The organism is Brachyspira hampsonii 30446 (assembly GCF_000316195.1).
GTDB classification, from domain to species: Bacteria; Spirochaetota; Brachyspiria; order Brachyspirales; family Brachyspiraceae; genus Brachyspira; species Brachyspira hampsonii_C.
In genome coordinates, this window is record NZ_JH994111.1 from 1,501,074 (window position 1) to 1,558,744 (window position 57,671).

Genomic DNA, 57,671 nt, shown 5'->3' on the forward strand with positions numbered 1-57,671 from the left:
GTACCTTTCTCACCTTTGGGTAAAGGATTTTTAACAGGAAGATTTAATAATGCTTCTGACTTCTCAAATAATGATTTTAGAAGCTCTATTCCTAGATTTCAAAAAGAAAATATAAAAGATAATTATAGTTTAGTTGAAGTTTTGGAAGATATAGCTAGAAGAAAAAATGTAACAAAATCTCAAATAGCATTAGCTTGGGTGGTGCATCAAAAACCATTTATAGTACCAATATTCGGAACAAGAAAAATAGAGAGATTAAGGGAGAATATAGCTTCTGTTAATATAGAGTTTAGCAAAGAGGAATTAGAAGATATTAATAAAGCTATTTCAAGCATAAAAATATATGGAGACAGATATCCAAAGGAGCATTTAGAGATAGTAGGAAAATGAAGAACTAATTAAAAACAAGTTTATTTATAAGAGTAAATATAAAAATTTTTGGTGTATTTTAAGAGCCTTTAAGCCAAAAATTTTTATTAGCAACAACTATAAAAATTGTGAGCGTCTGCTAAATTTATTTAGCAGATGCTTGAGGCGAACAATTTTTATTAATAATAATAGGAGCAATTATGAAAATATTAATAGCATATTATTCTCATTCAGCAAATACTAAAAAACTTGCTGAGCTTATAGGAAAAGTTTTAAAATCAGAATTTCAAAATGTAAAAACAGACTTCTTTTATACTGAGCCAGAAAAACAATACTCATCAAACTATAATAAAGTATTGGACGAAGCCAAAAGAGATATAAAAAATAATCATAAACCAAAATTAAAAAATAATATTGGAAGCATAGAGGATTATGATGTTATATTTATAGGAAGCCCTAATTGGTGGAATACTATAGCATCTCCTGTAGCTTCTTTTATAAGCAGTTTTGACTTTTCTAATAAAATTATTATGCCTTTCTGTACACATGGCGGAGGCGGAGCTGGTATAATAAGAACAGATATAGAAAAATTGACTAAATCAAAACAGGTTGGAAAAATATTAAGCGTATACGGAAGTACAAGCAGTATAAATAATTCAGAAAACGAAATAAAAAAATGGATTAAAGATATAAAAATAAATGTAAAATAAAAAATTAAATAAAAATAAAGGATAAATAAAATGTCAGATTATGAATACCAAAAAGCACCAGAAAAAACAATATTTATAAAAAAAGGAGAAGGAAAAAAATTCAAAGGCTCAAAAGAATGTTTTACAGGCGATGTTGAAGTAGAATTATTGACAGATGCTAATGAAGATTCTCATTTCTCTGTAGCCTATGTAACATTTGAGGCAGGGGCAAGAAGTGCATGGCATACTCACCCATGCGGTCAACATTTAATAGTAGTTGAAGGCATAGGACTTACTCAGGAAGAAGGCGGAGAGATTTTAGAGTTTCATGAGGGAGAAGCACTTTACTGCCCTAAATATAAAAAACATTGGCATGGAGCATCTCCAGACTGCAGAATGAAGCACATTGCAATAACAGGTGATAAAGACGGTAATAATGTTACTTGGTTAGAACATGTTAGCGATGAAGAGTATAATGCTTATAAAAAGAAATAATTTATTTAATTAACTGCACAAAACTTATAAAAAATATGAGTGCCTTTTATAAATAAGACACTCATAATAAAATTTACTATACACTTATAGTAAATAAAGTTTCTATACTATATTTACTTTTCAATTAGCCATTCATCACCATATTTTTTTACTTGTAAAATTACAGCCTCTCCTGCCTCATTACTTATGCATAGAGAATCTCCATCATAATTTACTATATCTTTAAGCGTCATTTCATTAGTTATAATATTAAGATAATAATCAATTTCCTGAGTAGCTAAAAACCAGTCTGCTTCCATACCCTCAACAGCTCCGTCATTTTGTTTATTTTCTTCCAAATGCTTTTTTATTTCTTCAAAACTATTTTCTAAATTTTTAATATAATTGTCAGAGAAATATCCTGAGTTCTCAAATTTGGATATATATAGATAAACATTTTCCATATTAATCTCATAATATCCGCCGCCCTCAAAATCAAAATCTACAGTTTTATTAAAAATATCATCTAATTCACTGTAATTTTCAGCATACCATCTGCAAGCATTATAATACGCTTTTTCTCTAGTGCTTTTATCATCAGCATTTATTATTTCAGGAGATTTTTTATATATACCAGTAAATCCATAGCTTCCGTTAGGCTCTGTTACCATAATAGTATCAGCACTTATAGGTTGAATAGATACAATATAACCTCCATCAGCACCTACAACCTCTTCATAATCTAAAGTCTGAGAACCTATACCGCAATAAGGTTCAACATACTGATTTTCTTGTAATACCATTTTACTAACATCTGTACTTTGAATATTAGTTACTGTTTGTCCGTTTTCATCTGTAGTTATATTAATAGCATAAAAATAGAATGTTCCGTCATCATTTTTCTTTAATTCTATAGAAGAATTATTATTTGAATATATACCGTCAAAATTATAAGTATTAATATCCCCTACTTCTTCTGTTCTGTAGTCTGATTTTGATATTAATATACCTTCAAGTCTTTGATTATATTTCTGAAAAGTTACATCTGCTTTATTATCATAAGGGAAATTATCAAAATTAGGATTTTCTTTTACTTCTCTATAATAGTAATTAGAATAATAATTTTCTTTTTCCCATTTACTCATTATAGTTTCATTGGGATCGCCTTCATAACCTTGATAATTATCTTCATAAAGAATTCCGTTTTTTACTGAAAAGCCTTTATAATTTGTAGCAATATTACTTGGTCCTTTTTCGTACTTATCCTGTATATTATAAAGTTCATAATAATAAGCATTAGTTCCATCTTTTGAAGATTCAAAGATATAATTTTTATCCTCTCTATAACTTCCATACTCAAATACATACTCTATATCACCGTTATCTTTGAAAGTGTATTTAGCATTGCCGCTTATAATTATTTTATTTTTTACCTTATCCAAAAATGCTGCATCTTCTTTTGATAATATTTTTTCTGCTGGTATAGTTTCATTTGACTGTACTGCTTCATTTGTATTAACATTGTTATTAGAAGTAGTTTGATTATCCGTTTTACTGCCGCACTGAATTATAATTAAAGACATTATTGTAATTAATAAAAATATTTTTTTCATACTATATCTCCATAACAAATATAATATAATATAATATAATATAATAAGAAATATATCAATATTACAATAATCTAGCAACTAAAAGAGTAATATCATCAAATTGAGGAGTTTTATCTCTAAACGAAATTGTTTCATTAACTATATCATCAACTAATTCTTTAGCATTATCATAATCATTTTTAAGAATATTTTTGAGTCTTTCTTCACCGTATTCTTCTTCATCTTTATTGAAAGTTTCAGTAATACCATCAGTATATAAGATAATAGTATCTCCATTAGAATAAGAAATCTGCTTATTTTGATATGAAGCATTTTCAATAAAACCAAGAGGCTTGCCATGCGTATGCATTTCAAGTATGGAGTCTAAAGTGCTAATTTCATATTTTTTTAGTAAATACTGAGTTAAATGTCCGGCATTGGAATATGTAAGAGTTTTATTTTCGGTATCAATAACAATCAAAAAACAAGTAACAAACATACCATTATTAGAATCTTTATATATATGTTTATTAGATAATTCCAATATTTTTGAAGGATCGTCCATCTCAGAAAAATACACTCTAAGTATAGAACGAGTCATAGTCATAAAAAATCCAGCACCCAAACCTTTTCCTGATACATCGGCTATAACTAGAGCATATTTAGTATCGCTTATCTTTATATAGTCGTAGAAATCTCCGCCAACATTTTTACTAGGTATGCTCACAGCAGCAATATCAAATAATCCATTGCTTGGAAACTCTTTAGGAAGTACGCTTTTTTGAAGCTGCTCTGTAAAATTAATTTCTTCTGTAAGAGATTCTTTTATTTTAGACTCCTCAGACAAAAGTATATGCATATAATTTTCACCTATTTGCTGAGCAAGCATTTCTAATAGCGATAAATTACTTAAATTATATGCCTTATCAATATTTCTCTCAGTTGCTGAAAGAAAACCTATTATTTCATCTTTAGCCATTATCGGAGCTACCATAAAACTATTTCTAGTATATCTAAGATTTTTATTAGGTCTGAATCTTATATCTTTATCCACATTAAAAGAATAAACAGGTTTTCCTGTGCGAAGAACTTCTGAAAGTACATTATCATCTACAGTTACAACTCCGTATTTAAGAACATCTTCATCAATGCCAATTCCAGCCTTGAATTTGAAAACTCCATTCTCTTTTAATATAACAGATACCCTATGTGCTTCAAATGCCTCGCAAACTATACTTATATTATCATTAAGTATTTCTTCTATAGTTTCGCATTTATTAATAGATATAGACATTTGATACAAAGCACCAACCTCATAAGCTCTGGACTGTGCTCTGTCATATACCATTTTATTGACTAAAGCTAAAGATACAAGATTGGCAAATAATGACATTACAACGGTATCTTTCTCTATAAACTTACCATTCTTTTTATTGATTAAAAATAAAGAACCTATATTTTTCTTTCTTACTTTAAGAGGTACAAATAATATATTTTTAAGATCTTCTCCCAATACTTCTTTCATAGGTATAAAAGCAGAATCTTCCTGAGGATCATTAGAATATAATGAACATGATGTGGTATATGCCCTAACAGACAAAGGTTTCTCACTATCTATTATATTTCCAAAAAATTTGCTTCCAAGAGGTCCTATGGACATTTCATAATGCAAATTATATAATTCCTGATCTACTAAATATAATAGTATAGAATCTGTATACATTATAGTTTTGATTTCAGATATAATAGTAATTAAAGTTTCATCATGATCATTACTTGAATTCATTCTTTTAATAATTCCGGAAAATACTTCCAACTGTTTTTCCGGATCGTCAACTATATCATATATATCCACGAATTACCTCTAATATATTAGTTAGTACACACAATTTTATTATATCATAGAGTATTTTATAGTCAACATATATTTAATCTTTTTATACTCTTGAAGTTTTTCAGTTAATTGTTTATATTATATCAAAATTTTAATGCTTTTAATTCAAGGAAAACATGAAAAAAAATATATTAATAGAAGGTGTGAATATACCATCAAGATTCTTCCTAGCCCCTATGGCAGGATATACAGACTATGTATTTAGAAGATTATCAAGAAGATTCGGAGCAGGACTTTTAATAACAGAGCTAGTAAGTGCGGCTGCCTTAGCAAGACAGGTAAAAAAGACATACAGATATATGGAGCATAAAGAAGATGAATACCCTATATCGCTTCAGTTATTTGGAGCAAATGAAGATGATTATAAAAGAGCTATAGAAATAACAGATTTGAAAGGCTTTTCTTTTATAGATATAAATATGGGCTGCCCTACAAAAAAAGTAGTAAAAAATAATGGCGGAGCAGGACTTTTAGAAGATACTGATAAGATGATTTCAATATTAAATGCTGTAAAAAGCGTATCTCCTCTGCCTGTAAGCGTAAAAATAAGATTGGGGCTAAAAAGAGGTGAAGGCGGAGAAATAGAAAGAGCCTTAGCTATGAAAGAAAACGGAGCTTGCTTTCTAGCACTGCATGGAAGATATGCAAGCGATATGTACAGAGGAAGTGCTGATTGGGAGGCTATAGCAAAAGTTAAAGAGGCATTAGGTAAAGATTATATCTTAATAGGAAATGGAGATATAAAAAATAAAGAAGATGCCATAAAAGCATTCAATATCTCTAAAGTTGATGGAATAATGGTAGGACGCGGTGCTATTGGAAATCCTTGGATATTTGCAGAACTCAATACTATATTTGAAGATAATAATGAATACAAAACAAAAGAAGAAGATAAATTAAAAAATATAATAAAAGAGCATATAAACGGCTGCTGCGAACTCTATGGAGAAGTAAGCGGAATACATTTTATGCGTAAGTTTGTCATGAAATATCTAACAGGATACAAAATGGAAAACAAAATAGAACTTATGAAATGCGAAAGCAAAGAAGAGCTATTTAAAATATTAGATAAAATTATAATAGAATAATATTATAATAAATAAAAAAATAAGTTCCTGTTATAGCAGCAAGAACTTATTTTTATATTATTTATTTTGTTACTGTTCTATTAAAATATTTTTCTGCGTATCTTTATCAAATATATGAAGTTTATTTAAATCAAAATTCATAAATGCACGCTGATCTCTTTCATAATCATCACTTGTATTGATTCTTATTGTAACTTGCAAATCTCCGAAATTCATATACAAATAACTTTCAGAACCTATCATCTCAATAACATCAATAATAGCTTGTATTAAATTTTGAGAATTGCTTTCTGATTTATCTTTGTATAAAGTGATATTTTCAGGTCTTATTCCAAGTACAACTTCTTTTCCATTATAAGAATCATCTATCTTGGAAATTCTTTCATTATTCAATTCAATTTCATATCTGTCAAAAGCAGCATACCATTTTCCATCTTTCTTAGAAAGTTTTGCATTTATAAAATTCATTTGAGGTGCCCCAATGAATCCGGCAACAAATAAATTTTTAGGGCTGTTATAAAGAGTCTTAGCATCATCAACCTGCATAATATCTCCGTCTTTCATAACAACAATTCTAGTACCCATAGTCATAGCTTCTACCTGGTCATGCGTAACATACACAAATGTAGTCTGAAGCTGTTTATGAAGTTTAATCAATTCTGTACGCATCTGAACTCTTAATTTAGCATCAAGGTTGGATAAAGGCTCATCTAATAAAAATACAGACGGATTTCTCACCATAGCTCTTCCCAAAGCAACTCTTTGACGCTGACCGCCGGATAATGCTTTAGGTTTCCTGTCAAGTAAATGTGCTATATCAAGAACTTTAGCTGCCCATTCAACTCTTTTTTTAATTTCATCTTTAGGTGTTTTTCTAAGTTCTAAACCAAAAGCCATATTTTTAAATACAGACATATGCGGATATAAAGCATAATTCTGAAATACCATTGCTATATCCCTGTCTTTTGGTGCTACATCATTAACTAATCTATCCCCTATATACAATTTACCATCTGTTATCTCCTCAAGACCTGCTATCATACGAAGCGTTGTGGACTTTCCGCATCCGGATGGTCCGACAAGAATCACAAATTCTTTATCAGCTATATCCAAACTAAAATCTTTAACAACTTCTACATTATTATCATATACTTTTCTTATATGTTCAAATTTGATACTAGACATAATTTCACTTCCTTTTTATTTGTTATTAAACTATAGAATTATTTTAAATTTTAACCATTCTAAAATCTAAATTCTCAGGTGCTTCAGTATCCTTTCTTACTTTTTTAATAAGCTCATTATTAAATTCGATACCCTCTCTCTCCGATTTTAATTTTGCAATATATTCAAAATAAACATCCAATATATAATTTTCACCTTCTCTTATTGTTATCTGCTCCATACTAAATATCTTTTCAAGTTTTTCATACTGTTCTAAAGCAAGATAAGAACGTGCCGCATATACAGCAGTTTTCTCACAATATCCGTATTTTTCATATAATTGAATTATTTTGTTATATTTTTTCAATAAATCTAATAAATAAAAATATTCAACTATAAAAGCCTCATCTGCTTCTTTATTTCCAAATATATTAATGGATTTCTCCATATAATATAATGATTTTTCGTAATCTTTTTTATCTTTATAATATACAGATATGTTTCTATATGCTATAGCAGTAGGTTTTATATCTATAGACTTCAACCATAATTCTAAAGCTTTATCCTCCATAAAGTTTTCATAATAAATAATACCTAAATGAATAAGTACAGCAGCATTCTTATTCTCACATGATTCCAATAAATCTTTAAAATCCAACATATATGAAATAGGAGTATCTTCACTATCTAATTCATCTAAATATCCATTTTCCAAAAGATTAAGCCATAGCATACAATCTTCTTTTATTGAATCTTTAGGAAATTTTAAAGATTTAGGAGATTTATTTAAATTATACTTTTCTCTCCTCATATCTTCTAATGCTCCCCAACCTTTTCCATAAGCTAATATATTACTTATTGGCAAATCAGATTCTTCTGAATATTTTTTAATAAGATTATTCAAATGATTTTCATTCATATTTCTATTAACTATAGATTCAACTTTTTCTCTAGCTTTAGAATAATCTTCAGCAAATATGATATCATAATCATCTTTTAAATAATCAAAACTAAATGCCTGAACAAATTCTATTGTGCTATCAGCATCCATATCAAAGCCATTAACCTGAGTAGGCATTATCCCTGCCTGAAGCTCAATATATTCCCCTTCACTTCCTCTTGATAAAAATCTCTCCCATTTTCTTCCGCCTCTAAGATTACCCCAGCAGAACATTTTTCTATATCTTAATTTATTAGTAGATCTTTCAAAAAATACAAATCCGTCATTATAAACAGCAGCCTCCCAAGGACTTATAGTTTTTTTATCAGTTTGAAAAAAATATTCACTTGAATATTCAAAGTTTAAAGGATAACTGCCGTCTTTTACAAAAGGAGTTGTAGGAAGTTTAGAAGCCCCAAATTTTTTAATAGAATTTTCTGTAGAGCCAACACTATCAGGATAAATATAGACTATATCATCTGTTGAAGAAAATACTCTGATATTCTTTTCTTCTTTTACCGCTATATTAGTCCACCAATACATAGGTTTTTTATAATTATCATCATTAATTATTTTAACATAAACATATAAATTTTTATCACAATCAACAAGTCTGAAATCCATTTGATAATATATTCTTTTAGTTCTTTCAAATTCATAAACTCTAAGAAATTCTTTATCATCTTTATCCTTAACTACTGCAAAAAATAAAGGCTCGCAAGTTTGTAAAGAATGCCCAAATTGAGAAACATTCCATTCTATTCCTCCGGAAAACCATGCATTCCTAGTAGCTAAATTTGCAGTCTGAAAAACAGGATTTTTAAATAGAATATCTTTTCCTGTTTCTTTATCCTCCATAGAATATAATCTTGCACCATATCCGCATAAAAATACGGCTTTAATTTTATCATTTTCTATTACAACAGTATCTAATTTTATATTAGTTTTATTTCTATCGTATCTATCCTGAAGTTTATAAGGAAGCAATCTAAGCCCTATTTCATAACCAATATTTTCCATACTCTCTTCGGTTAAAGTTCCATCGCTAATAATATGCTTATCTTTTTGTCTATCTCTGAATATAGGAAGCGGATTCTCTCCTTTTAATAAACTGCCCTCAATATCTAAATAAGAAGAATATATTTGCATTAAAATATCCTTTTATATATATTAACCTTTTATTGCTCCGCCTGTAACATTAGCTATGATTTTTTCAGAAAGTATTATATATAATATAAATGTAGGTAAAAATACTATAACAACGGCAGCAAACATACCAGCCCAATCCCCTGTATACCTCATAGACTGAATCATAGAGAATAAACCAACAGCAAGAGGTCTCATATTACTGCTATTAGCAAATATTAATGCCATAAAATACTCATTCCAAACGGTAATAAAATTAAATATTGTAACTGTTATTATTCCGGGCTGAGCTAAAGGAAGCATTATTATCCAAAAAGTTTTCATAGGACTGCATCCGTCTATAGCAGCAGCTTCTTCAAATGTGAAAGATAAACTCTTAAAAAATGTTATAAGAAAGAATACTGTAAATGGTATATTAATTCCTATATACAGAAATATCAATACCAATCTTGAGTTAGTCATTTTAAGAGATGTAACTATACCAAAAAGAGGCATAATAATCATAATAGCAGGTATTCCTAAAGCTGTTACAAATATTTTTTGTATAGTACTGTTAAATCTAAATGGAAATCTAGCTAATATATAAGCGGCAGGTGCTGATACAACTATTATACCGACACATGAAATTATAGTATAAATAAGAGAATTCAAAAAATATTTGGCTACATTATGAGTAACTAAGGCTTTAACATAATTTTCCGGGTGAAGTCCGTCTTTAAATAAAGTATTTTGGAATATATTAGGAGTAGTAGAAAAAGAAGCTAATATTATCCAGCCTATAACTAAAAATGTAAAAGCACACCAAAGAGATACTAATAAATATCCGGGCAGCAATCTAATTTGTTTATGTTTATCTTTCATAAAATAAATCCTTCAAAATTAAAACTCTAATTTCTTATCTTTAAATACTATATTGGTAACAGCAAAAGATATAACAATAATTAAAGTAAGTACAACTCCTACAGCAGCACCATTTCCTACATTTCTATCTATAATTACATTATTATTTGCCCCAAACACCTCTTGATACATATAAACCATAGGAGTAACAGTACCAGGCTCAGGAATTAAAGGCGAGAATAATTGAGACCATACAAAGAAACCAACTGCATTAATAGTCCATAAAACAACATTAGTTCTGATAACATCAGAAAGAAGAGGCAAAGTTATTTGGAAAAATTGCTGAAATGCATTTGCTCCGTCTATAGTAGCAGCCTCATAAAAATCTGAAGGAATTCTTTCTATACCAGCCATAAATATAAGCATAAAGTAACCAACCATACCAAAAGAATAAGCTATAACCAAAGCCATAAAAACATTATCTGGGGAAGTCCATTGAAATTCAGCCAATTTTTCTATATGTAAAAAGCTGAATATATTTCTTAAAAGTCCGTATCTTGAATTATAAACATAGTGTATCCACATAGTGGCCATAGCAACTGCAGATACAACATTAGGCAAATATATAATAGACCTATAAAATGATTTAAATTTTACTCCTGAAGTAAGAATTACAGCAAAAAGAATTGCAAAGAAAAATATAATAATACCGCCTATAAGCCATATAAAAAATACATTTTTTAAAGACTGCATAAATACTTGACTATTCAATAGGTTGCCGTAATTTCCTAAACCAACAAACTCCCATTCTGAAATTTTTGCAGATATAGAATCCATCTTAAAAAAACTCATTATAACAGTTTTTATAGTAGGATAAAAAAAGATTAACAGATAAAGTAAAACTGCTGGAGCTAAAAACAGTATTATCATTGGTAATCTACTTTTTTTTAACATACTACACTCCTAAAAACTTTAAACATTATGATGCACTTCTAAACAGAAAATATTTAGAAGCACATCATATATAATACAAATTGAAATATTATTTTTTTACCTCTTCTATAAATTGTTCAGCGGTATTTTTACCTGTAAGAACGCCTGTAAATGCTGCTGTTATAACCGGAGTTTTATCAGGATTAAATTCTATACCGCCAGCCCAAGGGTAGCAAGAACCTAATTTAGCGAATACTTCTTTAGCATCTGTTAATTGTTTAGGCCAATCTGTAGTATTAGCCATAGGAACACCGTAAGTTTTCTCTGCTAATTGTTTATCCCATTCTCCTGTAGTAAGATGAACTATTAATTGGAATACTTCTTCAGGATATTGAGTATTCTTATTAACTTGGAAAGATTGTCCGCCGTAATTCAAATCATAAAGACCGGATACGCCATTAGGAACTGTAGGATAAGCGAACTGTCCCCAAGGGAAATCAGGACCTGTTGTAGGCATAATTTCATTTACTAACCAAGTACCATTCAAGTACATAGATACTTCTCCGTTTGCTATTTCCTGCTGACCTTGAGGATATTTATTACCAGCCACATTAGGAGATATATAACCTAATTTATACATTTCTTCCCAATCTTTAGCAGCTTGTAAAACTGCCGGATCATCCCATAATCCTTCCTGTACTAATTTTTTTACCCAATCAGATCCTTTATATCTTGCAATTTGATAACCAATTATTACATCAACATAAGCATCATCTACAGTTATAGGTATAAATCCTGCTGCTTTTAATTTACCGCAAGCATCTTTAAACTCTGCCCAAGTCTCAGGAACTTTTGTAATGCCTGCTTTAGCAAAATGATCTTTATTATACATAATTAAAAAAGTAAACGGCTGATATGGTACAGCATAAAGTTTGCCGTCATCTGTAAAAGTTCTTCCTAAATCTAAAAGTGATTTTATTACAACATCTTGATATGCTTTTCCATCTGTTGTGTCATAAGTTTTTGTAATATAATCATCTAAAGGCAATGCATATTTACCCCAAGTTCTTATAGTTCTTTCTAAATCTTCATCCCATATATCTATTGTTTGATTATTATCCAATGCTGGCTGTAAAGTTTTTCTAATTTCTCTTCCATTCCAGTTAACTTCAACAGTAATATCCGGATATTTTTTCATAAAATCTTCTATAGCAGCTTTGATAACTTGTCCTTGAGGCTCTACCTCATTCCACATTGACCAATATACTATTTTTTTCTTATTTGGATCATCTGCTTTACCGCAGGCAAATAAGATAAACAATAAAAATACACCAAAACCTAATAAAAATAACTTCTTCATTTTAGTCTCCTTAAATATATTAAAAACATAAAATGTTATATAATTTAGTAGTATAGTTAATATTTACCCATTGTCAAGTTTTTGTATTCTTATATTTTTATATTAACTAATTTTTATAATTATAGCATTGACAATAACATAATAAAGTTTAAACTATTATTATATATATATAAATATTAATTACGGAGGATTTATATGTTAAAAAAAGGTATAAATGTTTGGGCTTTCCCTGGAGGAACTTCTTATAAAGATATGTTCACGATTGCAAAAGATGCAGGTTTTGAAGGAATTGAATTAAGCCTTTGTGAAGAAGGACCTTTAGGTTTGAAAAGCTCAGAAAAAGATATATTAGAAATAAAAAAAATGGCTAATGATATGGGGCTTCAAATACATAGTTTTGCTTCTGATTTAGCTTGGGGAAATCCTCTTACTTCTGAAAATGAAAAAATTAGAGAAAATGGAGTAAATAATATAAAAAGACAAATAGAAGTAGCTTCTATACTTGGGGCTGATAGTATTCTTTTAGTGCCAGGTTATGTAGGAGTTGATTTTATACCAGACAGTGAAGTTATTTATTATGAAGATGCTTATAAAAGAGCCAAAGAATGCATTTCTAAAACTGTAGAAACTGCTGAAAAATTTAAAGTTGCTATAGGTATAGAAAATGTTTGGAATAAATTCTTAATTTCTGCTATGGAAATGAAAAACTTTATAGATGAATTCAAAAGCGATTATGTAGGTTCATATTTTGATGTAGGCAATGTAATTTATATGGGGTATCCTGAACAATGGATAAAAGTTCTTGGAAAAAGAATTAAAAAAGTACATTTCAAAGATTATAGAAGAGCGGTAGGTACTTTAGACGGATTTGTTGATTTACTTGCTGGAGATGTTAACTACCCTGATGTTGTTGCTGCTTTAAATGAAGTCGGATATGATAGTTTCTGTACTGCTGAAATGATTCCACCTTATAAATATTATCCGTATCAGATAATATACAATACTTCTGCTTCTATGGATGCTATTCTTGGAAGAAAGAAATTTCCTTGCTGATTGTTTTGATTATAAGAATTAGGAGAAGTTTATGGTAGCTATAATTGGCGGAGGATTTATAAGTAATATACATGCTCAATGTTATAAAAATCTAGGTGTAAATATAGAGGCTATTGCTGATATAAGCGAAGAAGTAAGAAATAATTTTGCCTCTAAATTTAATTGTAAAGCTTATGAATCTGCTGAAAAAATGCTTGAAGAAATATCTGAAAAAATAGAAATAGTAGATATATGTGCACCAACTTTTTTACATGAAGAAATGATTGAACTTGCATATAAATATAATAAACATATTATATGCGAAAAACCTCTATCCATTCATTTAGATAAAGTTGATGAAATAATATCTAAATTTAAAAATTCTGATAAATATTTGATGACAGCACAGGTAATAAGATTTTGGCCTGAATATGTCAAAATCAAGGAATGGATAGATAATGGAACATTAGGAAATATAAAATTAGTATCTGCCAAAAGATTAGCTCAGCATCCGAAAAGTAAATGGTTTTATGATCCTTCTAAAAGCGGAGGAGGAGTATTTGAGCTTCATATACATGATACAGATTTTTTATGCTATTTATTTGGAGATGTAAAAGAAGTATATGCTAACGGATCTCAAGATGAAAATAAATCTTGGGATTTTATAAACAGTTCTATAAAATTTAAGAATGGAGTGAGTGCCGTTTCACAAGGAGCTTTCGGAATTACTGAAAATTATCCATTCACTGCTAATTTTAAAGTAATAGGAGATAAGGGAACTGCTGAATTCAATCTTTCTGCTGGAGTTAATCTCGACAGCGGAAGTACAAACAGTTTAACACTCTATAGAAATGGACATGAACCTATTGTTGAAAATGTAGGAAATAGAGATGCTTATGAAATAGAATTAGAATATTTTATTAACTGCGTAAAAAATAAAACTTATCCTGATATTGTTAATCTTGATTCTATTAGAAAATCCATAGAAACGACTATAAATCTAATAAGATCTTTAGAAACGGGAAATGTTATAAAATATTGATAATTTATTTTAAGGAGTAAAAAATGGTAAAAGTGGCAATAGTAGGCGGCGGTTTTATGGGTACAACCCATGCCAAAGGATATAAAAATATTGGTGTAGAAATTGTTGCTATTGCGGATATAGATAAAAAAGCAAAAGAAGACTTTATGAAAACTTATAATTGTAAAGGATTCGATACTGCTCAAAGCATGATGGAAGCTATACATTCTGAAATAGATTTCCTAGATGTATGCATACCAACTTATCAGCATGAAGAAATGGTTTTACTTGCGGCAAAATATAATAAGCATGTACTAAGTGAAAAACCATTTGCTTTAACTTTAGAAGCTATAGACAATATGCTTGATGCTGTTCAAAAATCAAATAGTATATTTATGATAGGACAAGTACTGCATTTCTGGCCTGAATATGCTAAAATTAAAGAATGGGTTGATCAAGGCATATTCGGAGAAATTAAATTAGCTACTGCAGTAAGACTTGGACAGCACCCTGTAAGCGAATGGTATGGAGATCCTAAAAAAAGCGGAGGCGGTATATATGACTTGCATGTTCATGATATAGATTTTTTATGTTATTTATTTGGAGATGTTGAAGAAGTATACGCTACAGGAAAAAAAGCTAGAAAAGATTCTTGGAATTTTGTTGACAGTACATTGAGATTCAAAAATGGGGTAAATGCAACTGCTCAGGCGGCTTTTGGTATTACTGATAACTATCCTTTCTCTATGAATTTAAGAATAGTCGGTGAAAAAGCTACAGCTGAATTTTCATTCTCAGCTGGATTTAATTTAGAAGATATAGCTTCTGCTAGAAATTCTTTAATCTTATATAGAAACGGAGAACAACCGCATCAGGAACCTCCAAGCACAAGAGATCCTTATGAAATAGAAGTAGAATATTTTGCTAATTGCGTTAAAGAAGGCAAGCAGCCTGAAATTGTAAAACCTAAAGAAGTAAAAAAATCTATACAAGCTATTTTAGCTTTGATTAAATCATTAGAAACAGGTCAGGTAGTTAAAATATAATATTATCTGATTTTATAAATAAAGAGGGGCTTTATAACAAAGTCCCTCTTTTATTTTTTATTAAATTACAAATTTTTTAAATTCATTTGCAAGTTCATTAGCATTTGTACCGACAACTATATGAATCTCACTATCATTTATCTTTTCAACAGCCGGATAATATTTCTTTATACTTTCAATATCAACTTTATTAATATCTTTTATTTCTAGTCTTAATCTAGTAGCACAATTACTTACTTTAGTTATATTTTCTATTCCACCTACTAATGGAAGAAGCAATGCTGTTTTTACACTTTGACTTTCTAATAACTTTTCTAAATCATCAGCAAGCTCACTTACGGAAGTTCCAACTATTATATGCAATTCTGTATCACTTATCTTTTGCACCGCAGGATAATATTTCTTTATACTTTCAGCATCAGCTTTATTAACATCTTTTAAAGTAAGCCTTAATCTAGTAGCACAATTATTAACTTTTACTATATTTTCTACCCCTCCAAGTAAAGGAATAAGATTTAAAGCATCATTAGCATAAGTTATATTTTTATTATTAGTTTCATAAGAAGCAATCAGCTTTTCTAAATCATCAGCAAGCTCGCTTACAGAAGTTCCAACTATTATATGCACTTCTTTATCGCTTATCTTCTGTACGGCTGGATAATATTTTTTTATCTCTTCTGCATTTACTTTATCAGCATCTTTAACCTCGAGTCTCAATCTAGTAGCACAATTATTAACCTTTACTATATTTTCTCTGCCTCCAAGTAAAGGAAGAAGAGTCATAGCCATATTAGAAGGATCATCATCGAAATCTAATATTCGCTCTAAAGATTCAGCAAGTTTGCTTGCATTTGTACCAACTATTATATGCACTTCTTTATCGCTTATCTTTTGTACGGCTGGATAATATTTTTTTATCTCTTCAGTATTTACCTTATCAGCATCTTTCACCTCAAGTCTTAATCTAGTGGCACAGTTATTTACTTTTACTATATTTGCTCTTCCGCCTAGTAAATTCATAGGAAGTATAAACTTTATATCTTTTTTATTTGACTGCATTATTAAACCTCTATATTATGATATATAATACTAACATAATATTTATTTTATTTCTAGTAATAAAAAAGGCCTGCAATAATAAATAATGCAAGCCTAATTACAATCAATAAATTAAATTATTTATTAACTAATTTTTTAAACTCATCTGCTAAGAATTGAACATCGGTACCTACTATCACCTGTACAGAAGTTTTTCCCGGTTTTAATACTCCAGGGAAAGATTTCTTAATTTCAGCATCTTTTATTATACTATTATCTTTTACTTCTAATCTCAATCTAGTAGCACAGTTATCAACATTAACTATATTCTCAACACCGCCTAATAAAGGAAGCAAAAGAATAGCCTTATCGGCATAAGATTTATTAGAAACACTTGAAACAGCACTTTCATTGGAATCATCATCCTCTCTGCCAGGAGTTTTTAAATCAAATTTTCTAATAGCAAAATCGAATATAACAAAATATAATACAAAGAATACTAAACCTTGTACCACCAACATATACCAATTAACAGCTAATGGATTTCTAGTAGAAAGAACTAAATCGATAAAACCAGCAGAAAATCCGAAACCAGCCATCCATTTCATACTAGCAGCAATAATTAATGATATACAAGTTAATGCTGCATGTACTAAATATAAAGCAGGAGCAACAAACATAAATGAGAATTCTATAGGTTCTGTAACGCCTGTAAAGAAGCTTGCAAAAGCAGCAGCCAACATTATAGATCTGATATTAGCTCTATTCTCAGGCTTAGCATTTTTAATGAATGCCAAACAAGCACCTACTAATCCGAACATCATAATAGGGAAAAATCCTGCCTGATACATACCTGTTTGTCCGATAATAGCTTTTCCTGCATCTATAGAAGCCTGACCGCCTAAGAAATTAGGTATATCATTGATACCGGCAACATCAAACCAGAATACTGAGTTAAGAGCATGGTGCAAACCAACAGGTATTAATAATCTATTGAAGAAACCATAAATACCTGCACCTATAGGACCAAGACCTATTATAGCTTCTCCAAATCCTACTAAAGCTCCGTAAACAACAGGCCAAATAAGCATTAAAATAAAAGAAACAACCATCATAACTACAGAAGTTACTATAGGTACAAATCTTCTTCCGCTGAAGAATGCCAAAAATTTAGGAAGTTCTACATTCCAGAATTTATTATATAAAGCACCCGCAATAACTCCGCAAAGTATACCTATAAATTGGTTATTAATTTTAGCAAAACCAGGAGCTACATCAGCAACATCTTTACTTTGAATCATAGCTACTGTTGCAGGAGCTAAAAGAGTTGTAACAACGAGGAAAGCAACCAAACCAGCTAGAGCAGCAGCACCATTTCTATCATTAGACATACCGAACGCAACACCAATAGCAAAAAGTATAGGCATATTGTCTATAATAGATCCACCTGCTTTAATAAAAAATGCCGCAACAGGACTTTGAGCACCCCATCCATTTGGGTCAATCCAATAACCTATTCCTAAAAGAATAGCTGCAGCTGGTAATACAGCAACCGGAACCATTAGAGACTTACCTATTCTTTGTAGATAATTAAACATATATCCTCCATAAAAATTAAAAAATTTTTTTACATATATTACATAGTATAATAATTATTTATAAAATTATCAAGTACAATACAGTTTATTCATTAGACTTGTTTCAAAACACTTGAGAAGATTATATATGAAAATTATTTAATTTTAAAACTATAAATATAATGTTTTACATGTTGCATAAATCATTATTTTAGTATATAAATATGCAGTCTTTCGCTGCTGGGTACTATAGATGTGCCACATATACTGACATATGCTATGAGTACGTTTCGAGATTCTGGTTGTTCCTGCACAATACCACAGGCACCTCCTATGGCAGCAAAATAAGTGAGTGTTACTAAGTACGAGACTGTCTGTTTCGCATGGATAGTACGCACAATTATAATACCAAAAACATTGCAATATTTTTTATTATAAAGTTATTTACTTTATAATCATTTGTGTTAGAATTATGGAGTAAAGTTATTTAGCGGAGGTATTTATATATGGGATTATTCTCTAAAAAAATCGAAATAAAAAGTCCGATAAAAGGTAAATTAGTAGATGTTACAGAAGTAAAAGATGAAGCTTTTTCTACAAAGGCACTTGGAGATGGAATGGCTATCATACCATATGAAGGAAAAGTATACTCACCCGTTGACGGCGAAGTTATAACAATGGTTGATAGTAATCATGCTATAGGATTATCTTCAAAGGGAGTAGAAATACTTATACACATTGGAATGGATACTGTAAAATTAGGCGGCAAACATTTTAAAGCACATGTAAAAGAAGGAGATAAAGTTAAAGTTGGTACTTTGCTTATAGAATTTGATAAAGAAGAAGTAGAAAAAGAATATGATATTACTTCTCCTGTTATAATACCGAATTTCTCTGAATTAAAATCATTGACTAAAACAGAACCTAGAAATGTTTTAGAAGGTGATGTCATAATGACTGCTGTTAGATAAAAACAATAAATAATATATATTTAATTATTAAAAGAGGGGTAATAAAAAGCTCCTCTTTTTTATTCTTTATTATCTTTTACATCTTCTTTTAATTTTCTATAGAGAGTAGCTCTTTCAATTCCAAGTATTTTCGCAACTTGAGCCTTATTGAAATTATTATTGCTAAGTAAATGATTAATATACATTCTTTCAAGTTCATCTAATGTAACATCATTTTCAACCACAAAATTACTGCTGCTATTTTTCAAAGCCCAATCTGGTATATTGCTCTCATCAATTTTTCCGTCTTTACACATAACAACCATAGTTTCTATTGTGTTTCTAAGTTCTCTTACATTTCCTTCCCATTGTAATGAAGATAATATTTTATAAACTTTTTTATCAACTGATTTTATTTCTATAGAATGAACCTTTGAGAACTCTTTTATAAAATTATCTATCAAAAGCGGTATATCTTCCCTTCTCTCTCTAAGAGGAGGCATTTCTATTTTTATAACATTAAGTCTGTAATATAAATCCTCTCTAAACTTACCCTCTTTTATCTCCTCTGATAATTTTTTATTCGTAGCAGCAATTACTCTGATATCAACTTCAATAGGAGTATTAGAACCTACCCTTTCTATAACTCTTTCCTCTAATACCCTCAATAATTTAACTTGTACAATCTGATTAATCTCACCTATTTCATCTAAAAATATAGTACCTTTATTAGCAGCTTCAAATCTTCCGATTTTTCTATCAATAGCCCCTGTAAAAGAACCCTTTTCATGCCCAAATAATTCGCTTTCCAAAACCCCCTCTGAAAGTGCCGCACAGTTTACGGTTATATAAGGCTGTTTAGCTCTGTCTGATATTTTATGAATTGCATTAGCAACTAATTCCTTACCTGTTCCGCTCTCGCCTTCTATCAATACAGTAGCTTTAGTTCTTGCTACCTGTTTTATTGCCTCATAAACTTTTAATATCTTAGGACTATGCCCTATCATACCGTAAAAACTTTCATGATAATCCAATCTGCTTTCAAGAGTTTCATTAGTTTTCTTGATATTTTTACTTTCTAAAGCCCTAGCTATGATAAGAAGCATTTTATCAAGATTAAAAGGCTTTGTCATAAAATCATAAGCACCAAGCCTCATCATCTCAACTGCCGTTTCAACATTTCCATGCCCCGTTAATACTATAACAGGTATATGCTTATCAAAATCTAAAATATCTTTTAAAAATTCTTCTCCTGTTTTTTCAGGCATTTTTAAATCAGTTATAACTAAATCTATACCGCCCTTATAAACAATTTCTATACCTTTCTCACCGTTTTCAGCCGTTACAACTTCATAGCCTTCAAATTCTAATGATTTTTTAATACCATCTCTTATATTTTTCTCATCATCTATTACTAATATCTTAGGCATAATTTATAAATCCGTTTTTAAAAATTTTTGATTTTCCTGCTGTAAAGGCAGCTTTATAATGAACTCGCTTCCCTTTCCATATTCACTTTCTATAGTTACATTTCCATTATGAGCTTCTATTATGCGAACTACATTTGTAAGTCCGAGTCCTGTACCATGTCTTTTAGTAGTGAAATAAGGCTCGAATATTTTTCCAAGATTCTCTTCTTTTATTCCAATACCTGTGTCTTTTATACTTATAACCGCATAATTATCAATAGTCTTTAGCTTTATAAAAATCTCTTTCTTTTTATCATCAGAATTATCGCTCATAGCATCTATTGCATTTTGTATTATGTTAATTAAAGACTGCTTTATATACTTCTCATCTAATTTTAATATCAAGTTATCCTTATCAAATTTTATATCAATACTAACATTATTTTTTTCTATTTCATACTTCAAAAATGCAACTGTAGATAAAATAACCTCATTAATATTCACATCCTCAATATTAAGCTCCAATTTTCGTACAGAAAATAGAAATGAATTAATAGTCTCTTCAAGTCTGCCTATCTCTTCTTTTATAATATCAGAATACTCTTTGAAATCCTTATAGCATTGGCATTCATTATCCATATTCTTTTTTATTATCTTATCTATAAGCTGTACATATATAGAAATAGAACCAAGAGGATTTTTTATTTCATGGGCAACTCCTGCTGCAAGTGTTGTAAGAGAAGCTAATTGTTCTGCTCTTTTAAGTTTCTGCGTACTCTCATAAGTTTTAGTTATATCCGATGCTTTTATAAGAGTACCTATAATTCTTCCGCTGTCTCCTATAGGAAGTATATCAATTTGAAGTATTCTTTCATTATCATTGTCTTTTAATAATTTAGTTTCGCTGTCCTTATTATTAATAAGCTCAAATATAGTTTTTAATATATCATTAGAATTAATATATTTTGAAAGAAGTTTACCTTCAGCATTTCTAGGTATTGAAAACAAAAAGCATGCTTTTTTATTAATTCCCTGTATAATAAATCTATTATCTATTGCTATTATCCCCTCTTCAAGATTCTCGATAATAATATTCTGGGAATACAAAAGAGTAGATAATCTTTGAATAACATTCTTTTTTTCATTATCAGAAACTTTATCGAAATTCTGCAAAATTTTATCAACAAATTGATTAGTTCTATTCATTTTATAGAGTATATTAAAAATAAAAAAAACTTCAATACTATAAATAAAAATTATGAAGCAAATGACAGTTCTCTAATCAAAGCACTAGGTGCATATATAGATGAATGATGATAATCCGTATCATTGGCAAGCATCTCTACATTGCTCAAAAGCTCTAATATATTGCCTGAAACAATGAAAGGACTTGCTGTATAAGATAATTTACCATTTTCTATTTTTATGCCTTCTGCCTGCAAAGAAAAATCTCCGCTTATAGCATTAACTCCTGCATGAGTTCCTGTTAAAGAATTAACTAATACTCCATTTTGTATTTGGGCAATAAGATCTTCCTGACTATTATTGCTATTCTCCAAAATAAAATTATGACATGATATTCCTATTGAAGTTTTAAATCCTCTTGAAGCATGCGAAGTTGTTTTTACTCCGTCTTTCTTAGCGGTATAATTATTGTATAAATAACTATTTAAAACCCCGTTAGTTATGATATTTAAATCCTTAGTTTTAGAGCCTTCCCCATCAAAATTTGTATTTGCCAAACCTCTCTCATACAAAGGAATATCTTTAATATTTATAATATCGCTTGCTATTTTTTTATCCAATTTACCTTCAAGTAAAGAAAGTTTCTTCTGTATTGCTTCAGATGAAAATAATCCTAAATAAGAACCTATAATTGTTATCATAGCTTTACTTGTAAATACAGTTTTATATTTTCCGCTTTCTATAGTTCTTGCACTAAGTTTATTTACTACATTATCAACTATATTTTTTGCGAAAGTATCAGCATCAAATAAAGCATCTTTTGAATAATAAACATCAAAAAAAGTTTTAGTAGCATTAGAATCTTTTGCTATTACTTCGCCGTAGTATGCTATACTATTTTTTTTCTCTGCTTTGCATATACCATTGCTATTTATTATACACTTTATAAAATCATATCTCTCTAAACCAGCAGAAGGTACATTAACTATTCTTTTATCAAGCGAATATAATTTATCCTCTATAGACAAAGATATTTTTTTTAATTCATCATTGGACAAATTAACAATATCATTATTCATCATATCATAGTATTTCTCTTCATCTTTTTCTATTAAAACATTATATTCAGGCTCTGATGCCGCATAAGAAAGAGATGTTTTAGCATTATTAACTAGATTTTCTATATTGCTGCTGTTTATATCTGAATCAATCTTCTCAGTAAAACTTATTCCAACCTTTCCATTTTTTATAAGCCTTAAACCTATACCTCCTGTTTCAGCAAAAGTATATTTATCTAAATCCCTTTCTCTAACCCCGAAACTTTCTTCTCCGTTTTGAGATATATACACTTCTATTTCATCTATATCTTTAGCTTTAGATTTGATGCTATTATAAATTTCTTTGCCTCTGTTTACAAAACTGTTTAAATCCGCCATTATTATCTGCCTCCAACTGTTAATTCTTTTACTCTTATAGCAGGCTGTCCAACTGTAGTAGGCACGCTTCCAGAAATACTTCCGCAAATGCCGTCAGCCAATTCTAAATTTGAAGATACTGCCTCAATATTCATAAGTGTTTCATCACCGCGTCCTATTAATGTAGCACCTCTTACAGGTTCTGTAATTTTACCATTTTCTATTAAATAACCTTCGGAAACAGCAAAATTATAATCTGTAGTAGCTGGATCTACAGAACCGCCTCCCATTTTCTTAGCATATAAACCATACTCTATACCAGAAATTAATTCTTCAAAACTAGAGTTTCCTTTATCTATAAATGTATTTCTCATTCTTGAAGTTGGAGGATATTTATAATTCTCTCTTCTGGCACTTCCTGTAACTTTTTGATTCATCTTAATAGAGCCTAGTTCATCAACTAAATAACTTTTTAAAATTCCATTTTCTATTAACACAGTTCTCTGTGCTTCATTTCCCTCATCATCAATATTATAACTTCCCCAAGCATTTTTTATAGTACCGTCATCAATAGCAGTAACAACATCTGAAGCTATTTTTTCTCCAAGCCTATTACAAAATACGCTTGCATTATCAGCAACAGCTGTAGCCTCTAATGCATGTCCGCAAGCCTCATGGAATATTACACCTCCGAATGCATTGTCTATTACAACAGGATATTTGCCTGATTTTGGATATTTTGAATTAAGCATTTTTATAGCAGAATTTGATATTTCTACTGCCATATCTTCTAAATTAATATCCTTTATAACTTGAAATCCGTCTAATGCACCTTTTGTTCTGCGGGCTGTCTGAGTGTTTGCTCCGTCAGAAGCCATAGACATCATAGTGAGCCTTACATAAGTTTGAGAATCCTCTTTAAATATCCCATTACTTGCACATACTAAAATATTTCTCTGCTTCTCCATATATGTTAAATTAACCTGTTTTATTTTATCTGATACTTCTCTTGCCTTTTTATCCAAATATGAAAGCGTTTCTATTTTCTCATCAAAATTAATATCAAAAGGATTTATATGCAATGGGTGATTATCTTTTTCTTTTGACTGAATAAAGTCTTTAACTATATACTTCTTATCATTTACAATAGAAGAAGCAGATTTTGCCAAATTAATTAAACTGTCATTACTTGTATCATTGGAATACAAATATATTGTTTTTTTATTGACTATAACTCTTAAACCTACTCCGTAATTATTTCCTAAACTCATATCATCAACTTTAGAATCTAAATACGATAATGCATTAACTTTAGTATCTTCAAAAAATAAATCGGCATACTCCCCACCATTTTTTAAAGCCTCTTGTAAAACTGTATGCAAAAAATTTTCATCAAAATTAAAATACTTCATTTATTCCTCCTCATTATTAACCAATTCTATGGCTTCTTTGCCCGTCATAAACTCTATATTAAGTTTTATTATACAAAGGGCATTATATTCTCTATTTATAATATTATCTCTATTTGATTTTATATCATTAGGATAATATTTCAAAGCAAGTTTTTCAATAGCATCTCTCTTCTCTTTTTCATCTTCTGATATAAAAGCTCTCCCAAAAACAATAACACTTCTATAATATGTGGTATATTCTTTAGGTTTAACATCATCTTTTTCTATGACGCAAAAAGAAACTTTATTATTATTTTTTATAGAATCTAATTTATGTCCTATTTTAGATGCATGAAAAAATATTTTATTATCATAATAAACATAACTTAAAGGTACAGCATAGGGATAATCATCATCTCCAATTACCGCTAATACACCGCTGCTGCATTTATCTAATACTTCAATATTTTGATTATATGATAACTGCTGTTTTTTTCTTATCATTTCTCTAAACATCTATACATTATATATTTTAATATAAAAATAATCAAATTGACAAACATACTATTATCATATAATATAAAAAATAAAAAGGATATTATAATGCATACTATTAATGTAAAAACTAAATCAAGATTCGATATAATTGATATCACAAGAGAAGTTCAAAAATGTATAGATGATGAAAATATAGAAAACGGAATCGCTGTTATATTTGTACCGCATACAACTGCTGCTGTCGGAATAAATGAAAATGCTGATCCTGATGTTGTTTTTGACATGAAAAATGCCTTTAATAAATTAGTACCTCAGCATGATAATTATCAGCATGGAGAAGGAAACTCTCAAGCACATGTATTATCATCTTTAGTAGCTCCAAGTATCACTATGATAATAGAAAATAAAAAAATAGTATTAGGTACTTGGCAGGATATATACTTTTTTGAATTTGACGGAGCAAGAAACAGAAAAGTTTATGTGCAGATTATATCAAAATAAAAAATACATAATACTATAATTTTATTTGTCTCTAGTATTTTGGGCTTTACTAGTAAAGAATTTTCTTTTTATAAATTTAGTAATTGAACCAATTAACTCTATTATTATTCACATATTTACTCCATAAGTTTAAATATTTGTTTTATAGTATATAAATATAAAAGAAATTGTCAATATACCATATATATGTATTATTAAATAATTGATTTTAAAAATATTTTATATAAAAAAAATAAAAATGATGTATAATATACAGATAAATTATTATAAGGATAATATTATGTTCAAGTCAAAAAAAGAAGATTTTGGAAAAAATTCTTATATCTACACATTAGAAAATAATAATGGTTTAAAAGTAAAATTGGCAGAAGTAGGAGCAACTATAACAGGAATATTCTTTAAAGATAAAGATGGAAAAGAAGTAGAAGTGGCATTTGGTTCGGACGATATAGAGTTTTATACTGATAAAGCTAAAAATGGACATATGGGGGCTACTGTAGGAAGAGTTGCCGGAAGAACTATCGGAGCTAAATTTACAATAGATGATAAAGAATATAATATAACTCCAAATAAATCCCCAGATCATACACATGGAGGAATTAACGGACTTTCATATATAATCTACAAATCCATGCAGAAAAAAGAAAATGAAGTATTATTTTCTTATGTATCTAAAGACGGCGAAGAGGGATATCCGGGAAATCTTAATTTAATAGTAAAATACAGCATTACAGATGAAAATGAAATAATAATAGACTACATTGCAACTACTGATAAAGCAACTCCTTTAAATATAATGAATCATTCATATTTTAATTTAAATGGAGGAGGAAATATTAAAGATCATGAAATATTTATAGATGCAAAATATTATCTTGCTGATGATAACGGAATAACTTCAGGAGAGATATTAAAAACGAAAAATACTCCTTATGATTTTACTTCATTAAAAAAAGTTGATGAAATAATAAAAGCAAAAGATGGATGTGATAATTGTTTTATTTTTGATGATAATAATATAAATAAACAAAGAGTAAAAATATTGTCAAGAAAAACAAATATAGCTTTAGAAGTATTTACTACTAAGCCTTCTGTATTATTCTATACAGCTAATTATTTGAATAACCTAAAAGTGAGAAATCAAATATTAAATAAACATGAAGCATTCTGTTTAGAAACTCAATACTTATCATGTTCTTTAAACTTTAATCATTTTCCAAGTATTATACTTTATCCTGACAGAGAATATAATCATAGAACAATATATAAATTTAGTTTAATATAATAAAAAATGAGGGCAATATTAAAAAATAAGCCCTCATTTATTGTTTATAAAAAATTATCTATTTAAGAAATAAAGTCCTAATTGAAAACCTATATCAAATGAAGCTAAAGAATCCTGATTAATTGTAAAGTCTTTGAATATACCATTTTTATCTATATCAATCGGAAAATCATAATTAACATATACTCCAAATGACATCATAAATTTTCTGCTGAATCTTACAAGAAAATCTGCAGAAGCCATTATATAAGGTATATATGAAGCTGTAAAAGCATCCTGTATATCTCCAAAATCTAATGAATATCTATCTCTGCTGAATTCGTATCCCTCTTTAGAATATTGTAAATGTAATGGTATTTTAATTCCGCCGCCTACACCTATAGAAAAGAATCCTATATTAAATCTAGGAAATAATCCTATAGATAAACTGCTGAAATTATAATTCTCTAATACTCTTTTTCCATTTACAGTATATTTAATTTCATATCTGTCCTTATTGTATGCTATATCAAAGAGTAAAGCTGCTGATAATAAATCATCATATCCCCAAAATATTCCAGGCTGAAAAGAAAAAGAATTATCAAAATCCCTAAAATTTGATGTAAATACTTTGCTTCTATCGGTAGTGGCACTGCTTCCTCCAATACGGCCTATAAACCCGGCTACAAAATCAGCAGGATAAAGAGCATTAAAAGATAATAATAAAACTAATAATACAAAAATTCTTTTCATAATAACTCCTAATAATATCTGTCAAAATTAATATTAAGATAATATCCAAATTGAATTCCTATATCAAAAGCACTTATAGAATCTTTATTAACAAATACATCACTCATATAATTATTATGCTGGAAGTATAGCGGAAAATCATAATTGGCATATACTCCAATAAGTAAATAATTAAATATACTAAAATCAATAGAAAATCTTAGATATGGTATAACGGCACTTTCAAATATATCATTTAAATCTCCAAAAGAAAATCTATACCTTCCTCCAATATTATATCCGTTCACTCTATATGTAGCAGCTCCCGGAATTTTAGCACCTCCGCCTGCTCCTATTGATAAAAATGCAAAATTGAATCTTGCATATCCTCCTACTAAAAAGCTATCAAACTGATAATTTTCTGTTACCCTCTTTCCATCTATAGTATATCTGAAATCATAAGAATCATGATAATATCCTAAATCAAGAAGTACAGAAAAAGACATAGAATCACCTATAGGCTGATTAATACCTATTGAAAATGAAAAACCTGTATCAAAATCTCTGAAACCAGATGGAAATATCTTTGATGCATTTGTATTAGCTCCGCTTAAACCAAACTGACTTATAAATCCAACTGATAAATTCACGGCTTTTAAGTTAAAAGATATAACAAGAATTAAAATAATTGTTAAAAATACTCTATTTTTCAATTTATCTCCTATTGTACTATAATACACATATATAGTATAGCAAAATATTATATAAAGTCAATAAACATAAACATAATAAAAAAGATTATATATATATAATTGTATAAAAATATGAATTTTATGTACTTTTTCATAATTGAAAAAAATATATTATATAAACAATTTATAATAAATACTATATTTAAGATAATAAAATAATTATATAAAATTTTACCTAAAGAAATATATAATAAAAATAATAAAAATATAATTCCAAATACATTTGAAACTATATATATATAATATTCTAGTTTGTTATGTTCTCTGTCTATTCTGAACAAAAAAATATTAAATATAAAAAATATCATAAATAAAAAATATAATAATAACAACAATTTAAAATAATTATTATTAATTAAATCGTATTTAAAAGTTAATACTATTATTACAACGGATAATAAAGACATAAAAGGTGTAATAACTCTTGAAACACTTATAGATAATTTAGTATTAGTCATCTTATTATACAGAATATACGAAAAATAAATTACACAAGAATTTAATACTGCAAAAATAGATAAAATCATTTTTAAATTTTTCATATCATTTCTTATTAAAAATCTAAAAATTCTTTTAGCATCTATTCTATCATTAAAATATAATACTGCCGCTATAGAAAATATCATTAATAAAATTATAAATAGTATTAATAAACTCCATATTATAATCTCAGTAATCATAGTATAAAAATCATATAAAGCATAAAACTTTTTTATATCGTATCTGATAAATGACAAACCAGAAATAAAAAGCATAATTAAATTTGCTGATATAATATTTATTATTAGATTAATAAATGAGTATAAATTTTTAAAAGGAGTAATTAATATTTCATAAGGAAGTCTATATAAATAAAAAGCAGTTAAAAAAATAAGAATAAAAGATATTAATATAGCTCTAACACTAATAGGATTAAGCACAAAAAGAAATAAAAATATAAAAAATGATAGAGGAATTAAAAAAGAAAATAATATTCTTATATTGTAAATAAAACTTTCTGCTGCAATAGTTTCTAATGTTTCTAAATTGGTATTAGAATTTAGTTGAGGAATATTAATATTTAATATATAAGTAACATATATTGCCGAAATAAGCAGTATAAAAACAACACCTATAACGATATTAAAATTCCTAATTATATTTTTATAAGCAGCAGTATTTATATTATCATTATTCACTATTGTTTATCTATACCCAAGATTTTCATCATTTCACTTTCTATCTCTAATACATCTCCATACTTATCCTGAATGGATTTCATATCTGAGCGTCTTTTTTCTAAAAGCTCATCTTGTTTATCTTTATCCAATCTCTGAGCATCTTTATAATATTCATAGTTTATAAGTTTATCTGCTACTCTTAAAGTTTTATCTGATACTATAGCTCTATCAGAATCACTTTCTGCTTTATACATATCAAAACCTGCATCTGTTTTCAAAACTCCGTCAGGAACACCATTAATAATATTCCCTTTCCAAAGCAATTTAGGTTCATACTTATATGTTTTGTATGTAAACTCATATACATTTACAACACCATTCTCTGCAAATATATCCTGTGCAGTATTTGCTAATGGATCTATAAGAAGTATTTTATTTTTACCATCTTCTAAATACATTCTTTGAATATTATTAAGTCCCTGCTTACTGCTTCCATTTATAGATTTTCCAATAGTGCTTTCTAAATTCAATTCTAAATCATCTTTTAAAAGCAAAGTATATGAAGCTATACCGCTCCTTTCACCTGAATGTTTATAAGTTCCTCTAACCATTATTTCATCTTTTCCATCATTGTTTATATCGCATAAGAAAAACTCAGGATTGTATATTGGAAAAGAAAGTATATCATCTAAATATTCAATATATTTATTTTTATCAAATTTTCCTTCTAATATAAATTGTGAATTTGAAGCTATATTTTTTAAATCAGCTGTATTAATGGCAGATATTTTTGCACTCTCTAATTTTGAATCGTCTCCAAGATGGAAGTTAAATATTTCTCCTATTTCATAATCAGCATATTTAATATTATCAATAAACATAGGATTTAAATAATATATACCTTTAAGTTTATTTCCTTTTATTGAATAAATAAATGTATTTTTATTAAACTCTAAAAAATATAAATCTGCAAAATCTTCATATTTCCTGTCCAAAGAAGGATTATATATATAATAAAAATTTTCATAATACACAGGCGAAATCATTTTATCTCTGCTTAAAGTTTTTCCTGTATAAGTTCTAATATACTTGTCTATTATATTAGTATTTACTATATCTTTTGCCAATGTAAAATATGATATATTAGAAGTATTATTATATATTACAGAAGCTAAATTATAATTATTTTCATTATAAATATCCAAATACCCAGTATCTTTTGATATATCACTTAAAAAACCATTTTCATAGGCATCGGCAATCAATTTTTCTGCTCCTAAATCAGAAGGTACTTCTATTATGTAATTTATTAATTTCATTTTATTTGAATATATATTATTTACATTATTGCCTTCTCCTACAATACCAATCATCATATCTATATTTGTGGCACCCAATTTCTTCCACTCTTTTAAATAATTTTGAATATCATGAAAGTTATATAGAGAATCTGTAGTAAAATGAGATAAGAACAAAGCTAAATAAATATCAGCATCTTTATTTTTGATACTCAAAAGAAGTTCTCTAGCCTTTTTCAAAGCCAAATTTTGTTCAACATAATTATATTCAGATGCATAAGAAAAAACTGAGTTATCATCATCTACACTATCACTATAACGGTTATGGTATGTATTTGATATATAATCTATAGCGTATTTTTTTATATCATTATCCCCTACAAGTTTTCTATTAAGAAAATCTTTATTTCTATTTATAATGTTGCTGTAATTCGGATCCTGATAGTAACTAATCAAAGCATTACTAAAAGCTTCTCTATCAACCCTGATTGATTTATAAACATATTTCATATCAAAAGATGAATTCTGTTTTTGACTTTCTATTACTTTTACATCATTAGTATTTACATCGTTAGTATTTAAATTATTAGAAGAGCTTTCTGAAGTTTTCTGACAGCTAAAAAAAATTAATGTAAAAAACAATATATAAATATAAAATACCTTTTTGAACATCATACCCCCACAATCCATTCCTACATAATATCTTTTATTATATACAAAATATCTTTTTTTACAAGTATTATAATTTTACGCTTCTTTTTATACAAAGAAAATAAAAAAATTGTAATTGACTTTTTATTTTATATTTATACAATTCATGTGTTAAAATAAATAATAATTATATAAATTAATATTATAAAATATACAAATAAGTTTAATTAAGAATAAAATTGTCAGAATTATAAAAATTAAGTAAAAATATATCATCTGACAATTAAAAATAAATAAGAGAGAGGAATCTATGATTAGTATAATATCAGATATGGACGGAGTTATATACAGAGGCAATAATTTAATAGAAGGTGCAGAAGATTTTATAAGAATGCTATTATATAAAAATGTACCATTTCTATTTTTAACAAATAATGCTGAACAAACTCCAAGAGATTTAAAAAGAAAATTAGAGTCATTAGGTGTAAATGGATTAGATGAAAAGCATTTTTTCACCGCAGCACAGGCAACAGCAATATTTCTTCAAAGACAGCTTGCCAATGGTACTGCTTATGTTATAGGTACAGGAGGACTAGTAAGCGAACTTTATAATGTGGGCTACAGTATAAATGATGTTAATCCTGATTATGTAGTAGTCGGCAAAACTAATGCTTTCAATTTTGATATGCTTCAAAAGGCTGTGCATCTTATTAATAAAGGAGCTAAGTTTATAGGATGCAATCCAGATATAGTAGATCCAGCCCCAAACGGGGAATTAATACCAGCTGTAGGACCTATACTATCTGCAATAGAAACCGCTACAGGAAAAAAACCTTATATTGTTGGAAAACCTAATCCTATTATGATGTCCATTGCTAAGAATCAAATAAATGCCCATAGTGAAAATACACTTATGGTAGGGGACAGAATGGATACAGATATACTTGGAGGACTTGGTGCAGGTATGAAAACTGCTCTTGTGCTTTCAGGGGTTACTAATAGAGATATGATAGAAGAGTTTCCATACAGACCAAATTATATATTTAATTCTGTGGCAGATATAGATGTAGATAAATTTTAATTTACAAATAATATTTTAGATATATAATAATAGTAGATATTAAGGCTGTTTAATTTTATTAGGCAGCTTTATTTATATATTAAAAAACTTATATAAAAAATTTATTTATATAAAATAGGAATTATATATGTCTAATTTACTATTTATTATAATGTCTCTTTTATGGCTTTCATTGTATGTTTATATTCCCTATCAAGTTACTTTTTTATCATCTCTAAATATAACATCTTCTATGATAGGTATTATTATAGGCGTTTACGGTGCCGCTCAGATGTTCTTAAAATTTCCTTTCGGGCTTCTTAATGATTATATAGGAAAATGCCGTTCACTCATAATATTAGCTGGACTTTTAACTTCATTTGGAGGACTAATAAGATTATTAAATACAAATCAGTACGGCTTTTTGATAGGAGGAACATTATGCGGAATCTCAGCATCTATATGGACAGTATTTATGGTTTTGTATGCTTCGTATTTTAACAAAAATGAAGAATACAAGGCTACTAGTAAGGCATTAGTTGCAAGTGTGCTTGGTATGTTTATTGCTTTTTTAACTGCAGCTATTTTTTATGATAAACTTGGAATGAAGTTTCTTCTTCTTGTAAGTACCGTGTCTGGAGCATTAGTATCATTATTAGGATTATTTTTAAAAGACAATGAACATAATAAAAAAATGTCTTTTAATGATTTATTTTCAGTGATAAAAAATAAAAGATTAATAGTATTTTCTCTGCTTGCCGTTGTAATGCAGGGAGTACAAATGTCTGCTGTAATTTCTTTTACTTTGAATAGAATAAAAGAATTAGGAGGATCATCTCAAAATGTAGGGGCAGCATCAATAATAAGTATGTTCTTTGCTATAGTAGGAGCTTTTGTACCAAGCAAAATAAAAAATGAAAATAATATAAAAAAATATATACCTATATCGTTTATAATTATGGCTTTATACTGCATTATAGTTATATCTGTTAATAATGTATTTATTGTAATGGCTTCTCAGGTATTAGGAGGCTTTTCTTCTGGAATATTAGCATCGCTTCTAACAAGCGAATCTGTAAAAGATATAGATATAGATAAAAAATCATCTGCAATGGGATTTTTTCAATCAACTTATTCATTTGGTATTTTTATATTCCCTATAATAACAGGAAAACTAATAGATATATACTCTATAAATATCGCCTATATTGTACTTACTGTAATATCTATTTTATCATCAATAATAGCCGCTGCTTACTATAATAAAAATAAATAAAATATCAAAAAATCATTGCAAAAAAATTGTTTTATAATAATATATTATGCTTGTTAATAATTTTTTTCAATCTAACTAATAACTAATAAAAAGCGGAAAAACTATGTCTAATAATAAAATAAATAATAATTCAGGCTATATACTAGCAATACTAGCAGTTATTATATGGAGCGGTAATTTTGTAGCTGCCAGATTTCTTGTACATTTCACCCCAATAGAAATTTCTTTTTACAGATGGTTAGTAACTTTTATAGTATTAACTCCATTCTGTATAAAAAAATTGATAAAAAGTATAAAATATATAAAAGGAAGATGGATTAAAGTTATAATAATATCAATACTTGGAATAACGATATTTAATACATTTGTTTATTTAGCGGCACATACAAGTAATGCTGCTAATATGTCTTTGCTTGCTACATTATCTCCTATTGTAATGGCAATAATAAGCAGAATAGTATGGAAAACTAAATTGACTTTAAATCAGAAATTAGGACTTCTTATAGTTATAGTTGGTGTTGTGATACTAATAACAAAAGGAAGTATAGAAGTGCTTATGAATTTAAAATTTGCTATTGGGGATTTATACATGCTGTTTGCTGTTATACTATTTGCAGTTTACACATTAACATTAAAAATAAGACCTAAAGAAGTTTCGCAATCAACATTTTTTTATCTTATGGTAATAATAGGACTTATACCGCTTGCAATAGGAATGCTCTTTACATATACTTCAAATAATATGCATGCTCTTGATATGGAATCTGCCCTAATACTTATATATGTAGGAGTTTTTCCATCAGCTTTGGGATTTATACTATGGAATATGGCTGTTGCTAAAATAGGGGCTATAAAAGGAGGAATAATATACGATTCAATACCTTTCTTCTCATCTTTGGAAGCAGTGATACTTTTGCATGAAAATATATTAATGTCTCAAATAATAGGCGGAATATTAATACTAACTGGGATAATATATAGTTCTATAGGAGATAAAATAAAAAAAGGAGGCGATTAACCTCCAATAAAAAATAGTTTATGTTATGAGTTATATTTAATTGAGTTTTCTTAATTCATTTCTATTTAAAGGCTTAAATCTTGATTTTTCAGCATCAGGCACCCTAGTCCATTTCATAGATTTACCTAATATTCCAGCCTTATCTATAGAACCTCTTAAAATAAGTTTTCCTTCTTTATCTATAGACATTTTTCCATTATATGTTTTTCCATCATAAGGATTATATATTTTACCGTCATTCCATTCATTCTTATTAAAAGATAATCCCATTATATATACAAGTCCTTTTAATGGAAGTTTTCTTAATTCAGGATTTGGATTTTTTTCATCTAAACTTTCCTTGCCATTATAAGGCTCTTTATATGCAAAAGAATATCCGTAATATTTACCATTCTCCTCATATATCTCAACAACAGGAATTCTGCCTAAAGAATCTTTTTCAGCATACCATAATCCCACTACATCATTCGCCTTAACATTCTGAGCATTCAATGATAATACTAAAAAAGTAAATGCTGCTACAATAAATAAAATTTTTTTCTTCATAATTTACCCTAATTTATTAAATAATATTATTAGATTATAAAACATAAGTTTTAATTTTTAGTAAAATATTTATAATTAGACTTGTTTCAAAACTAATCTTATTTATTAATTGTGGGGACTAGCCCCCACGCCCCCACTTCTTTTGTTGGCACAAAGAAGCAAAAAGACTGCATATTTATATACTATAATAATAAGTTATACAACATATAAAACATTATTTTTATAATTAATAAATTACTAAAATTCATATATATAATCTTGTCAAGTAGTTTTGAAACAAGTCTATTATTATTTTAATAAAATTTCCATTCTATCCCAGCATCAAGCTGTATAGCAAATTTATATTGAACATGCTTCTCAATAAGCCAAGTACCAATTTTAGTGCTGACAAATGGAGAAAGACTAGGAACACTATTTAATGCTTTCTTATACGAATAAGCGGCAAATAAACCAACCCTATATAAATCCTTACTGGAAAGCATTTGCTCTATTGTTGTATTAATAGCAAAAGACATACCCCATTCTTTCATACTGTATCCCAATTTTATATCATGATTAAAATACATATCTTCTGCTTTTACCACTATAGATTCTCTAGCCAAATAAATATAATCATCTTTATCAATTCCAAAAGCTCTTATATAATTTATATAAGGAGTATATATTAAAGCTATTAATCCCTCCCCTGCTGGTCCTCCTATTGTAATGGTAGGTGCCATCTGAAAATATATAGTATTGCCTCCCACATATTGAGGCTTTTTAGTCATAGGATTAAGTCCTGTAAATGGAGGAAGGGCATGATTAAACTCCTTTGTACTTCCATCAACTAATACAGGTTTTCCAGCATCAGCAAGTCCTGCTTCATAAGTAAACTTGAATAATACTTTTAATGCTATTAGAGGCTGAAATTCAACATAAGCTGAAGTTCTTGAAAAACTGCTTAATTCCTGTTCTATCCCTGCAAGAATATATGAATCATTAAAAAAGAAATTATTCATCTCTCTAAATAAAGCCTTTTTATAAAATAATTGCCCTTGATATAAAGCCCCGAAATGATTCCATCTTCCTAAAAAGTGATTTGAAAAGTACCAGCCTTCATCTGAATATCTTTTAGAATCTGCATTCTCTTGTGCTGATAATGGTATGCTCATAATTATAGCGTATAGTATTATAAATATTTTTTTCATAACTTTCCTTAAATATTATTAAATAAAATTTTATTATTATTGTATAGTAATTAATTATTATATAATAATTACAATCTGCATCGATTATACTAAACATGCTTATAAATATATAAAAAGATTATATATACAAATAATTTAATTCTGCGATTATAAAGATAATGCTTTATATTTTGTTTATTATTTTTAATTATAAAATAAGTGGGGGTTTGCTAAAAAGCAAATCCCCAGCAATAAACATAAAAATATAATTAGTGTAAGTATTTATCAATTTAGTTTTCTAAGTTCGCTTTTGTTAAGCGGTTTATATTTAGCTGCATCGCTGCTTGGTAATTTTTGCCATACTATATTTTTTCCAAAAATTCCTGCTCCGTCAACACTAGCCCTTATTTTTATTTCTGTACCATTATCTGATAAAGTTACTTTAGCATTATAAGTTTTACCGTCATCTGGATTGTATATTTTTCCATTTTTCCACTCACCTTTAACAAACTCTAAATCATATAAATAAACAAGTCCCTTTAAAGGTAAGTTTCTTAATTCTTTTTTAGGATTATTAACATCATTAACTGTATCATTTGAATTTTTATAAGCAAATGAATAAGCATAATATTTATTATTTTCTTTATATATTTCAACTATAGAAACTCTATTTTGAGAATCTGCCTGACTGTACCATAAACCTGTTATATCATCAGCATTCTGAGCAAAAACTAATATATTAAATAAAAATGTAAAAATTAATATTGTAATTATTTTATTTTTCATTATATTCTCCTTTTTCTTTTTTGATATAAGCGATAAACAAATATTTCATTGTCTATCGCTTCATACAAAACCATTACTTTTATTTATTTAAACAAATTAATTAAAGCAGGGATCCATTGATAAGCCGTACCTATAGCAGTACCTACAGCCGCACATAATAAGAATCTAAGCACTATATAAGGTTTTAATGGGAATAATATATTTCTTGCTGCAAAATATCCGCTTAATAAAGCACCTGTAAATCCTCCGCCCGGGAAGTTCCAAGCACTAGCAAAATGTAAGTTTTTAACTGTAGGAGATACTCTTACACATCGGCTTTTCTTCAAATAGGCATCTTGTACAAATCCGTAAGCAGTACCATCTGGTGTTTTAATATATCTCTTAATTGTTTTAGGAGTAGCTACTTCATAATACTCTATATTATCTCTAAATCCTGGATAATTCTGTTCTGCTCTGTCTATTAGTTTTTCTGCCATTTCTTTTTTTCTAGCTTTATATTCTTCATCGCTTAAATCTTTCCATTCATCTAAAAATGAAGGTCCTGTAAGTACGCCGAAAGAACGATTATCTCCTTCCTCTACAAGTCCGCTGTCAATAGCAGAATAATCTACAAATACAAAGTTTCTGTCTTCTACTGGTATGCCTCTTTGACCTTTTGCTTCTTCTTTGAAGTCTGTATTTAATTTTTTCTCCGTACTTATAAAAGTAGAGTATGCATTATTAGGATAAAGCTCTGAGAATTTTTTCTTAAATATTATGTAAACTGTATAAAGTGATACTGAGTTTTTAAGTTTCTTTATTCTCTTATCTTCATAGCCTTTAGGAAGTAATTCATCATAAACTATTTGAGGAGCTGCATTTGCTATTATATAATCAGCATTAACTGTAACCTCTTGTTTTGCTCTTTTATCAAAATAAGTTACTCCCTCTGCAATATTTCCTTTTACATTTATTTTTTTAACTTCTGAAGAAACTTTTATCTCTCCTCCGTTTTCTTTTATTATATCAGCCAAGGCATTTGATAAGTTCTGACTTCCGCCTTTAACAAAATAAGCAGAATTATAATAAGCACCCTGAGCACAAGCATGATAATACCAAGTAAACTCATAAGGATTTTGATGATAGTAAGTAATATTTATATTCAATATTCTTTTTAACTTATCACTTTTTATTATAGAATCCAAAACCTCTCCTGTATTTTTCTGCTTGAACAACTGATATAAAATCATAGGAAGTGTTGTAACGGGAAAGAAAAAGTAATCCCAAAACTTCAAGTCATAAGGTACTCTTCTTATCATATACATCATTCTTGAAAGTCCTGAAAAATATTTTCTTATACCAGCTTTCTCCTCTGGAAACTCTTTCTCTAAAGTATTTATAACATTCTCATAACCTTCTGGTATAATCAAATCTGTAGATTCTGTTTTTATTCTCCAAGTTTGAGGAAGTTTTACCAGATTGATTCTATCATAAAGTCCTAATTTGCTGAATATTACATGTTTCATTTCTCTGCTTTTTTTAGCCATATCCATTTCATGAAGACCTACTTCAAACTTTACATTTTTTCTTTTATATACTGTAGCACATCCGCCCACTATATTATGGCTTTCTAATACAAGAACTTTTTTTCCTTGTTTTGCTAAATAAGCTCCGGAAGTTAATCCTCCTAAACCAGAACCTATTATCACTATATCGTATTTATTGTTAGTCATATTCATAATCTCCTTTTGATAAATTTCTTTATCTGTCATAAGCATTTTTATTACTTTTTGCTTATATGTTAATAATAATATAAAAAATAAAAAATACAAGCAATTTTTATAAAAAATGCGTATATATAGTTCATTTTTTTTAAAAAATTTACATCTTTTTTAAAAAATAGTAGTAAATGTAATTTAATTTTTACATTATAATTACATTCGGATAATAAACAGATTAATAATATTACACTTTAATAATTGATATTTTATTCAAATGATTTATTATATTTGAAATTAAATATTTTAATAAAGGAATTTCTATGAATGATATTTTAAATTTAATGAAAGATTTAACTAATGCATTCGGACCTTCTGGTTTTGAAGATGATGTTATAGAAATTATAAGAAAAAACACAGCATTTATAGACAGTGAAAGAGATTCTATAAATAATCTTTATTTGGGATTAAACAAAATAGATAAAAATAAACCTATAGTAGGTTTGGACTGTCATATAGATGAATTAGGATTTATGGCAGAACATATTAATGATAATGGTACTATATCTTTTATACCATTGGGAGGCTGGCATATACCTAATATAGTTTCAAATTCTGTTGTGATAAAATCATCTAGCGGAGAATATGTTAAAGGTGTAATAGGTTCAAAACCTCCCCATTTTATGACTGAAGAAGATAAAAGAAAACTTCCTTCATTGCATGATATGTATATTGATGTGGGCACTAGAAGTAAAAAGGAAACTGAGGAAATATTCGGTATACAAATAGGAGATCCGATAGTACCTGATGTTGATTTCAGATATGATGATAGAACAAAAAGTATATGTGCTAAGGCAATAGATAACAGAGTTGGTGCTTTATGCGTAATAGAAACTTTAAGAGCTTTAAAAGATGAAAAACTAGATGTTAATTTGGTTGGAATGATGACTGCTCAAGAAGAGGTAGGTGCAAGAGGTGCTGCTGTAGCTTCTAATAAAGTAAAGCCTGATTTGGTTATAGTATTTGAGGGCTCACCTGCTGATGACACATTTTATTATGGAGATAGAGCCCATGGTGCTATAGGAAGAGGCTCTCAGCTTAGAGTAATTGACGGCGGTATGATTACTAATCCTAGACTTAATAAATACACAATAGAAATAGCTAAAAAAAATAATATAGCTCATCAAGTGATTGTACGAGAAAAAGGTTCTACAAATGGAGCTGTTTATCATAAAACTAATTTGGGAAGTCCTAGTGTAGTATTAGGAGTGGCAACAAGATACGCTCATAGTCATTACTGTTATGCTTCTTATGACGATATAATAGCTTCTATAAATATAGCTAAAGAATTAATAAAAACTCTAAACAAAGAAAAGATAAAAGAATTTTAATAAAATATAATTAAATAGTAAAATGGTATTATGCTGTAAAAAACATAGTACCATTTTTTATATTTTATTTTCTTACTATATCTTTAAACTTTGAAATATCGAACATTCTTGTAGTTTTGCTTTTTTCTAAAGAGGCACGAACTATTAGCATATCAGCATCAAGCAAATTATCATAAACATAATCTGGTTTTAAAACTATTGAACTTAATCTGTCTTCACTAGCTTTGCAATCTAAATTGTCAGGCAAATCATTATCAAATCTAAAAAATGTTTTATGATGAGCAAATACAAAATCTTTACTGTTCCAATCTATTATTATTTCTTTATTATTATTTTCTTTATTAACTTTTACAATTAAGTATGTATCCTCACTCCAAGATGATAATTTGTATGCTAATAATTTATAAATATAGTAATTATCATTTTCTAAAACTTCCCAATCATTTTTCTTTATCTGATATACATTAGGATCCATTATATCTTTATCGTCCATATAAAACCTCCAATACACTATTAATATTTATTATCATATAGTTATATTTACTTTATACTATATTTTTAATTAAAAGTAAACCTTTTCATATATATTTTTCTTACTTTATTTTTGTCTTTATATCCGTAATAAACACATGATATAATACCGTTATCTTCTACACACCAAGGATATCCGCAGTCTGTGCTTTTCATAGAAGAATCTATTATTATCTCTTCATTTAAGGCTTTATAATTGATTTTTTCTATATCAAATATATCATCAAGATTATCAAGTAAAATGGCTCTTATACCATAAGGTTTTAATCTGTATCCATAAGTAAGAAGAAGTTGACCATTACTTAAAAATATAGGATTTAAAGGATAGCCTTTTATATTAGTAAATATTGGGCTTGAAAAAGTTTTACCTTTATCTTTTGAATAGCTTATAGAAGTAAGGGCGTATTCATTATTAACATGAGTTCTTATAAAAGCTATGACATTATTTTTATAATTTAAAAGAGAGGGTTCAACATATTCTATTTTTGATTTTTTTCCATCTATCTTTTTATAATCTGTTTCAGCTAAAAAACTCTTAACTTTCCAATTAATTAAATCTTTACTAGAAATAATATAACATTGATATTTTGAATTATTTTTATTTATATTTTTTTTATAGGCATATATTGGAGCAAGTATTTCATTATTATTTAACTTACAAATACTCCCTCTAATTGCAAAGTTTTTCATTATAGTATTATCATTATTTATTTTTATAATACGGGGACTTGAAAAAGTTTTTCCATTATCATAGCTTATACATACACCTATTCCAGAAAGCAATGCTATAGTACCATCATATTCTATAAAAGTATAATCTTTAAATAAATCTTTTTCATTGATTGGGTGAAATGTATATCTAAAGTAGTATGCCATTATAGTTTTATCATCTATTCTAAAAAGCTGTGCATCTTGTTTTGCTGCTTCATCATCTTGGGCAAACTCAAATACTTTCTCTACCCTATTTTTATTGATGACAGCAAGCATTGATCTACTTAATGAATGAAGATGAGAATAATGTTTTTTTATTTTTGGTGCTAGTCTGAAGCTTACTAAATATTTATTATTATCAAGTTTAATAATACTAGGAAAAGCAGGGTATAGATTTTTATCTTCAAAAATTATAGTTTCATCTAAAATATTTATTTTCATAATATAGCCTCAAATTTATATACAATAATTTTCGGTATAAAAAAGCCTGCATATACAAAAATATAATAAGCAATATGTTTTGATAATATTATATGCTAAAACATATAACAAAAATTTTTATTATAAAAAAAATTTACACTTTAAATTAAATTATCAATATGTTAAAATAACTAAATAATAAAGGTAAATATAAAATGAGTAAAATTAATAGAAATAAATACAGAAATATAAAAAGACAAAACATAAAAAGAAGAAAAAAATATCATAAAAAAAATAATAATAATAATTCACAAACAATAAAAAATAATAAATTAAAAGAATTTCAAGAAAATATTTCAAATAAAGCCAAAGAATATATAAATAATGAAAATATAAAAAAAATTAAAGATGCCGCAGGAAAAGGATTTGAAAAAGCTAAAGATTTTACATCCGACAATATAGATAAATTTCAAAAATATATTGATGAAAAAGACATAAAAGGAAAAGTAAAAAATATTACAAATGCCGGTATTGATAAAATAAAAGAGCATTCAAAAAAGAAATATATAACTAGATTTTTAAAATTTATTCATAGATATTATATACTCACTTTTTTAATTATTTTTATAATATCAATTTTAGTATTTAGAAATATATACATCACTCATAATGAAAAAATAGAAAACTCTCTTAATTATTCTATTACAAATTTTGCACCATCATTAAATAATATTATAATAGCAAAAGAAGATTATTACACAAATATTATAATAAGTAAAATATCAAGCAATAAAAATATCACAAATAATATAATACTAAAAAGTACATCTTTAGACAATTTGGAAACATCATTAAAAAATATTTTGGATAATTATAATATAAGACTTCAAACTTCAATAAATGAAACTGTAAAATCTTCTAATAATCTTATCAATTTCTGGTTTGCCTTTTTAACTGTTATAATAATAGTATTTACATTGATAACATTAGTAATAAATAATAATATATTAAAAAAATCAAAAAGAAAAATAAAAGTATTTAATAATAACTATAATAAAAAAGTAAAAGAAATAAAAATGCATATTAAAAACTTTGAAAAATTAAAAAAAGAAAATGATAAAACTATAGAAATAAATAAACTTTATAATTTAGCAAATACTTTGTTTGATTTAAAAGACTATAATAATTCAATTTACTATTATGATAAGGTTCTGGAATTAGATAATAATTTTATTTACAGCATTTATAATAAGGCAGTATCATACTATTATATCAATGATTATAATAAATGTACGGATAATTTTATATATTTATATAATAAAGAAAGTTCAATAAAAGACTTGGCATTAAAGAATATTATAGAACTTGCAAATAAAAATGTAGAAAAAGCCATTCAGTTTTGCCTAAGTGAAAATATAGATTATAAATCATTGCAGCAAAATGAAGAAAAAATATCTATATTCGACAGAATAAGAAATATTTTATCTTAATAATTTTATAATAAGTTAATAATTATTTAAAAATATCATTAGTGGCATCATACCAGAATACAAAGTCCAAATACTCCATAGGTATTTTTTCGCTTTTTGAATATTCAACTAAATTTGATTCGCAGCTAAGATAATTATTTTTTGTAAGACTTGTTTTTGGCGTCATACCTTCAGGCAGAATGCTCAGCTTATCCATTACACGCATTATATGTCTGTCAAGTATGGCGATTTTTTGTCCGAAACCTATATTTCTAAGAAAATGACTAGCCTCTTTAAGTCCGTAGCCTTTAACTTCTTTGGCAAGTTCATTTCTTAATTCTACCATAGTATCATTTTTAAAAGCTTCATTTATTCTATCTTTTAATACAAACTTCTCATTAGGAAAATAAATCTTTCTGGCAAGCACTATATTTTCAGCCTTCATATTATGAAATCTAACATGCTTAATAAGTATATTGGCTACTTTTTCAGCACTTCCATTAAAAAGCAAATTATTATTATACAAATCAATTATAGCAGCTGCCCCGCTTCTAGCCTTCGTCTGAGGAGTGCATATACAAAATGCAAGTTCAGCAAAAAGTCTTTTATCATTATCTCTTTTAAAAACTCTTTCAAAATATTCAAGTCTTCTTTTCATTCTCTCATGAAGAACTTTATCTTTATATATCCCCATCAAATGTTTAGCATATTCTTTATCCATAATCAGCCTCTAAAACTAAAAATATTATTATAATGATGATACTACTATATAAATTAAATTTCAATATACCTGTTTAAAAAGTGATTTTATTTATAAATTGTACTGACTATAATACAAAGTACATAACCGTACTTCGTGAACACCCACTTATTTTTACGCCGTATGCAAGCCAAAGACAGAATATTTATATTCTAAAAAAACAACTTACACAACATGTAAAACATTATATTTATAATTAAATAATTTTTATATTAATCTTATAAAGCAGTTTTGAAACAATACTATTACTCTTTTTGCTTGCAGACATAGCAGAAATTATTTTAAACAAATAAGAAATATACTCATTTTATACTATAAATAATCATTTTAAAGTTATTATATAATATTTATTTAAGAAAAAATAATTTTTTGCTAATTAATACTATTTTTTTATATTAAAACTTGACATCATATTTTTGTATAGTATAATAAGAAATACGGTATGTTAATATAAAGAGGTATAATATGACTGAATTGACAGATAAACAAAGAGATATTTTTAATTTTCTGCAAAAATTCACCAATGAAAACGGCTATCCTCCTACTGTTAAAGAAATCATGGTTCATTTCAATTTCGCTTCTCCTACTGCAGTAACAACTCATTTGACAGCATTGGAAAAAAAAGGATATGTAAAGAAAACAGGTAAAAGAGCAAGAGGCAGTGTTCCTATAGACACTTCGGAAAAAGGAAATCATAATATGATAAAAATTCCTCTTCTTGCTAATGAGGTTAAAGCTGGACTTTTGATGGATGTTGCAGATGAAACTATAGAAGAAACTTATTCTCTTCCTAAATCTATAGCACAAGATGAGAATAATTTTCTTATGAAAGTAATCGGTGATTCTATGATAAATGCCCACATAAAAGAAGGCGATATGGTATTAGTTCACCCTTCAAATGAGGCTGATAACGGAGATATTGTTGTTGCTAAAATAGATGACAATGGAAACGAAGAAATAACTATTAAAAGATTTTTCAGAGAAAAAGACTGTATTAAATTAGTATCTGAAAATAATAATTATCCTCCTATAGAGAGAGAAAGTATCACTATAGTAGGTAAAGTAATAGGACTAATAAGATTAAAAATATGATTGATAATGATAAAAAAAGGGGGCTTATTAAAAGCTCCCTTAAATTTTGCATTTTTGTAAATATTATCTGTAATTTGTAAACTGCAAAGGTATAGGATAATCCTTTCCTTTAATCATCGTAATAACAGCCTGCAAATCATCTTTTTTAGCTCCTGAAACTCTGATCTGTTCATCTTGTATGCTTGCCTGAACTTTCAATTTCATGTCTTTAATATCTTTAACTATCTGTTTAGCTAAATCTTTATCTATGCCATGAACTATTTCATTAACCTCTCTTATAGAATCTCCAGCAGCTTTTTCTTTTTTCTTTTCTCTTAAGCACTTTTGATTTAAGCCTCTTTTAATGAATTTCTGAAATAAAATATCTCTAACCTGATTAAGAACAAAATCTGCAGGTGCTAGTATAGTTATTGTTTTTTCACCTTTGTTCAGCTCAATTTGTATATTCTGTCCCTTGAAATCAAATCTATTATCTATTTCCTTAACAGCAACATTAACACAGTCATCTATAACCTGCATATCAACCTCAGAAACTATATCAAAACTTGGATCTTTTGCCATAATTTTAACTCCTTTAAAATATTATATTTATAATTCTGATACAGAATTATATTAAATTCAAGCAATAATTTTATATAAAAATAATATTACTTTTCGGTATTTAATAATTTTTTATAAAGCTTAGTATATTCCAAAACAGTTTTATGAAGAGAATAATCTTTACTCATAGCATTAAATATAAGCTTATCCCACACATTTTTTTTATTATAATATAAATCGAAAGCTAAGTCCATAGTATCAACAAAACTTTTTACAGAATATTCATTGAAAGTAAAACCTGTAGCTTTATTAATACTTTTATTTCCGCTGTAATTGATAACAGTGTCTTTAAGTCCGCCTACCGCATGAACTATAGGAATGCTTCCATATTTCATGCTATATATTTGATTAAGCCCGCAAGGCTCAAAACGGCTGGGCATTAAATACATATCGCTTCCTGCTGTTAATCTATGTGCTAATGATTCATCAAAGCTGAATAATATTTTTATATTTTTAGCTCTGCCTGCTCTTTTAGTAAATTCATTCTCAAAATCTTTGAAATAATTATTCTTACTGAAAAGAAAAATAAAATTAGCATCATAAGTAGAAATTTCAAAAAATGAAGAATATATTAAATCAAGTCCCTTCTGCGGATCGAATCTTGATATCATAGTTACAAGAGGATAATTTTTATTTGAAAGCCCAAATTCTTTATATAGAGAATTTCTTATAAGTTTTTTCTTCTCTATAGACTTAATATCATAATTATTTTTTATAAGTTTATCGGTTGAAGGATTCCAAGATTCATAATGTATTCCATTGAGTACCCCATATAATTTATGCGATATTCCTGAAAGAAGACTATTCATTCCGCATCCGAACTCTTCTTCCTGTATCTCCTTAGCATAAGAAGGACTCACTGTTGTAACTATATCTGAAAGTATGATTCCTGCTTTAATAAAACTTACATTACCATAAAATTCTAATCTGCTATGTACAAAAAATTTCCAAGATACATTAAGAAGCGGATATATATCTGAAGAAAAATTGCCCTGATAAGCTAAATTATGTATAGTAAACATTACTTTTAATTTATTCAAAGCCTTTTCATCATTATAAACTTCTTTTATATAAAGAGCTATCAAAGCAGTCTGCCAATCATGAATATGAACTATATCTAATTTAAAATTCTCATCTCTATATAAATATATTATTAATTGAATAACCGCTTTTGAAAATAATATAAAACGGCTAGCATTATCCGAATAATCAATGCCATTTTCAGAATATAATCCCTCTCTTTTAAAGAAATTATCCTGCTTTATAAAATAAACATTTACATTATCATTTTGAGGATGCTTTATTCTAGCTATTTCTGTTTTTATTATTTCTTTTCCCTGCTCTATCTCAAATTCAAATATAATATCTTTTTTGCTTATTAATTTATAATTTTGTTTATATAAAGGTATTACCAAAGATGTATTAATTTTTGAAGAACCTAACTTAATGGAAGATAATTCCAAAGGCAGACTTCCGGCAATATCTCCCAAACCTCCTGTTTTAGAAAAAGGATATGCTTCGCTGGATACCATAAATATATTCATAAATTATTTCCATAAATATTTTTAATATAGTTATATATCTTTTATACTTAAAAATCAAGTAATATATAATTTTTTACCATAAATTTATAATATTGTTATTATTTAAAGGTACAAAATAAAATCAGGAAAATAATATGAAATATTTTAAAGAATTAATAAAAAATTATAAAGTATCAAAAGCAAGTCAATTAACAAAGGAATGCTTAAATACAGAAATAAAAGCAATAGAATACGATTCAAGATTAATAAAGAAAAATTATTTATTTGTTGCTATAAAGGGTTTGAAAGATGACGGACATAAATATATAGAAAGTGCAATAAATAATAAAGCATCAATTATAATATATGATAATACTGCAGATAAAAAATTTATAAAAAAATTACAGGATAATTATAAAGATGTACACTTTGTTGCTGTAAAAAATCCGAGAGAATGCCTTGCCTATATTTCAGCAAAATTTTTTGATGAGCCTACAAAAAAAATAAACACAATAGGAATAACAGGAACAAATGGAAAAACTACTACAACATATTTGTTAAAATCTGTACTTGAAGCAAACAAAAACAAAACAACTTTAATAGGCACTATCAAAAACATGATAGGAAAAACAGAAATAAAAACTAATCTTACAACTCCTGAATCTATTGATTTAGAAAGTATATTTTACAAATCCTTAAAAAAAGGAATATCTCATATAGTTATGGAATCATCATCTCAGGCACTTGCTATGAACAGATGCGATTATTTGAATTATGATACGGCAATTTTTACTAATATCACAGAGGATCATCTTGACTATCATGGAGATATGCAAAATTACCTTAAGGCAAAATTAAAATTATTTTCACTTCTAAAAGAAAGCAGCAAAAAGAAAAAGTTAGCGATAGTTAATATAGATACTGATAATTTTAAACAAATATCAAATTATATAAAAAAATTGAAAATAAATATGGTTACTTACGGAATTAATGAAAAAGCTGATTATTACGGAAAAGTTATTTCATTAACTTCTAAAAATACGGAATATGAATTTTATGCAAAAGGTAAATTTATATCAAAAGTAAAATTATCAATGCTTGGAAGATTCAATATTTTAAATTCGCTTTCAATATTAGCTTATGCATGCGAGAATAAATTAGATATAGAAAAGTCAATAAAAGCTATGAGAAAAGTTCAGGTTGCAGGAAGATTTGAAATAGTAACCAAAGAAAAACATCCGTTTATAGTAGCTGTTGATTATTCACATACTCCTGACAGTTTAGAAAATATTTTAATAGAAGCTAGAAAACTAAATCCTAACAGAGTCATAGCCGTGTTTGGATGCGGAGGAGACAGAGATAGAAAAAAACGACCTATAATGGCAGAAATAGCTGAAAAATATTCTAATATAGTAATACTTACAACTGATAATCAAAGGACAGAAGATATTAATCAGATAATGAATGATATTGAAAAAGGATTCAAAAACAAAAATTATAAAAAGATTATTGACCGAAAAGAAGCCATTTTTGAGGCGGTAAGAGAAGCTAAAGCAAATGATATAATTATAATAGCAGGAAAAGGACATGAAACTTATCAAATATTTCCAGATAAAACAATACATTTTGATGACAGAGAAGAAGCAAGAAATGCTTTAAAAGAGTATTATCCTAATATTTAAAAAAATATGAGCAGACAATATTATATTGCCTGCTCATTGATATATATGAATTATAAATTACATTCCAAACATACCAAGTATTGAAACAAGTATATAGTCAGTTATAAGTATTATCATAAAACTATAAACAACGCTTGTAGTAGTAGCCTTACCTACTCCCTCAGCACCGCCTGAAGTTCTAAATCCATAAAAGCAGGATATAATCATAACTTCAGCACCGAATATAGTAGACTTTATCAAACTACCTATAAAATCTCCAACACTTATTACAGAAATAGCCCTATCAAAATAATGCATAGGATCACTATGTAATACGAATACTGTAACAACAGCACCGCCCAAAACACCTATAACATCTGCAGAAACTGTAAGCATAGGAAGCGATATAACAGCAGCCCAGAAACGAGGAACAGCAACATATTCTATAGGATTGGTATATAAAGTTTTTAAAGCATCTAACTGCTCGCTAACCTGCATAGTACCAATCTCAGCAGTAACAGAACTTCCAACCCTTCCTGCAAATATCAAAGCAAGAAGCATAGGAGATAACTCCTTAACCATAGCCTTACCAACCATAGAACCTACAAATTGAGATATACCTTTCAATACAGTATCAAGAACTACAGCTATCTGTAACGACATAACCATACCTGTACAAAGAACAGTAACCGCAGCAACAACAAAAGAATCAACACCCATTCTTATTATCTGCTCTTTTAAAAGCTTAAAAGAAAATGTAGATCTGAATGTGTATCTAAAAACCTCTATAATAAGAAAGGCAAACTCTCCCAAAGTTGCTAAAAAATATGTTATCTTATTTTTAACACCCTTTCGTAATTCTATTTTCATATCAAATAATTCCATAATAAAATTACTCCTTATAATTAAGACTCACTATTATTATAAATATTTTCAAATCTAGTTTGATCTGCTATAAAGTGAAGCGGTATACCGTCATGTATAGCACCATTTCTATGTTTTGCAAGTATTACCTCAACCTGATTAGTTCTCTCATCTATTACTTCATCATCTTTTCCTTCTTTGTTAGGCTTTTGTCTATGCAGAAACATAACTATATCAGCATCCTGCTCTATAGAACCAGATTCTCTCAAATCTGAAAGTCTAGGCTTATCCTGTCTTTGTTCAACTGCCCTAGATAATTGTGCTAAAGATATAACAGGTACATTGAGCTCTTTTGCTAATGCTTTAAGTCCTCTTGAAATATCAGCTATTTCCTGCTCTCTTGTACCATTTCTTCTAGTGTTTAAACCTGAATGAATTAACTGCAGATAATCAACAACTATTAATTTTAAATCTATTTCCTTACCTGTTGTTTTACTCATCTCAGCAAATTTATATTTCATTTGCCTAGCCTTTCCCCTTATCTCCATAATAGTTAATTGGCTTGAGTCATCTATAAGTAAATTAGCTTGAGATAAACTATTAAATGTTTGTCCGAGTTTAGTCCATTCCTGTTTTTCTAAATCTCCGGATCTTATTCTTGATAAACTTATTCTAGCCTTACTTGCTATTAATCTCTCTACAAGCTGCATTCTGCTCATTTCAAGAGAAAAAAAACCAATACCAAAATTTGAAGTTTCAATATTTGTAATGACATGTTCTATTATATTTAAAGCAAAACTTGTTTTACCCACAGAAGGTCTTGCCGCTAATATTATCAAATCTGAAGGCTGAAAACCATGAGTAACCTTATCAAGCGATATAAAACCTGAAGGTACTCCGGTAACACTGCCTTTATGTTTTTTTCTGCTTTCTATAGAAGTTAAAGCTTCATAAAGTAAATCTCTTATATGAATAAAATCATTATCTAATCTTCTTTGAGTAACTTCAAATATTTTTTTCTCAGCAAAATCTGCTATCTCTTTAGTTTCTGCATCTTTTGCTTCATAAGCTGATTTTTGTATATCCTGAGAAACGGTTATAAGATCCCTTAATAATGATTTTTCCGCTATGATTTCAGCATAATATTTAGCATTCTGATGAAAAGGAGTTCCATCTATAATGCGAATTAAATATGCCTCATCATTTTGAATAATTTTTTCAAATAATCCATTTTCTTTAAGATATCTCAAAGTAGTTTCTGCATTAATGGCTATTCCTCTATTATGCATTTCTAAAATGCTTTCATAGAGCATACGATTTCTTTCACTGTAAAAATCAGTAGATTTTATTTTGGATATAGCAACAGATACAGCCTGAGAATTTTGAAGCATTGCACCCAATAGAGACTCTTCAGCCTCTATTGAGCAGGGTGTATTATTCATTAGATATTATGCCTATTAATTGGATATTGCTTATTTTATTAAGCTTTTTCAACTGAAACCTCATTTTCTTCTTTAGATTCTTCTGAAGCAGTATTTTCATCTAAATTAATAACTTTGATCTTGATATTAGCATTAACGCTATGATATAATTTGATTTCAACATCAAATTCACCTAATTCTTTTATATGTTTTTCCATGTGAACATCGCGTTTATTTATATCAATTTCTTTTTCTTTCAAAGCATCAACTATAGTCTGCTGACTAACTGATCCATATAATTTACCATTTTCAGCAACTTTCATAGGTATAACAACTGTAATATCTACAATTTTACCTTTTAAAATTTCTGCTTCCATTTTTCTTTTAGCTCTTTTCTTTTCTAAACTTTTCTGCATTTGAGCTAAAGTTTTTAAATTAGCAGCATTTTTTATAACTGCTATATTTCTTGGAATAAGGTAATTTCTTGCATAGCCGTCTTTCACTTTACATATATCACCTTCATAACCCAATGATATAAAATCTCTTTTTAAGATAACTTCCATTTGCCTTCTCCTTGATTTACTCTATTAAATAATATAATAAATTTCACTTTATAATTTACATATTATAGCATATTTTACATATAATAGCAAGTTTAAAAACAATATATAAAAAATAAATACCATTATGTAGTATATTGACAAAGCATAAAAAAATGTTATAATAATTAGAGTATTCTAACAAAAGGAGTTAAAAATGAAATATTCTATTGTTTATACAAGTAAAAGCGGAAATACTGAAAAATTAGCTTTAGCTATAAAAGAAGCAGCTGACGGAGAATGTCTTCAATGCGTAAAACCTGATGCTGCCGACCAGAATAAAATTAATGATTCTGATGTAGTATTTGTTGGTGCAGGAAGTTATAAAGGTACTTGCGATGAAGCTGCTGGAAAGTTTATGCAGACATTAAAAAATAAAAAAGTATTTTTATTTATGACTGTAGGTTACGGAAATAATCAGGAATATTATGATAAAATGCTTAATCCAGCAAAAACTTTCTTAGATTCTTCTAATACATTAGTAGGTACTTATGCTTGTCAGGGTCAATGGATAGATGGTCAAAAGAAGAACTTAGAAAACATGCTTGAAAAAGCTGCAACTGATGACGAGAAAAAAGTTGTTCAATCTAAATTAGCTAATTATGACAATGCTATGGGACACCCTAATGCTGATGATCTAAACAAATTAAAAGAAGTAGTTAAAGCTGTAAAATAATACAAACAAAATTACACAAAAAAGCTCTCGATAAAATGTATTATTGAGAGCTTTTTTATATCATTAAATCATATTCTATTTAAATCTATAGGCAATTCCAAAACTCTAACTGTATTTTCTAAAGCTTTTCTCATAATATCTTCGCTTTTCTCTCCGCTTACCTCAGATAATACATCCACTGTATATGGTATAAATGAAGGCTCATTTGCCCTACCCCTTACCTTTTGAGGAGTTAAATAAGGAGCATCAGTTTCTATTGTAAACATATCTTTAGGCACATATTTAAAAGCATCTCTTATAAAATCATTCTTCATATATGTAGATGAACCTGAAAAAGATAATACATATCCCAAATCTAAAGCATTTTTTGCATCTTCTACATTTCCGCTGAAACAATGAAATATTCCTCTTTTAGGTAAATCGGCATCTCTAAGAATTTTAAAAGTATCTCTAAAAGCATTTCTGCTATGTATCAATATAGGCAAATCAACATTTTTTGCTGCTTGGCATAAAGCTTTGAAAAATTCTTTCTGCTCATTTTTATTATCTTCATTATGATAATAATCAAGTCCTATTTCTCCTACAGCATATATTGATTTATCTTTTTTATCCAATGATTTTTTATTCAAATTTTTTATTTTTAATTCAAATGCTGCTAATGTATCTTCATCATTCTCATTTGCATAATCAGGATAATACCCCATACTGAAAAACACACCCTCAGCATCAGATAATATAAACATACGCTCGTCTATATCATCAGGGTGAACCCCTATATCCACAAAATAAAATATACCTGCCTTATTAGCTCTATCTAAGACCTCTTCTAATTCTTTACTCTTTTTAGATATATAAGTAAGATGGCAATGACTGTCTATCATTATGTTAACTCCAATTTAATATATTTTTTATTATTCTTCTAAATTATCTCCGGAAAGTATATGGAAATGAACATGAAATACTGTCTGACCTGCTCCGGCACCGCAATTATTCATTATTCTAAAAGATTCTAAACCTTGTTCATTCGCAACATCTTTTATTGTTTCAAGAACTTTATTCATTATAAATTCATCTGTTTCCAATATGTTCTTAACATGAGGCTTTGGAACTACAAGTAAATGAACTTTTGCCTTAGGATTCAAATCTTTAAATACAACACAATATTCATTTTCTTTTATGAATTGTGAAGGAATTTCTCCTTTTATTATTTTACAAAATATACAATCTTTATCAAAATATTTATCTTCGCTGTAATTATTCATATAAATTCTCCTAATAATTAAAACCTATTATAATATAATAAATCAAAATGAAAAATTAATCTATATATAATAAAAAAATAAATCATATTATTAGTAATAATTATTAATAAGTATTGAAATTAATTTGCATAATATATATAATCCTTCTATAAAAATAAAAACAAAGGCATAAAAATGATAGAAAATTATTCACCTGTATCATTAGCATTATTCGGAGGCGGTATAACTTTTGCATTTACAGCATTAGGTTCAGCACTTGTATTTTTCTTTATGACAGAAATAAAACCAAAAATATTAGCATCTATGTACGGATTTGCTGCCGGAGTTATGACAGCTGCTAGTTTCTGGTCATTGCTTGCACCTTCAATAGAATTATCAGAGAATACTAATTTACCTAATTGGCTAATACCAACAGCAGGATTTTTGTTAGGGGCATTTTTTATATGGATATTGGATAAAGTAATGCCTCATATGCATATAGTAAACGGCAATGAAGCAACAGAAGGAACTAAAGTACAATTATCAAAAAGTATATTATTATTTTTAGCTATAACTTTGCACAATATACCTGAAGGTTTGGCAGTAGGAGTAACATTCGGAGCTTTTTCTGTTGGGGGCAGCGGAGTAACATTCAATGCTGCATTAGCTTTAGCACTTGGTATAGGTTTACAGAATTTCCCTGAAGGTGCTGCAGTTTCTCTTCCGCTTAAAACAACAGGTGTATCTAAATCAAAATCTTTTTTACTTGGGGCAATATCTGGAATAGTAGAACCTATTGCAGCAGTTATAGGTGCATTAGCAGTTACAAAACTTACAATCATACTTCCAATAGCTTTAGCTTTTTCTGCCGGTGCTATGATGTATGTTGTCATAGAAGAACTTGTACCTGAAGCTGTTGCTGAAGAACATAATCATTTCGGAGTATTTGGCTTTATATTCGGATTTGCTATAATGATGGTTCTTGATGTAGCTTTAGGCTGATAAATTTGATATTGCAAAGTTATTAAAAAAATATAATATATATTGTATTAATTTATAATTAAGGATAATCAATGCAGTATATATTATATATTATACTTTCTATAATAATATTATTACTATTAATACTAATAATAATTTCAAATCATTTTGTTAATAAACTTCTAATAAAAACAAATAAAAAACTATTTGAAAGAAAAGAAAGTACTAAAGAAGAAAGCGAAGAAAAAAAACGAATTAAAGAAAAAAGAAGAATATGGTTTGAAAGCTCTCAAAAAGATGTATACACTGTATCTGATGATAATTTAAAATTGCATGCTCATTTTATAAATAACAACAGTAATGTATATGTTATAATAGTTCACCCCTATGAAGGCAGAGGATCTTATATGAAATATTTTATAGAAAAATTTTATAATATGGGATTTAATATTCTTGCGATAGATTTAAGGACTCATGGAGAAAGCGAAGGGAAAATATATTCTTTAGGTTATTTAGAGAGATTAGATGTATTAGCTTGGATAAAATATATAAATGATAATTATAATAATGCTCAGATAATTCTATATGGAATTTCTATGGGAGCAAATTCTGTTATGATGTGCTGTAATGAAGATGCTGCTAATAATGTAAAAGCAATAATAGAAGATGCAGGATTTACAAATGCTTATGAGCAATTAAAAAGAAGACTAGATATTGCTTATAATTTTTCTTTTCTTCCAATAGTAGAAGCAACATCATTAATGGCTAAAATAAGATTAGGTTTTTCATTTAAAGATATTGATATAAAAAAAAGAATAGCAGTATCAAAAATACCAATTCTTTTTATACATGGTGATAAAGATGAGCTTGTAGATTATAATATGGTTAATAAACTTTATGATGCTTGTTCATCTCAAAAAGAAAAACTCATTATAAAAGATGGAAATCATATATCTGCTGTTTTCAGCAATGAAGATTTATATTGGAGTACAATAAAAAACTTTATTAGTAAATATATTAGTTAAATAAAAAAAGCAGGATAATAAAATACCCTGCTTAAAAACCATTGAGAATATATATTAATTATCCACAAAGTAGAAACTGAATTGTCCGCCTATATCAACAGCACCATAATCATTTTTATTAAATCTTGAATCATTGACTCTTCCAGGTCCGAAATCATAACCTGCATAAAGTCCTATTCCTAAAGCTGTTTCATCACTAAAGAAAAATAAATAATCTAATGTCAATTTAAGATAAGGAATTACAGACATCTGATATTTATTTTTAATATCATTTAAAGTATAATAACTATTAGAAGTTTCAAATTGATTATATGTCGTATTATAATTTTTTGTAGATTCTCCTCCGGCTAATGGTATTTTAACTCCAGCACCTATTCCTATAAAGAAGTTATATATATTAAACTTAGGAAGTATTCCTATATTAATGGTATCAAAATAATAAGTTGTTTTAACATTCTGATACTGAGTTCCTGCTGCTTTGCTTTCATTAAAAGCATAAACATCTCTATGATAAGCTATGTCTAATGCTATAGAAAATCCCATATAATTATCAAAACCATTATATATACCAGGAGTTATTCCTACACCCCATTCAAAAGCAGCATCGGAAGTCAATTTGCCATCACTGCTGTTAACTCCTAATTTATGCTCCTGATAACTTTGTGATATGGATGCACCTAATGGTATGTATAATCCTATACCGGCATGAAAATCTGCAAAAACAGTGCTGAATTGCATTATAAAAATACTAATAATTGTAATAAGTATCTTTTTCATAAAAAACCCCTCTATTAATTGTTTATAATTATATTATAACACATTGTAAACACAATGTCAAGAAAGAGTAAATATTTTTTACTAAAAAAGATAAATTTTATAAATAAAGTAAAATTTATTTATCAACATAATCTCTAGGTATACCCGGAAGTATATAATCAAATAAAGCATAATTAGCCATATATAAAGTATCTCTGTCATTTTGATTTATAGTATCAACAGGAACTCTATATGTCTTTATATATCTGTACGAATCAATTATACCTTTGTCAAAATTATTATATAAATATTTCATCACAGTATAATAATCACCTGAAGAATTAGTAGTATATGTAAATAAAAGTTTTGTATCATTTCTAGCTCTTAAATACATGTTTATATCATTATTTCTAGCCGGAGATAAGAAGATATCAGTATCATCATAAGGCTTATTTCTGTTTGTATCTATTCCTATGTAATGCATTAAAGGTATTTTTCCTTTAGCATCATTAAATGATTGTACTGCTAAACTTTCTAATGAAGTATAGAAGTTTGTTTCAGTATTAAGTTTGATAGAAGGCTTACCAACATCTACAATAGATAAAGGAGAATATTGGAACTCTCTTATTTTTATAACATCATTATTCTGGAATGCTTCCAAATATGCAAAAGGAACGGTAAATAAACTGCCGGCAGAACCTGTTATATATATTTTTTTCACCCTTTCAGCATCTTTAATTATATCCGATGAAAGCATGGCTCTTTGAATAGATTTTAATGAATTTCTTCTATCTCTTGCTTTAGATACATTTGTAAAGCTATTTAAATATGTATTAAGTTTATCTCTGTCTATTAAAACAGATTTTTTTACCTTACTGTCTCCAACAACATAACTATAAGCTGCATATTTATTATCCTCATAAGCATAGAATATAAACATAGTATTAGTATTTTCATTTGAGAATATTTCATAAGCATCTTTTATATTATTA

Annotated in this window: 53 protein-coding genes (2 of these 53 cut by a window edge); 20 read left to right on the forward strand and 33 right to left on the reverse strand. The window is 27.8% G+C overall.

What is annotated here, in order from left to right; translation table 11 throughout:
• The 3 genes from A966_RS11255 to A966_RS11265 form a co-directional block, all read left to right on the forward strand.
• On the forward strand, positions 1-390 hold the final stretch of the coding sequence (locus tag A966_RS11255) for an aldo/keto reductase (RefSeq protein ID WP_008725676.1). It extends 588 nt beyond the left edge of the window; the window shows 390 of its 978 coding nt (coding positions 589-978); its start codon lies beyond the left edge, outside the window; the stop codon is at positions 388-390.
• A gap of 179 nt (positions 391-569) precedes the next feature.
• Positions 570-1,079: a flavodoxin gene (locus tag A966_RS11260; protein ID WP_008725678.1), complete on the forward strand. Its 510-nt coding sequence runs from the start codon at positions 570-572 to the stop codon at positions 1,077-1,079.
• Between the two features lie 30 nt (positions 1,080-1,109).
• Positions 1,110-1,553, forward strand: coding sequence for a (R)-mandelonitrile lyase (locus tag A966_RS11265; RefSeq protein ID WP_008725680.1), 444 nt, complete (start codon positions 1,110-1,112; stop codon positions 1,551-1,553).
• Positions 1,554-1,666: 113 nt separating this feature from the next.
• Here A966_RS11265 and A966_RS11270 read toward each other — a convergent pair whose 3' ends face one another.
• Both A966_RS11270 and A966_RS11275 read right to left on the reverse strand, forming a co-directional pair.
• Complete coding sequence (locus A966_RS11270) at positions 1,667-3,145, reverse strand: hypothetical protein (protein ID WP_008725682.1); 1,479 nt, start codon at positions 3,143-3,145, stop codon at positions 1,667-1,669.
• Positions 3,146-3,206: 61 nt separating this feature from the next.
• Positions 3,207-4,979, reverse strand: coding sequence for a GAF domain-containing SpoIIE family protein phosphatase (locus A966_RS11275; RefSeq protein WP_008725683.1), 1,773 nt, complete (start codon positions 4,977-4,979; stop codon positions 3,207-3,209).
• A gap of 155 nt (positions 4,980-5,134) precedes the next feature.
• Here A966_RS11275 and A966_RS11280 point away from each other — a divergent pair, with 155 nt between their 5' ends.
• A complete protein-coding gene (locus A966_RS11280) occupies positions 5,135-6,106 on the forward strand; it encodes a tRNA dihydrouridine synthase (protein ID WP_008725685.1) in 972 nt (323 codons plus the stop codon).
• Positions 6,107-6,175: 69 nt separating this feature from the next.
• Here A966_RS11280 and A966_RS11285 read toward each other — a convergent pair whose 3' ends face one another.
• From A966_RS11285 to A966_RS11305, 5 genes are all read right to left on the reverse strand, one after another.
• Positions 6,176-7,291, reverse strand: coding sequence for an ABC transporter ATP-binding protein (locus tag A966_RS11285; RefSeq protein WP_008725687.1), 1,116 nt, complete (start codon positions 7,289-7,291; stop codon positions 6,176-6,178).
• 43 nt (positions 7,292-7,334) lie between these two features.
• Positions 7,335-9,359, reverse strand: coding sequence for a DUF5107 domain-containing protein (locus tag A966_RS11290; protein WP_008725689.1), 2,025 nt, complete (start codon positions 9,357-9,359; stop codon positions 7,335-7,337).
• A 21-nt stretch (positions 9,360-9,380) separates the two neighbouring features.
• Positions 9,381-10,217, reverse strand: coding sequence for a carbohydrate ABC transporter permease (locus A966_RS11295; protein WP_008725692.1), 837 nt, complete (start codon positions 10,215-10,217; stop codon positions 9,381-9,383).
• 18 nt (positions 10,218-10,235) lie between these two features.
• Entirely contained in the window at positions 10,236-11,150 is a 915-nt protein-coding gene (locus A966_RS11300; RefSeq protein WP_008725694.1) for a carbohydrate ABC transporter permease, read from the reverse strand.
• An 88-nt stretch (positions 11,151-11,238) separates the two neighbouring features.
• On the reverse strand, positions 11,239-12,489 hold the full coding sequence (locus tag A966_RS11305) for an ABC transporter substrate-binding protein (protein ID WP_008725696.1): 1,251 nt from the start codon (positions 12,487-12,489) through the stop codon (positions 11,239-11,241).
• A 195-nt stretch (positions 12,490-12,684) separates the two neighbouring features.
• On the opposite strand from A966_RS11305, the gene A966_RS11310 reads away from it, so the two are divergent.
• Genes A966_RS11310 through A966_RS11320 form a run of 3 tightly spaced genes read left to right on the forward strand, consistent with a single transcriptional unit; the run spans position 12,685 to position 15,588 of the window.
• Positions 12,685-13,542, forward strand: coding sequence for a sugar phosphate isomerase/epimerase family protein (locus A966_RS11310; protein ID WP_008725698.1), 858 nt, complete (start codon positions 12,685-12,687; stop codon positions 13,540-13,542).
• A gap of 31 nt (positions 13,543-13,573) precedes the next feature.
• Complete coding sequence (locus A966_RS11315; RefSeq protein ID WP_008725700.1) at positions 13,574-14,563, forward strand: Gfo/Idh/MocA family protein; 990 nt, start codon at positions 13,574-13,576, stop codon at positions 14,561-14,563.
• A 23-nt stretch (positions 14,564-14,586) separates the two neighbouring features.
• The gene (locus tag A966_RS11320; protein WP_008725702.1) at positions 14,587-15,588 is read left to right on the forward strand and encodes a Gfo/Idh/MocA family protein; all 1,002 of its coding nucleotides are present in this window, start codon (positions 14,587-14,589) and stop codon (positions 15,586-15,588) included.
• Positions 15,589-15,648: 60 nt separating this feature from the next.
• Here A966_RS11320 and A966_RS11325 read toward each other — a convergent pair whose 3' ends face one another.
• Both A966_RS11325 and nagE read right to left on the reverse strand, forming a co-directional pair.
• Complete coding sequence (locus A966_RS11325) at positions 15,649-16,647, reverse strand: PTS transporter subunit EIIB (RefSeq protein ID WP_008725705.1); 999 nt, start codon at positions 16,645-16,647, stop codon at positions 15,649-15,651.
• Between the two features lie 116 nt (positions 16,648-16,763).
• On the reverse strand, positions 16,764-18,224 hold the full coding sequence (nagE, locus tag A966_RS11330; RefSeq protein WP_039955653.1) for an N-acetylglucosamine-specific PTS transporter subunit IIBC: 1,461 nt from the start codon (positions 18,222-18,224) through the stop codon (positions 16,764-16,766).
• Between the two features lie 485 nt (positions 18,225-18,709).
• On the opposite strand from nagE, the gene A966_RS11335 reads away from it, so the two are divergent.
• Positions 18,710-19,174, forward strand: a complete 465-nt coding sequence (locus A966_RS11335) for a PTS sugar transporter subunit IIA (RefSeq protein ID WP_008725710.1) — start codon at positions 18,710-18,712, stop codon at positions 19,172-19,174.
• Positions 19,175-19,233: 59 nt separating this feature from the next.
• Here the strand turns inward: A966_RS11335 and A966_RS11340 are convergent, their stop codons facing one another.
• The 5 genes from A966_RS11340 to A966_RS11360 are packed head-to-tail and all read right to left on the reverse strand — an operon-like array spanning position 19,234 to position 25,069.
• The gene (locus A966_RS11340) at positions 19,234-20,583 is read right to left on the reverse strand and encodes a sigma-54-dependent transcriptional regulator (RefSeq protein ID WP_008725712.1); all 1,350 of its coding nucleotides are present in this window, start codon (positions 20,581-20,583) and stop codon (positions 19,234-19,236) included.
• Between the two features lie 3 nt (positions 20,584-20,586).
• Positions 20,587-21,768, reverse strand: a complete 1,182-nt coding sequence (locus A966_RS11345; RefSeq protein ID WP_008725714.1) for a two-component system sensor histidine kinase NtrB — start codon at positions 21,766-21,768, stop codon at positions 20,587-20,589.
• Between the two features lie 50 nt (positions 21,769-21,818).
• Positions 21,819-23,183, reverse strand: coding sequence for a TldD/PmbA family protein (locus A966_RS11350; RefSeq protein WP_008725716.1), 1,365 nt, complete (start codon positions 23,181-23,183; stop codon positions 21,819-21,821).
• Positions 23,184-23,185: 2 nt separating this feature from the next.
• Entirely contained in the window at positions 23,186-24,574 is a 1,389-nt protein-coding gene (locus A966_RS11355) for a TldD/PmbA family protein (protein ID WP_008725719.1), read from the reverse strand.
• Positions 24,575-25,069 (reverse strand): pyridoxamine 5'-phosphate oxidase family protein, encoded by a 495-nt coding sequence (locus A966_RS11360; protein ID WP_039955657.1) that lies wholly within the window; start codon positions 25,067-25,069, stop codon positions 24,575-24,577.
• Positions 25,070-25,156: 87 nt separating this feature from the next.
• Between A966_RS11360 and A966_RS11365 the strand changes: the two genes are divergently transcribed.
• Complete coding sequence (locus A966_RS11365) at positions 25,157-25,552, forward strand: secondary thiamine-phosphate synthase enzyme YjbQ (protein ID WP_008725723.1); 396 nt, start codon at positions 25,157-25,159, stop codon at positions 25,550-25,552.
• Positions 25,553-25,832: 280 nt separating this feature from the next.
• Positions 25,833-26,837 (forward strand): aldose epimerase family protein, encoded by a 1,005-nt coding sequence (locus tag A966_RS11370; protein WP_008725725.1) that lies wholly within the window; start codon positions 25,833-25,835, stop codon positions 26,835-26,837.
• Positions 26,838-26,891: 54 nt separating this feature from the next.
• Here the strand turns inward: A966_RS11370 and A966_RS11375 are convergent, their stop codons facing one another.
• The 3 genes from A966_RS11375 to A966_RS11390 form a co-directional block, all read right to left on the reverse strand.
• Positions 26,892-27,569: a hypothetical protein gene (locus tag A966_RS11375; RefSeq protein ID WP_008725727.1), complete on the reverse strand. Its 678-nt coding sequence runs from the start codon at positions 27,567-27,569 to the stop codon at positions 26,892-26,894.
• An 8-nt stretch (positions 27,570-27,577) separates the two neighbouring features.
• Positions 27,578-28,261 carry a hypothetical protein gene (locus tag A966_RS11380; RefSeq protein WP_008725730.1) on the reverse strand — a complete coding sequence of 228 codons (684 nt, stop codon included), beginning with the start codon at positions 28,259-28,261 and terminating at the stop codon, positions 27,578-27,580.
• A gap of 1,216 nt (positions 28,262-29,477) precedes the next feature.
• A complete protein-coding gene (locus tag A966_RS11390; RefSeq protein WP_039955660.1) occupies positions 29,478-31,430 on the reverse strand; it encodes a hypothetical protein in 1,953 nt (650 codons plus the stop codon).
• A gap of 289 nt (positions 31,431-31,719) precedes the next feature.
• Here A966_RS11390 and A966_RS11395 point away from each other — a divergent pair, with 289 nt between their 5' ends.
• The 3 genes from A966_RS11395 (at position 31,720) to A966_RS11405 (ending at position 34,763) form a co-directional block, all read left to right on the forward strand.
• Positions 31,720-32,490 (forward strand): HAD-IIA family hydrolase, encoded by a 771-nt coding sequence (locus A966_RS11395; RefSeq protein ID WP_008725738.1) that lies wholly within the window; start codon positions 31,720-31,722, stop codon positions 32,488-32,490.
• 127 nt (positions 32,491-32,617) lie between these two features.
• A complete protein-coding gene (locus A966_RS11400; protein WP_008725741.1) occupies positions 32,618-33,745 on the forward strand; it encodes an MFS transporter in 1,128 nt (375 codons plus the stop codon).
• A 103-nt stretch (positions 33,746-33,848) separates the two neighbouring features.
• On the forward strand, positions 33,849-34,763 hold the full coding sequence (locus tag A966_RS11405) for a DMT family transporter (RefSeq protein ID WP_008725743.1): 915 nt from the start codon (positions 33,849-33,851) through the stop codon (positions 34,761-34,763).
• Between the two features lie 36 nt (positions 34,764-34,799).
• On the opposite strand, the gene A966_RS11410 is transcribed toward A966_RS11405, so the two are convergent.
• From A966_RS11410 to A966_RS11425, 4 genes are all read right to left on the reverse strand, one after another.
• Positions 34,800-35,309 carry a DUF2147 domain-containing protein gene (locus A966_RS11410; RefSeq protein ID WP_008725746.1) on the reverse strand — a complete coding sequence of 170 codons (510 nt, stop codon included), beginning with the start codon at positions 35,307-35,309 and terminating at the stop codon, positions 34,800-34,802.
• Between the two features lie 293 nt (positions 35,310-35,602).
• Positions 35,603-36,496, reverse strand: a complete 894-nt coding sequence (locus A966_RS11415) for a hypothetical protein (RefSeq protein ID WP_008725748.1) — start codon at positions 36,494-36,496, stop codon at positions 35,603-35,605.
• A 264-nt stretch (positions 36,497-36,760) separates the two neighbouring features.
• On the reverse strand, positions 36,761-37,261 hold the full coding sequence (locus tag A966_RS11420) for a DUF2147 domain-containing protein (RefSeq protein ID WP_008725749.1): 501 nt from the start codon (positions 37,259-37,261) through the stop codon (positions 36,761-36,763).
• 83 nt (positions 37,262-37,344) lie between these two features.
• Complete coding sequence (locus tag A966_RS11425) at positions 37,345-38,973, reverse strand: phytoene desaturase family protein (protein ID WP_008725751.1); 1,629 nt, start codon at positions 38,971-38,973, stop codon at positions 37,345-37,347.
• A gap of 308 nt (positions 38,974-39,281) precedes the next feature.
• Here A966_RS11425 and A966_RS11430 point away from each other — a divergent pair, with 308 nt between their 5' ends.
• Entirely contained in the window at positions 39,282-40,349 is a 1,068-nt protein-coding gene (locus A966_RS11430; RefSeq protein ID WP_008725753.1) for a M42 family metallopeptidase, read from the forward strand.
• 64 nt (positions 40,350-40,413) lie between these two features.
• Here the strand turns inward: A966_RS11430 and A966_RS11435 are convergent, their stop codons facing one another.
• Both A966_RS11435 and A966_RS11440 read right to left on the reverse strand, forming a co-directional pair.
• Entirely contained in the window at positions 40,414-40,842 is a 429-nt protein-coding gene (locus tag A966_RS11435; RefSeq protein WP_008725755.1) for a hypothetical protein, read from the reverse strand.
• Positions 40,843-40,907: 65 nt separating this feature from the next.
• Positions 40,908-42,032 carry a sialidase family protein gene (locus tag A966_RS11440; protein ID WP_008725757.1) on the reverse strand — a complete coding sequence of 375 codons (1,125 nt, stop codon included), beginning with the start codon at positions 42,030-42,032 and terminating at the stop codon, positions 40,908-40,910.
• A gap of 194 nt (positions 42,033-42,226) precedes the next feature.
• On the opposite strand from A966_RS11440, the gene A966_RS11445 reads away from it, so the two are divergent.
• Positions 42,227-43,501 carry a tetratricopeptide repeat protein gene (locus tag A966_RS11445; protein WP_008725759.1) on the forward strand — a complete coding sequence of 425 codons (1,275 nt, stop codon included), beginning with the start codon at positions 42,227-42,229 and terminating at the stop codon, positions 43,499-43,501.
• A 22-nt stretch (positions 43,502-43,523) separates the two neighbouring features.
• Here the strand turns inward: A966_RS11445 and A966_RS11450 are convergent, their stop codons facing one another.
• Positions 43,524-44,201, reverse strand: a complete 678-nt coding sequence (locus A966_RS11450; protein ID WP_008725761.1) for an N-glycosylase/DNA lyase — start codon at positions 44,199-44,201, stop codon at positions 43,524-43,526.
• A gap of 504 nt (positions 44,202-44,705) precedes the next feature.
• Between A966_RS11450 and lexA the strand changes: the two genes are divergently transcribed.
• Positions 44,706-45,332 carry a transcriptional repressor LexA gene (gene lexA, locus A966_RS11455; protein WP_008725763.1) on the forward strand — a complete coding sequence of 209 codons (627 nt, stop codon included), beginning with the start codon at positions 44,706-44,708 and terminating at the stop codon, positions 45,330-45,332.
• Between the two features lie 63 nt (positions 45,333-45,395).
• Here lexA and A966_RS11460 read toward each other — a convergent pair whose 3' ends face one another.
• Together A966_RS11460 and A966_RS11465 are read right to left on the reverse strand one after the other, a co-directional pair.
• The gene (locus A966_RS11460) at positions 45,396-45,893 is read right to left on the reverse strand and encodes a YajQ family cyclic di-GMP-binding protein (RefSeq protein WP_008725765.1); all 498 of its coding nucleotides are present in this window, start codon (positions 45,891-45,893) and stop codon (positions 45,396-45,398) included.
• Between the two features lie 86 nt (positions 45,894-45,979).
• Positions 45,980-47,476 carry a glycogen synthase gene (locus tag A966_RS11465; RefSeq protein ID WP_008725766.1) on the reverse strand — a complete coding sequence of 499 codons (1,497 nt, stop codon included), beginning with the start codon at positions 47,474-47,476 and terminating at the stop codon, positions 45,980-45,982.
• Positions 47,477-47,610: 134 nt separating this feature from the next.
• On the opposite strand from A966_RS11465, the gene A966_RS11470 reads away from it, so the two are divergent.
• Positions 47,611-49,137: a UDP-N-acetylmuramoyl-L-alanyl-D-glutamate--2,6-diaminopimelate ligase gene (locus A966_RS11470; protein ID WP_008725768.1), complete on the forward strand. Its 1,527-nt coding sequence runs from the start codon at positions 47,611-47,613 to the stop codon at positions 49,135-49,137.
• 57 nt (positions 49,138-49,194) lie between these two features.
• Here the strand turns inward: A966_RS11470 and A966_RS11475 are convergent, their stop codons facing one another.
• The 3 genes from A966_RS11475 to rplI are packed head-to-tail and all read right to left on the reverse strand — an operon-like array spanning position 49,195 to position 51,964.
• Positions 49,195-50,001, reverse strand: coding sequence for an MlaE family ABC transporter permease (locus A966_RS11475; protein ID WP_008725772.1), 807 nt, complete (start codon positions 49,999-50,001; stop codon positions 49,195-49,197).
• Positions 50,002-50,021: 20 nt separating this feature from the next.
• A complete protein-coding gene (gene dnaB / locus A966_RS11480) occupies positions 50,022-51,422 on the reverse strand; it encodes a replicative DNA helicase (protein ID WP_008725774.1) in 1,401 nt (466 codons plus the stop codon).
• Between the two features lie 38 nt (positions 51,423-51,460).
• The gene (gene rplI, locus A966_RS11485; RefSeq protein WP_008725777.1) at positions 51,461-51,964 is read right to left on the reverse strand and encodes a 50S ribosomal protein L9; all 504 of its coding nucleotides are present in this window, start codon (positions 51,962-51,964) and stop codon (positions 51,461-51,463) included.
• 193 nt (positions 51,965-52,157) lie between these two features.
• On the opposite strand from rplI, the gene A966_RS11490 reads away from it, so the two are divergent.
• Positions 52,158-52,676, forward strand: a complete 519-nt coding sequence (locus A966_RS11490; protein ID WP_008725779.1) for a flavodoxin family protein — start codon at positions 52,158-52,160, stop codon at positions 52,674-52,676.
• A 68-nt stretch (positions 52,677-52,744) separates the two neighbouring features.
• Here A966_RS11490 and A966_RS11495 read toward each other — a convergent pair whose 3' ends face one another.
• A complete protein-coding gene (locus A966_RS11495; RefSeq protein ID WP_008725780.1) occupies positions 52,745-53,557 on the reverse strand; it encodes a TatD family hydrolase in 813 nt (270 codons plus the stop codon).
• 30 nt (positions 53,558-53,587) lie between these two features.
• Positions 53,588-53,938: a histidine triad nucleotide-binding protein gene (locus tag A966_RS11500; RefSeq protein WP_008725782.1), complete on the reverse strand. Its 351-nt coding sequence runs from the start codon at positions 53,936-53,938 to the stop codon at positions 53,588-53,590.
• A gap of 174 nt (positions 53,939-54,112) precedes the next feature.
• Here A966_RS11500 and A966_RS11505 point away from each other — a divergent pair, with 174 nt between their 5' ends.
• Complete coding sequence (locus A966_RS11505) at positions 54,113-54,919, forward strand: ZIP family metal transporter (protein WP_008725784.1); 807 nt, start codon at positions 54,113-54,115, stop codon at positions 54,917-54,919.
• Positions 54,920-54,990: 71 nt separating this feature from the next.
• On the forward strand, positions 54,991-55,923 hold the full coding sequence (locus tag A966_RS11510) for an alpha/beta hydrolase (RefSeq protein WP_008725786.1): 933 nt from the start codon (positions 54,991-54,993) through the stop codon (positions 55,921-55,923).
• Between the two features lie 54 nt (positions 55,924-55,977).
• Here the strand turns inward: A966_RS11510 and A966_RS11515 are convergent, their stop codons facing one another.
• Both A966_RS11515 and A966_RS11520 read right to left on the reverse strand, forming a co-directional pair.
• Entirely contained in the window at positions 55,978-56,700 is a 723-nt protein-coding gene (locus A966_RS11515) for a hypothetical protein (RefSeq protein WP_008725787.1), read from the reverse strand.
• A gap of 115 nt (positions 56,701-56,815) precedes the next feature.
• Positions 56,816-57,671, reverse strand: the final stretch of a protein-coding gene (locus A966_RS11520; protein WP_008725790.1) for a TolB-like translocation protein. Its footprint extends 6,125 nt past the window's final position; only the last 856 of its 6,981 coding nucleotides appear in the window; its start codon lies off the right edge, out of view; the stop codon is at positions 56,816-56,818.

What these genes read in the sequence shown, in the direction of transcription:
- A966_RS11260 (WP_008725678.1), top strand. Translation starts at nt 570, where the DNA reads ATGAAAATATTAATAGCATATTATTCTCATTCAGCAAATACTAAAAAA.
- A966_RS11265 (WP_008725680.1), top strand. Translation starts at nt 1,110, where the DNA reads ATGTCAGATTATGAATACCAAAAAGCACCAGAAAAAACAATATTTATA.
- A966_RS11270 (WP_008725682.1), bottom strand. Translation starts at nt 3,145, where the DNA reads ATGAAAAAAATATTTTTATTAATTACAATAATGTCTTTAATTATAATT.
- A966_RS11280 (WP_008725685.1), top strand. Translation starts at nt 5,135, where the DNA reads ATGAAAAAAAATATATTAATAGAAGGTGTGAATATACCATCAAGATTC.
- A966_RS11285 (WP_008725687.1), bottom strand. Translation starts at nt 7,291, where the DNA reads ATGTCTAGTATCAAATTTGAACATATAAGAAAAGTATATGATAATAAT.
- A966_RS11290 (WP_008725689.1), bottom strand. Translation starts at nt 9,359, where the DNA reads ATGCAAATATATTCTTCTTATTTAGATATTGAGGGCAGTTTATTAAAA.
- A966_RS11295 (WP_008725692.1), bottom strand. Translation starts at nt 10,217, where the DNA reads ATGAAAGATAAACATAAACAAATTAGATTGCTGCCCGGATATTTATTA.
- A966_RS11300 (WP_008725694.1), bottom strand. Translation starts at nt 11,150, where the DNA reads ATGTTAAAAAAAAGTAGATTACCAATGATAATACTGTTTTTAGCTCCA.
- A966_RS11305 (WP_008725696.1), bottom strand. Translation starts at nt 12,489, where the DNA reads ATGAAGAAGTTATTTTTATTAGGTTTTGGTGTATTTTTATTGTTTATC.
- A966_RS11310 (WP_008725698.1), top strand. Translation starts at nt 12,685, where the DNA reads ATGTTAAAAAAAGGTATAAATGTTTGGGCTTTCCCTGGAGGAACTTCT.
- A966_RS11315 (WP_008725700.1), top strand. Translation starts at nt 13,574, where the DNA reads ATGGTAGCTATAATTGGCGGAGGATTTATAAGTAATATACATGCTCAA.
- A966_RS11320 (WP_008725702.1), top strand. Translation starts at nt 14,587, where the DNA reads ATGGTAAAAGTGGCAATAGTAGGCGGCGGTTTTATGGGTACAACCCAT.
- A966_RS11325 (WP_008725705.1), bottom strand. Translation starts at nt 16,647, where the DNA reads ATGCAGTCAAATAAAAAAGATATAAAGTTTATACTTCCTATGAATTTA.
- nagE (WP_039955653.1), bottom strand. Translation starts at nt 18,224, where the DNA reads ATGTTTAATTATCTACAAAGAATAGGTAAGTCTCTAATGGTTCCGGTT.
- A966_RS11335 (WP_008725710.1), top strand. Translation starts at nt 18,710, where the DNA reads ATGGGATTATTCTCTAAAAAAATCGAAATAAAAAGTCCGATAAAAGGT.
- A966_RS11340 (WP_008725712.1), bottom strand. Translation starts at nt 20,583, where the DNA reads ATGCCTAAGATATTAGTAATAGATGATGAGAAAAATATAAGAGATGGT.
- A966_RS11345 (WP_008725714.1), bottom strand. Translation starts at nt 21,768, where the DNA reads ATGAATAGAACTAATCAATTTGTTGATAAAATTTTGCAGAATTTCGAT.
- A966_RS11350 (WP_008725716.1), bottom strand. Translation starts at nt 23,183, where the DNA reads ATGGCGGATTTAAACAGTTTTGTAAACAGAGGCAAAGAAATTTATAAT.
- A966_RS11355 (WP_008725719.1), bottom strand. Translation starts at nt 24,574, where the DNA reads ATGAAGTATTTTAATTTTGATGAAAATTTTTTGCATACAGTTTTACAA.
- A966_RS11360 (WP_039955657.1), bottom strand. Translation starts at nt 25,069, where the DNA reads ATGTTTAGAGAAATGATAAGAAAAAAACAGCAGTTATCATATAATCAA.
- A966_RS11365 (WP_008725723.1), top strand. Translation starts at nt 25,157, where the DNA reads ATGCATACTATTAATGTAAAAACTAAATCAAGATTCGATATAATTGAT.
- A966_RS11370 (WP_008725725.1), top strand. Translation starts at nt 25,833, where the DNA reads ATGTTCAAGTCAAAAAAAGAAGATTTTGGAAAAAATTCTTATATCTAC.
- A966_RS11375 (WP_008725727.1), bottom strand. Translation starts at nt 27,569, where the DNA reads ATGAAAAGAATTTTTGTATTATTAGTTTTATTATTATCTTTTAATGCT.
- A966_RS11390 (WP_039955660.1), bottom strand. Translation starts at nt 31,430, where the DNA reads ATGTTCAAAAAGGTATTTTATATTTATATATTGTTTTTTACATTAATT.
- A966_RS11395 (WP_008725738.1), top strand. Translation starts at nt 31,720, where the DNA reads ATGATTAGTATAATATCAGATATGGACGGAGTTATATACAGAGGCAAT.
- A966_RS11400 (WP_008725741.1), top strand. Translation starts at nt 32,618, where the DNA reads ATGTCTAATTTACTATTTATTATAATGTCTCTTTTATGGCTTTCATTG.
- A966_RS11405 (WP_008725743.1), top strand. Translation starts at nt 33,849, where the DNA reads ATGTCTAATAATAAAATAAATAATAATTCAGGCTATATACTAGCAATA.
- A966_RS11410 (WP_008725746.1), bottom strand. Translation starts at nt 35,309, where the DNA reads ATGAAGAAAAAAATTTTATTTATTGTAGCAGCATTTACTTTTTTAGTA.
- A966_RS11415 (WP_008725748.1), bottom strand. Translation starts at nt 36,496, where the DNA reads ATGAAAAAAATATTTATAATACTATACGCTATAATTATGAGCATACCA.
- A966_RS11420 (WP_008725749.1), bottom strand. Translation starts at nt 37,261, where the DNA reads ATGAAAAATAAAATAATTACAATATTAATTTTTACATTTTTATTTAAT.
- A966_RS11425 (WP_008725751.1), bottom strand. Translation starts at nt 38,973, where the DNA reads ATGACTAACAATAAATACGATATAGTGATAATAGGTTCTGGTTTAGGA.
- A966_RS11430 (WP_008725753.1), top strand. Translation starts at nt 39,282, where the DNA reads ATGAATGATATTTTAAATTTAATGAAAGATTTAACTAATGCATTCGGA.
- A966_RS11435 (WP_008725755.1), bottom strand. Translation starts at nt 40,842, where the DNA reads ATGGACGATAAAGATATAATGGATCCTAATGTATATCAGATAAAGAAA.
- A966_RS11440 (WP_008725757.1), bottom strand. Translation starts at nt 42,032, where the DNA reads ATGAAAATAAATATTTTAGATGAAACTATAATTTTTGAAGATAAAAAT.
- A966_RS11445 (WP_008725759.1), top strand. Translation starts at nt 42,227, where the DNA reads ATGAGTAAAATTAATAGAAATAAATACAGAAATATAAAAAGACAAAAC.
- A966_RS11450 (WP_008725761.1), bottom strand. Translation starts at nt 44,201, where the DNA reads ATGGATAAAGAATATGCTAAACATTTGATGGGGATATATAAAGATAAA.
- lexA (WP_008725763.1), top strand. Translation starts at nt 44,706, where the DNA reads ATGACTGAATTGACAGATAAACAAAGAGATATTTTTAATTTTCTGCAA.
- A966_RS11460 (WP_008725765.1), bottom strand. Translation starts at nt 45,893, where the DNA reads ATGGCAAAAGATCCAAGTTTTGATATAGTTTCTGAGGTTGATATGCAG.
- A966_RS11465 (WP_008725766.1), bottom strand. Translation starts at nt 47,476, where the DNA reads ATGAATATATTTATGGTATCCAGCGAAGCATATCCTTTTTCTAAAACA.
- A966_RS11470 (WP_008725768.1), top strand. Translation starts at nt 47,611, where the DNA reads ATGAAATATTTTAAAGAATTAATAAAAAATTATAAAGTATCAAAAGCA.
- A966_RS11475 (WP_008725772.1), bottom strand. Translation starts at nt 50,001, where the DNA reads ATGGAATTATTTGATATGAAAATAGAATTACGAAAGGGTGTTAAAAAT.
- dnaB (WP_008725774.1), bottom strand. Translation starts at nt 51,422, where the DNA reads ATGAATAATACACCCTGCTCAATAGAGGCTGAAGAGTCTCTATTGGGT.
- rplI (WP_008725777.1), bottom strand. Translation starts at nt 51,964, where the DNA reads ATGGAAGTTATCTTAAAAAGAGATTTTATATCATTGGGTTATGAAGGT.
- A966_RS11490 (WP_008725779.1), top strand. Translation starts at nt 52,158, where the DNA reads ATGAAATATTCTATTGTTTATACAAGTAAAAGCGGAAATACTGAAAAA.
- A966_RS11495 (WP_008725780.1), bottom strand. Translation starts at nt 53,557, where the DNA reads ATGATAGACAGTCATTGCCATCTTACTTATATATCTAAAAAGAGTAAA.
- A966_RS11500 (WP_008725782.1), bottom strand. Translation starts at nt 53,938, where the DNA reads ATGAATAATTACAGCGAAGATAAATATTTTGATAAAGATTGTATATTT.
- A966_RS11505 (WP_008725784.1), top strand. Translation starts at nt 54,113, where the DNA reads ATGATAGAAAATTATTCACCTGTATCATTAGCATTATTCGGAGGCGGT.
- A966_RS11510 (WP_008725786.1), top strand. Translation starts at nt 54,991, where the DNA reads ATGCAGTATATATTATATATTATACTTTCTATAATAATATTATTACTA.
- A966_RS11515 (WP_008725787.1), bottom strand. Translation starts at nt 56,700, where the DNA reads ATGAAAAAGATACTTATTACAATTATTAGTATTTTTATAATGCAATTC.